The sequence below is a fragment of the Streptomyces sp. NBC_00377 genome, from assembly GCF_036075115.1.
Lineage (GTDB): Bacteria > Actinomycetota > Actinomycetes > Streptomycetales > Streptomycetaceae > Streptomyces.
Genome location: NZ_CP107958.1, coordinates 8,645,581 through 8,703,251 on the forward strand (window position 1 = coordinate 8,645,581; position 57,671 = coordinate 8,703,251).

General features: G+C 73.6%; 46 protein-coding genes and 2 pseudogenes (2 of these 48 only partly in view). 24 read left to right on the top strand and 24 right to left on the bottom strand.

Translation table 11 applies throughout. The annotated features are described in order from the left end of the window. Nucleotides 1-457 carry the 3' portion of an SIS domain-containing protein gene (locus tag OHS71_RS38440; protein ID WP_328483939.1) on the top strand. It extends 332 nt beyond the left edge of the window, so only the last 457 of its 789 coding nucleotides appear in the window; its start codon lies beyond the left edge, outside the window; the stop codon is at nt 455-457. A 10-nt stretch (nt 458-467) separates the two neighbouring features. On the opposite strand, the gene OHS71_RS38445 is transcribed toward OHS71_RS38440, so the two are convergent. Then, entirely contained in the window at nt 468-875 is a 408-nt protein-coding gene (locus tag OHS71_RS38445; protein ID WP_328483940.1) for a hypothetical protein, read from the bottom strand. A gap of 317 nt (nt 876-1,192) precedes the next feature. Between OHS71_RS38445 and OHS71_RS38450 the strand changes: the two genes are divergently transcribed. Beyond that, nucleotides 1,193-2,845: a sigma-70 family RNA polymerase sigma factor gene (locus OHS71_RS38450; RefSeq protein WP_328483941.1), complete on the top strand. Its 1,653-nt coding sequence runs from the start codon at nt 1,193-1,195 to the stop codon at nt 2,843-2,845. A 72-nt stretch (nt 2,846-2,917) separates the two neighbouring features. Here the strand turns inward: OHS71_RS38450 and OHS71_RS38455 are convergent, their stop codons facing one another. Further along, nucleotides 2,918-8,080 (bottom strand): hypothetical protein, encoded by a 5,163-nt coding sequence (locus OHS71_RS38455; RefSeq protein ID WP_328483942.1) that lies wholly within the window; start codon nt 8,078-8,080, stop codon nt 2,918-2,920. 228 nt (nt 8,081-8,308) lie between these two features. Between OHS71_RS38455 and OHS71_RS38460 the strand changes: the two genes are divergently transcribed. Beyond that, entirely contained in the window at nt 8,309-9,265 is a 957-nt protein-coding gene (locus tag OHS71_RS38460; protein WP_328483943.1) for a GlxA family transcriptional regulator, read from the top strand. A gap of 125 nt (nt 9,266-9,390) precedes the next feature. Beyond that, nucleotides 9,391-10,389, top strand: coding sequence for a type I glyceraldehyde-3-phosphate dehydrogenase (gene gap / locus OHS71_RS38465; RefSeq protein WP_328483944.1), 999 nt, complete (start codon nt 9,391-9,393; stop codon nt 10,387-10,389). A gap of 200 nt (nt 10,390-10,589) precedes the next feature. Here gap and OHS71_RS38470 read toward each other — a convergent pair whose 3' ends face one another. Beyond that, the gene (locus OHS71_RS38470) at nt 10,590-12,740 is read right to left on the bottom strand and encodes an FUSC family protein (RefSeq protein ID WP_328483945.1); all 2,151 of its coding nucleotides are present in this window, start codon (nt 12,738-12,740) and stop codon (nt 10,590-10,592) included. Between the two features lie 143 nt (nt 12,741-12,883). On the opposite strand from OHS71_RS38470, the gene OHS71_RS38475 reads away from it, so the two are divergent. Next, nucleotides 12,884-13,201: a hypothetical protein gene (locus OHS71_RS38475; protein ID WP_328483946.1), complete on the top strand. Its 318-nt coding sequence runs from the start codon at nt 12,884-12,886 to the stop codon at nt 13,199-13,201. 106 nt (nt 13,202-13,307) lie between these two features. On the opposite strand, the gene OHS71_RS38480 is transcribed toward OHS71_RS38475, so the two are convergent. Both OHS71_RS38480 and OHS71_RS38485 read right to left on the bottom strand, forming a co-directional pair. Then, nucleotides 13,308-14,228, bottom strand: a complete 921-nt coding sequence (locus tag OHS71_RS38480; RefSeq protein ID WP_328483947.1) for an SGNH/GDSL hydrolase family protein — start codon at nt 14,226-14,228, stop codon at nt 13,308-13,310. Nucleotides 14,229-14,369: 141 nt separating this feature from the next. Further along, a complete protein-coding gene (locus tag OHS71_RS38485) occupies nt 14,370-14,531 on the bottom strand; it encodes a hypothetical protein (protein WP_328483948.1) in 162 nt (53 codons plus the stop codon). 281 nt (nt 14,532-14,812) lie between these two features. Here OHS71_RS38485 and ctaD point away from each other — a divergent pair, with 281 nt between their 5' ends. Together ctaD and OHS71_RS38495 are read left to right on the top strand one after the other, a co-directional pair. Next, nucleotides 14,813-16,504, top strand: coding sequence for an aa3-type cytochrome oxidase subunit I (gene ctaD, locus OHS71_RS38490; protein ID WP_328483949.1), 1,692 nt, complete (start codon nt 14,813-14,815; stop codon nt 16,502-16,504). Nucleotides 16,505-16,532: 28 nt separating this feature from the next. After that, nucleotides 16,533-16,871: a cytochrome C oxidase subunit I gene (locus OHS71_RS38495; RefSeq protein WP_328483950.1), complete on the top strand. Its 339-nt coding sequence runs from the start codon at nt 16,533-16,535 to the stop codon at nt 16,869-16,871. Between the two features lie 256 nt (nt 16,872-17,127). On the opposite strand, the gene OHS71_RS38500 is transcribed toward OHS71_RS38495, so the two are convergent. The 5 genes from OHS71_RS38500 to OHS71_RS38520 form a co-directional block, all read right to left on the bottom strand. Then, entirely contained in the window at nt 17,128-17,601 is a 474-nt protein-coding gene (locus tag OHS71_RS38500; protein WP_328483951.1) for an anti-sigma factor antagonist, read from the bottom strand. Between the two features lie 207 nt (nt 17,602-17,808). Continuing rightward, entirely contained in the window at nt 17,809-18,885 is a 1,077-nt protein-coding gene (locus OHS71_RS38505) for a DUF5914 domain-containing protein (RefSeq protein ID WP_328483952.1), read from the bottom strand. Beyond that, a complete protein-coding gene (locus OHS71_RS38510) occupies nt 18,882-19,916 on the bottom strand; it encodes a phytoene/squalene synthase family protein (RefSeq protein ID WP_328483953.1) in 1,035 nt (344 codons plus the stop codon). Before OHS71_RS38510 ends, OHS71_RS38505 begins: the two co-directional genes overlap by 4 nt. Beyond that, the gene (locus OHS71_RS38515) at nt 19,913-21,454 is read right to left on the bottom strand and encodes a phytoene desaturase (protein WP_328483954.1); all 1,542 of its coding nucleotides are present in this window, start codon (nt 21,452-21,454) and stop codon (nt 19,913-19,915) included. The genes OHS71_RS38510 and OHS71_RS38515 overlap by 4 nt, the downstream gene beginning before the upstream one ends. Continuing rightward, entirely contained in the window at nt 21,451-22,824 is a 1,374-nt protein-coding gene (locus tag OHS71_RS38520; protein WP_328483955.1) for a polyprenyl synthetase family protein, read from the bottom strand. Before OHS71_RS38520 ends, OHS71_RS38515 begins: the two co-directional genes overlap by 4 nt. 603 nt (nt 22,825-23,427) lie before the next feature. On the opposite strand from OHS71_RS38520, the gene OHS71_RS38525 reads away from it, so the two are divergent. The 6 genes from OHS71_RS38525 to OHS71_RS38550 all read left to right on the top strand — a co-directional run bounded on the left by OHS71_RS38525 (nt 23,428) and on the right by OHS71_RS38550 (nt 29,254). Then, a complete protein-coding gene (locus OHS71_RS38525; RefSeq protein WP_328483956.1) occupies nt 23,428-24,621 on the top strand; it encodes a lycopene cyclase family protein in 1,194 nt (397 codons plus the stop codon). 42 nt (nt 24,622-24,663) lie between these two features. Then, entirely contained in the window at nt 24,664-25,395 is a 732-nt protein-coding gene (locus OHS71_RS38530) for a methyltransferase domain-containing protein (protein WP_328483957.1), read from the top strand. A 53-nt stretch (nt 25,396-25,448) separates the two neighbouring features. Continuing rightward, entirely contained in the window at nt 25,449-26,951 is a 1,503-nt protein-coding gene (locus OHS71_RS38535) for an FAD-dependent oxidoreductase (protein ID WP_328483958.1), read from the top strand. Between the two features lie 156 nt (nt 26,952-27,107). After that, nucleotides 27,108-27,593, top strand: a complete 486-nt coding sequence (locus OHS71_RS38540; protein ID WP_328483959.1) for a VOC family protein — start codon at nt 27,108-27,110, stop codon at nt 27,591-27,593. Nucleotides 27,594-27,803: 210 nt separating this feature from the next. Beyond that, nucleotides 27,804-28,034, top strand: a complete 231-nt coding sequence (locus OHS71_RS38545) for a hypothetical protein (protein WP_328483960.1) — start codon at nt 27,804-27,806, stop codon at nt 28,032-28,034. Next, nucleotides 28,031-29,254 carry a hypothetical protein gene (locus OHS71_RS38550; protein ID WP_328483961.1) on the top strand — a complete coding sequence of 408 codons (1,224 nt, stop codon included), beginning with the start codon at nt 28,031-28,033 and terminating at the stop codon, nt 29,252-29,254. Before OHS71_RS38545 ends, OHS71_RS38550 begins: the two co-directional genes overlap by 4 nt. A 22-nt stretch (nt 29,255-29,276) precedes the next feature. Here the strand turns inward: OHS71_RS38550 and OHS71_RS38555 are convergent, their stop codons facing one another. Continuing rightward, nucleotides 29,277-32,147, bottom strand: coding sequence for a helix-turn-helix transcriptional regulator (locus OHS71_RS38555; RefSeq protein WP_328483962.1), 2,871 nt, complete (start codon nt 32,145-32,147; stop codon nt 29,277-29,279). Nucleotides 32,148-32,491: 344 nt separating this feature from the next. Between OHS71_RS38555 and OHS71_RS38560 the strand changes: the two genes are divergently transcribed. Beyond that, nucleotides 32,492-32,677 (top strand): DUF1737 domain-containing protein, encoded by a 186-nt coding sequence (locus OHS71_RS38560; RefSeq protein WP_328483963.1) that lies wholly within the window; start codon nt 32,492-32,494, stop codon nt 32,675-32,677. A gap of 46 nt (nt 32,678-32,723) precedes the next feature. Here the strand turns inward: OHS71_RS38560 and OHS71_RS38565 are convergent, their stop codons facing one another. Together OHS71_RS38565 and OHS71_RS38570 are read right to left on the bottom strand one after the other, a co-directional pair. Continuing rightward, nucleotides 32,724-33,527, bottom strand: a complete 804-nt coding sequence (locus tag OHS71_RS38565) for a maleylpyruvate isomerase family mycothiol-dependent enzyme (RefSeq protein ID WP_328483964.1) — start codon at nt 33,525-33,527, stop codon at nt 32,724-32,726. Nucleotides 33,528-33,624: 97 nt separating this feature from the next. Further along, nucleotides 33,625-34,119, bottom strand: a complete 495-nt coding sequence (locus OHS71_RS38570) for a MarR family winged helix-turn-helix transcriptional regulator (RefSeq protein ID WP_328483965.1) — start codon at nt 34,117-34,119, stop codon at nt 33,625-33,627. A 204-nt stretch (nt 34,120-34,323) separates the two neighbouring features. Here OHS71_RS38570 and OHS71_RS38575 point away from each other — a divergent pair, with 204 nt between their 5' ends. Both OHS71_RS38575 and OHS71_RS38580 read left to right on the top strand, forming a co-directional pair. Further along, entirely contained in the window at nt 34,324-35,907 is a 1,584-nt protein-coding gene (locus OHS71_RS38575) for an FMN-binding glutamate synthase family protein (RefSeq protein WP_443047134.1), read from the top strand. Nucleotides 35,908-35,921: 14 nt separating this feature from the next. Further along, nucleotides 35,922-37,685, top strand: coding sequence for a thiamine pyrophosphate-dependent enzyme (locus OHS71_RS38580; RefSeq protein WP_328483966.1), 1,764 nt, complete (start codon nt 35,922-35,924; stop codon nt 37,683-37,685). Between the two features lie 65 nt (nt 37,686-37,750). On the opposite strand, the gene OHS71_RS38585 is transcribed toward OHS71_RS38580, so the two are convergent. From OHS71_RS38585 to OHS71_RS38600, 4 genes and pseudogenes are all read right to left on the bottom strand, one after another. Continuing rightward, nucleotides 37,751-38,860 carry a LacI family DNA-binding transcriptional regulator gene (locus OHS71_RS38585; RefSeq protein WP_443047189.1) on the bottom strand — a complete coding sequence of 370 codons (1,110 nt, stop codon included), beginning with the start codon at nt 38,858-38,860 and terminating at the stop codon, nt 37,751-37,753. Between the two features lie 104 nt (nt 38,861-38,964). Continuing rightward, nucleotides 38,965-39,978: a hydroxyacid dehydrogenase gene (locus OHS71_RS38590; protein WP_328483968.1), complete on the bottom strand. Its 1,014-nt coding sequence runs from the start codon at nt 39,976-39,978 to the stop codon at nt 38,965-38,967. Nucleotides 39,979-40,431: 453 nt separating this feature from the next. Continuing rightward, nucleotides 40,432-40,539: pseudogene (locus OHS71_RS38595) on the bottom strand (DNA-binding response regulator); the annotation flags it as partial. A 41-nt stretch (nt 40,540-40,580) separates the two neighbouring features. Next, complete coding sequence (locus OHS71_RS38600) at nt 40,581-41,426, bottom strand: alpha/beta fold hydrolase (RefSeq protein ID WP_328483969.1); 846 nt, start codon at nt 41,424-41,426, stop codon at nt 40,581-40,583. A gap of 69 nt (nt 41,427-41,495) precedes the next feature. Here OHS71_RS38600 and OHS71_RS38605 point away from each other — a divergent pair, with 69 nt between their 5' ends. Both OHS71_RS38605 and OHS71_RS38610 read left to right on the top strand, forming a co-directional pair. Further along, nucleotides 41,496-41,975, top strand: coding sequence for a MarR family transcriptional regulator (locus OHS71_RS38605; RefSeq protein ID WP_328483970.1), 480 nt, complete (start codon nt 41,496-41,498; stop codon nt 41,973-41,975). A gap of 390 nt (nt 41,976-42,365) precedes the next feature. Next, on the top strand, nt 42,366-42,863 hold the full coding sequence (locus OHS71_RS38610; protein ID WP_328483971.1) for a lamin tail domain-containing protein: 498 nt from the start codon (nt 42,366-42,368) through the stop codon (nt 42,861-42,863). Between the two features lie 164 nt (nt 42,864-43,027). Here OHS71_RS38610 and secD read toward each other — a convergent pair whose 3' ends face one another. From secD to OHS71_RS38625, 3 genes are all read right to left on the bottom strand, one after another. Next, the gene (gene secD / locus OHS71_RS38615; RefSeq protein WP_328483972.1) at nt 43,028-45,259 is read right to left on the bottom strand and encodes a protein translocase subunit SecD; all 2,232 of its coding nucleotides are present in this window, start codon (nt 45,257-45,259) and stop codon (nt 43,028-43,030) included. 593 nt (nt 45,260-45,852) lie between these two features. Continuing rightward, the gene (locus OHS71_RS38620) at nt 45,853-46,518 is read right to left on the bottom strand and encodes a response regulator transcription factor (protein ID WP_328483973.1); all 666 of its coding nucleotides are present in this window, start codon (nt 46,516-46,518) and stop codon (nt 45,853-45,855) included. Further along, on the bottom strand, nt 46,515-47,468 hold the full coding sequence (locus OHS71_RS38625; RefSeq protein ID WP_328484784.1) for a HAMP domain-containing sensor histidine kinase: 954 nt from the start codon (nt 47,466-47,468) through the stop codon (nt 46,515-46,517). The genes OHS71_RS38620 and OHS71_RS38625 overlap by 4 nt, the downstream gene beginning before the upstream one ends. Nucleotides 47,469-47,800: 332 nt before the next feature. Here OHS71_RS38625 and OHS71_RS38630 point away from each other — a divergent pair, with 332 nt between their 5' ends. From OHS71_RS38630 to OHS71_RS38655, 6 genes are all read left to right on the top strand, one after another. After that, entirely contained in the window at nt 47,801-48,127 is a 327-nt protein-coding gene (locus tag OHS71_RS38630) for a TraR/DksA family transcriptional regulator (RefSeq protein ID WP_328483974.1), read from the top strand. 49 nt (nt 48,128-48,176) lie between these two features. Continuing rightward, the gene (locus OHS71_RS38635; protein WP_328483975.1) at nt 48,177-48,545 is read left to right on the top strand and encodes a TraR/DksA family transcriptional regulator; all 369 of its coding nucleotides are present in this window, start codon (nt 48,177-48,179) and stop codon (nt 48,543-48,545) included. After that, nucleotides 48,542-49,387 carry a hypothetical protein gene (locus OHS71_RS38640; protein WP_328483976.1) on the top strand — a complete coding sequence of 282 codons (846 nt, stop codon included), beginning with the start codon at nt 48,542-48,544 and terminating at the stop codon, nt 49,385-49,387. Before OHS71_RS38635 ends, OHS71_RS38640 begins: the two co-directional genes overlap by 4 nt. A 190-nt stretch (nt 49,388-49,577) precedes the next feature. After that, a complete protein-coding gene (locus OHS71_RS38645; protein WP_328483977.1) occupies nt 49,578-50,429 on the top strand; it encodes a YihY/virulence factor BrkB family protein in 852 nt (283 codons plus the stop codon). Between the two features lie 181 nt (nt 50,430-50,610). Next, nucleotides 50,611-50,799 (top strand): hypothetical protein, encoded by a 189-nt coding sequence (locus OHS71_RS38650; RefSeq protein WP_328483978.1) that lies wholly within the window; start codon nt 50,611-50,613, stop codon nt 50,797-50,799. Between the two features lie 465 nt (nt 50,800-51,264). Then, nucleotides 51,265-53,388, top strand: a complete 2,124-nt coding sequence (locus OHS71_RS38655; protein WP_328483979.1) for a SpoIIE family protein phosphatase — start codon at nt 51,265-51,267, stop codon at nt 53,386-53,388. A 345-nt stretch (nt 53,389-53,733) separates the two neighbouring features. Here the strand turns inward: OHS71_RS38655 and OHS71_RS38660 are convergent. The 4 genes and pseudogenes from OHS71_RS38660 to OHS71_RS38675 form a co-directional block, all read right to left on the bottom strand. After that, nucleotides 53,734-54,189: pseudogene (locus tag OHS71_RS38660) on the bottom strand (spore photoproduct lyase family protein); the annotation flags it as partial. Between the two features lie 189 nt (nt 54,190-54,378). Continuing rightward, on the bottom strand, nt 54,379-54,813 hold the full coding sequence (locus OHS71_RS38665) for an ATP-binding protein (RefSeq protein WP_328483980.1): 435 nt from the start codon (nt 54,811-54,813) through the stop codon (nt 54,379-54,381). Nucleotides 54,814-54,911: 98 nt separating this feature from the next. Next, nucleotides 54,912-57,206, bottom strand: coding sequence for an ABC transporter permease (locus tag OHS71_RS38670; RefSeq protein ID WP_328483981.1), 2,295 nt, complete (start codon nt 57,204-57,206; stop codon nt 54,912-54,914). A gap of 3 nt (nt 57,207-57,209) precedes the next feature. Further along, nucleotides 57,210-57,671 carry the 3' portion of an ABC transporter ATP-binding protein gene (locus tag OHS71_RS38675; RefSeq protein ID WP_328483982.1) on the bottom strand. 288 nt of this gene lie beyond the right edge of the window, so only the last 462 of its 750 coding nucleotides appear in the window; its start codon lies beyond the right edge, outside the window; it ends in the stop codon at nt 57,210-57,212.

Genomic DNA, 57,671 nt, shown 5'->3' on the forward strand with positions numbered 1-57,671 from the left:
GCTGCGCCTCTACGAGCTCGCCGCTCCCCATCCCCAGGACCTGTTCGTCATCGTCTCCAACTCCGGCGTCAACAACGTCGTCGTCGAGATGGCCCTGCACGCCAGGGAACGCGGCCACCGTCTGCTGGCCATCACCTCCCTCAGTCACACCCGGTCCGTCTCCGCCGCCCACCCCAGCGGCAAGAAGCTCGTCGACCTCGCCGACGTCGTCCTGGACAACGCGGCCCCGCGCGGTGACGCCCTCCTCGAACTGCCCGGCGGCGGCGCGGTCTGCGCCCTGTCCACGCTGACTGGTGTGCTGCTGGTGCAGATGACGGTCGCCGAGACGGCGGCCAGGCTCCTCGCCTCCGGCGACCGCCCCCCGGTCTACGTCTCCGCCAACGTGCCCGGCGGGTTCGAGGGCAACCTGGAACTGGAGAAGCGGTACGCCGGCCGGATCCGACGCCCCGCCAGTTAGGGCCTGAGGATCAGACGGGGGCCGGCAACCGCCCTCGGTCGAACCACTCCTTGGTCGACTCACCGCTCGACAGGGCCACCAGCGCGACACCCAGGACGCCACCCGCGGCCCAGGCGAAGTGGTACGCCAGGCCCGCGACCGGGCCGCCCAGAGCGATCACCCATCCGACGGCGACGGCGCCCCTGCGCACCGCGCCCCCGCCGTCGGCGAACCTCGCCGAGATGACCAGCGCCGTCACCGCGAGCACCGCGCACCCGGCCGCCGCCGACAGCAGCATGGCGAGGGCCAACCCGCCCATGGCGCCCGACTCGAGGACGGCGGCGGACGCGGTCAGCCGTACCGCGCCGACGATGCCCGACAGGCCCGAGGCCATGAGCAGAGCGCGGGCGTATCTGGCCGTGCCGGGCATTCGGGTCATACGGGATCCTCGGGCCGTGCGGACGTCGGTCGCCGACGGCGTCGGACGCGGCGGGTCGGCCGGGCCACCGTAGTCGTCCGGGCCGTCGGACCGACACCCCCGCGGCGAAGGCGCCGACGGCCCGTCGCGAACCGCCCGAAGCGCGACATCGCGGGCCGGCGTCCCCGGACGCCATGTGACGGCCCCCATTGCACTCATGGCACGGAGCGGCGAACCTCTCCTCGCACGAATTTCCGAGGAACTGTTATCCGGCGCGCCCGCAGGGATCTCCCATGCGACGGACAACAGCGTTCGGCGTCGAGGACAGGGAAGTCGCAATGAGCACACGGCACACGATGGAGGCGGTGGCGCTGGTCACCGCTGCCCGATCGGGCGACCAGGCGGCCCAGGACGCGCTCGTCGGTGCGTACCTGCCCCTCGTCTACAACATCGTGGGCCGGGCGTTGAACGGCTCGGTGGACGTCGACGACGTCGTACAGGACACCATGCTGCGCGTCCTCGACTCGCTGGAGACGCTGCGCGATCCGGCCAGTTTCCGCTCCTGGCTGGTGGCCGTCGCGATGAACCAGGTCCGGGCGCACTGGCACCGGCAGCAACCCGCCCAGGGCGCCATGGAGGAGGCCGACGACGTCGCCGACCCGGGTGCCGACTTCGTCGACCTGACCATCGTGCAGCTCCAACTGTCCGGCCAGCGGCAGGAGACCGCACGGGCCACGCGCTGGCTGGAGCCCGACGACCGGGGGCTGCTGTCGCTGTGGTGGCTGGAGTGCGCGGGCGAACTGACCCGGGCCGAGATCGCCGAGGCCCTGGCCCTGTCGCCGCAGCACACAGCCGTCCGCGTACAGCGGATGAAGGCACAACTGGAGGCGGCCCGCGTCGTGGTGCGGGCCCTGGACGCACGCCCGCAGTGCCAGGAACTGCGCGGCGAACTCGTGGGCTGGGACGGCCGGCCCTCGGCCCTGTGGCGCAAGCGCACGGCCCGGCACGCGCGCGGCTGCGCACAGTGCTCGGGGCTGTGGAGCGGGCTGATGCCCGCCGAGGGTCTGCTGGCCGGCCTGGCGCTGGTCGGGGTGTCGTCCGCGCTCCTGGCGAGGATGAACTCCGCCGCCGGCACCGCGGCCGTGGCCGGCTCGGCGTCCCCGCTCGCCGGGAGCGGGGACAGTGACGGGCTCGTCCGGTCGGCGAACCACCGGGCCGCGGGAGGACGGACCGCCTCCCGCAGCGACGCACGGCGCAGACGACGCACCCGCCGCAGGGCGGTCGGCGGTGCGGTCGTGGCCGCCTGTGTCGCGGGCGGCGGCTTCTACTACTTCGGCACCCCACCCGACAGCGGGACGAGGGACAGCACAGCCGTGCAGCCCGCGGACGACGCGCTCGTCCCGGACGCCCCCACCGCGGACAGCGCCCGCAGCAGCTCGCCGCCGCCGTCACCTTCCGCTTCCCCGACGGCGTCCGCTTCGAAGTCGCCGAGCGCGAGCACTTCGCCGACGACCGGCGCCGGCCGGACCAGGTCCGCGGCGGCCCCGGCGAAATCGACTCGTCCCACACCGTCCGCCTCGAAGACCCCGGCCGCCGAGGCGGGTCCGTCCGACCGGGCGAGCCAGGTGATCGCACTGGTCAACGAGGAGCGGGCGAAGGCGGGGTGCGGCCCGCTCACGGAAGACCCTCAACTGCGCGCGTCCGCCCAGGGCCACTCCGACGACATGGCCGCCCGCGACTTCTTCGACCACACCAACCCCGACGGCGCCGACCCCGGCCGGCGCATCACGGCCGCCGGGTACCGCTGGTCCACCTACGGCGAGAACATAGCCAAGGGGCAGCAGACGGCCTCGTCGGTGATGACGTCCTGGATGAACAGCGAGGGCCACCGGGCGAACATCCTGAACTGCTCCTTCAAGAACATCGGCGTGGGGATCCACGACGGGACCGGCGGCCCGTGGTGGACGCAGAACTTCGGCGCCAAGCTGTGACCCGGGCGGGTGACCCCGGACGGATGATCCCGGGCGGGTAGGTGACGCGGGTAGGCGACTTCCCCGCCGCGCTCACCCCTCGCCCGGCGGGACGGCCGGTGTCAGGTGGCCCCCGGGATCCCTCAGGAGTTCGGCGTTCGCCCCGTCGGCCAGCATGCGCCGCACCGCGGGGGCGGGCATCCGGACGACCACCGGCTCCGGCAGGGTGACCTCCTGCACGGCCGTCGAGCGGCGGCCCGCACGCACCCGGTCGCTCACCTCCGCCACCACCCGCACGTCCAGCGTGAACTGCACCAGCACGGACTCGGACTTGGGCTTGTGCAGCGGTATCGAACCGGCCGCGCCCGCGGCGGTCGCGGTGGAGCCGCCGGAGCCGTCCACGGCGCCGAGGAACTGGTTCAGCCGGAACTCGTCCGCGTTCAGCACCCCCGCACCGAGCAGGCCGCGCGCCGACCGGCCGTGCTCGTTCGCCTGCTGCCCGTCCGACCCCGCCGGGCGCGGCGCGTCCAGCCCGCTCTGCGCGACCGTCTCGAACGTCATCTTGTCGCCCACGCCCAGCACCCGGCCGCCGCGCAGCCGGGCGTGCAGCGAGGCCCGCAGATCCTGGCCCGACGCGCCGGTCGCGTGGACCGGAGGAAGGTCCACGCCCGCCGCGGTCAGCAGCGGCAGCGCCGCGATCAGCCACTCCGTGGAGACGGCCTCGCGCAGCAGGTGGGAGGCCGCCTCGCCGCCGGTCCGGAACCGCGCGCCGCCACCCGCCCGCCGGACCGCGTCGTCGACCGCCTGCCGCACCCTGGGCGCCCCGCGGAACCCGTTGACCTGGGCCTCCATCGGCAGCCGGACCCCGGAGGCACGCCAGGGGCCGAGCCGGTCCGCCCCCGCGTCCTCGGCGGCCACGGCATGCACGCCCGCCTGCCGGGGCGGTACGGGGGCGAGCCGTGACAACGCGCGCAGATCCGCGGCCGGCACGCGGTGGGTCAGGCTGAGGTTCCTCAGCGGCGCCAGGGCCACCCGGCGGTCGCCGGAGAACACCTCCAGGGTCGCCTCGATCGGAACGTGCATCCGGGCCGACGGGACCGACGACGCCTCGGCGACGGTCTTCACGCCCAACTGGGCGCGCCCCACGCTCGCCGAGCGGCGCGAGTCACTCGCCGCGAGACCGAGGCCGGCCGCCGCTCCGAGACTCTTCAACTGCCCCGCGCCGCCGTCCGGTTTCCCCGACCCGGCCAGGACCGCCTCGACGCCGCGGGTGTCGCTCTCGTCCCGGGCGGAGGCCCGCTGGGCGGCGGCGGAGGTGATGTACTCCATGTCCCGGCCGTCGGCGGCGGTCTCCATGTAACTGCCCCGGCCGGTCCTGCGGATCCGGAACACCGCCCGGTAGGGCCGTCTGCGCCCGTCGAACAGCTCGACGCCCACTCCGCCGTCCATCGCGCTCGACAGCAGGCCCGCCGAGCCGTCCCGGTCGAGCACCCGCAGCAGCCGCTGCACGTTGTCGTTGCGGTCCGTCAGACGGGTGCGCGGCAGCAGGTCGTCGGCGAGGGAGGCCCCGAGGCGGCCCCGCACCCCCTCCAGCAGCGGCACGAAGTCGGGCAGATCCTCGATCATGCCGAAGCCGAGCGGAAGCGACTCGGCCAGGGCGGGAACAGGGGCCGGGGGCACCAGCGACGCGCTCCCGGAAGCGCCGCCGCGGGCCGGTGTGCCCGCCGCCGAGGACTGCGCGCGCTCCTCGGAGCGTGCCGCCGTCCGCGAGGACTTCCCGGACGTGCCCTTCGGCGTCGTTCCCGATCCGGTCGCCGTGTCCTCGGGGCGTACCTCGCCCGGTACCTTCAGCCCCGCCGCCCGCAGCTGACGCGCGGTCATCCACACCCCGACGGCCGCCGGCACCGTACGGCCCCCGCGTGCCACGTACGGGCCGCCGCCCGTCACCGCGACCTCGGCGATCATGCGCACCACCAGATCGCACCGCACGAGATGGAGCGGGCTCTTGCGGGAGGTGTGCGCGTTGCGTTCGACCGTGCCGACGAGCGTGGACGCCTCCGTGTCGCCGCCGCCCAGGCTCCGGCCGGCCGCCACACCCTGGGCGAGACGCCACTCGGCGCCGTTCTCCGCTCCCGTGAGCCCGCCCTGCACGGAGATGTTGTGGCCCGTGCCCTCCTGTCCGGTGACCTGGTGGCCGCCCAGCACGAAGGTCTCGGTGCCCGCTCCCGTGCCCTGGTGCACGACCTGCGGACGGGTCAGCGCGAACCGGGTGCCGACGGCGCCGGTCAGCCCGGCCAGCCGCCGCGCGTGCCGCAGGTTCTGCACCACCCAGCCGGCCGAGACGGCCTGCCGCAGCGCCGCGGTCACCGCCTGCGGGCTGAAACGGTCCTCGATCGCGAGCCGCGGTGCGAGGCCCTCGGTCTCCAGCGCCCTGTCCTCGCGCGCCTCCCGGTTGCGGGCGGCGGCCCGTGCCAGCAGCTCGAAGGCCAGATCCCGCACCGGCTGTCCGTCGCCCACGGTCTCCACCAGCGTCCAGTCCCGCACGCCCCGCCCACCACCCAGCTGCCGGGCGGTCAGACCGGCCAGGTCTCCGATGCCCGCGGCCGCGAACTCCGTCCGCGTATCGCGGTGGCCCGCCGTGCGCGCGGCGGCCGTCTCGTCCAGGCGCCGCTTGGCGTCGCCGTCCAGAGTGAACGCGCTCGGGGTGAGCAGCCGCACGTCCTGCGCGTCGAGGGGCAGCGACCCGACATGCTCGGCGGTCGGCGCGTCCCGGCCGGGGGCGCCGGGGGTGAGCGCCCGGGCCGCCTTGCGCTGCCGCGACGTCATGGTGACGTCGACGTTCAGGCTCAGCGCCCCGCCGAACACGCTCGCCTCCTCGGAGCCGTTGGTCAGGACGTCCGTGCGCAGGGTCGGCCCGGCCTGTCCGCGCCGGGTCGTCGTACGGCCCTTCTCGGCACGCGCCGACAGGGTGAGGGCGCCGGGAACCAGCCGGAACTGGCCGAGTGCCATCCCGCCCACCGTGCGGGAACTCGCCCGCCCGCTCTGGAGGTTGCTCGTGACGCCCGCGTGGCTGCGGACGAGCCAGTCCTCGGTCTCGCCGAGGTGGCCGGTCTCCCGCAGAGAGCCGGTGACCTTCAGCTGGACGTCGTGCGTGTGGAAGCGGGACTTCCGGCGCAGCCGCACACGGATGCCGGTGGACAGCAACTGGTCCTTGTTCACCCGCAGGTTGGTCTCCGACAGCACGGCGACCAGCTCGCGGTAGTTGCGCCGCTGCACCTCGGCGTCGTCGGCGCCGAGGTCGCGCGGCTGCTCCTCCTCGCCGAAGGCGGGAAGATAACCCGCCAGCCGGCTGTCGGTGGCGAACATCCGCGTCACGGCCCGCATCATCGGCGCGGTGTCCAGCCGGCTGATCGCCACGCTGGAGCCCATCGCGCCGAAGGGCAGGTGCCGTACGTCGTCCTCCGCGTCCCGGCCCTCGGCCCCGGCCGCGCGCTCACCGGTCTCCGCCGGGTCCTGTCCGGTCGCCCTGGCCGTCTCCTTGCCCTTGCCCCCCACGTCCGCCCCGGGGCGTCGCGCGGGCTTCACGAACGCGCCGGCCGTCACCCCTTCGGGCAGCGGCAGCCCCAGTTCCTGCGCCTCGTCGGCCCGCAGCGAGACCCACACCCGCATCGTGTGGTGCGCGGTACGCCCGCCGCCCCGTGCCCTGGTCAGGGGCGAGGTGAGGCCGGTGCCCTCGACGGTGAACAGCACGCTGCCGAGATAGAGCACCTTCTCGCCGCGGACCTCCGCCCCCTGTCGGCTGGACACCGTCTGTTCGGCCACGGTGAACCGTGCCTTGCGCGCCCCCGCGACGGGCATGACGGTCCCCCGGACGGCGGCCGCGTTGCCGAGGACACCGAACCCCGCCGCCGGACCGACGCCGAAGGCACCGCCCCGGCCCTTGCCCGCGGTGTCCGTCACCGCGTGCTGCGTCTGCTGATGGGTGCGCAACTGCGTCTTGCCGGTGCTCCAGCCAGGGGCCAGTCCGGTGATCGCGGCCCGCATCCGGTAGGTGCCCGTGGTGGTGCCGTCCCTGCTGGTCAGATCCTCACCGACGACCCCGTCGCGCAACAGTCGGGGGAGGTCCTCCAGCACGGTCGCGGTGGCGGTGGCCTCGTAGAGCCGGGCCCGGCCGGGAGCACCGGGCCAGGTCAGGGACGGGTGCAGCGCGGAGGCGACCGCGTCGAACAGCCCGCCGCCGCCCTGGTGCGGGGCGGCCGGATCCGAGACGGCGAGCGGGGCCAGGGAGTCGGCCAGGGAAACGGCCCGGGCGGTCTCGGGGGCGACCGGACGCGGACGGGGCACCGGGCCCGCGGCGGCCGGCACCAGGTGCTCCACCGGCACCCGCATGGTGAGGGAGCCCGACCCGCCGACGTTGCGCGCGGAGCGCTCCCCGTCCTTCAGGATCCGCAGGTTGTAGCGCACCCTGCGCGGCACCTCCACCGACCCCTTGTCGCTGCGCAGGACACGCGGCTCCGCCATGTTCCGCTGGGCGCGGGAGTCCCGGGACGACTGGAAGGGCTGGGCGTTGACGGTGGCCGCCCCGCCGGCCCAGACACCGGGTGCGACCGGAGCCATCCCGAACGCGGTGAACGCCACGCCCTTCGAGGCGGACGCGTTCGTGCTCTGGGCGACCGTGGCGGCCGAGTTGTGCTGCACATCGACCTTGGTGGCGGCGCCCTCGCCGTCGAGTTCGGCGGGGGAGAAGACGCCCGGACGGTCGTCGTCGCCGGGTAAGACGCTCACCGTGACGTCGTAACGGTCCGTGCCGCGCGACCCGGTGACCGCGAAGGCCCGGCCGCGCCCGTAGAAGGACTCGGGCCGCCCGGCGAGCTCCGCGGCGATCTCCGCGACGACGCCGTCGCGGCGCCCGACGACCTCGGCCAGGGCGGTGGTGACGAGATCGTGGCCGGTGAGCCCGTACGCCGTGGAGAGTCCCGCGGCCTCCATGTCCCGCAGATACGGGGGGAGTTCGAGGGCGTCTTCACCGGCCTCCGCGATGGCGGGCGGTACCTGCGGGGCCCGGCGGCGCGCGGTGGACGGGCCGGCCGCGTTCAGGGCGGCGACGGTCGCCGCGTTGCCCGCGGTCTGCTGAAGCCCCAGCAGGGGGTTGTGGGTGCCGCTCCGACCTGACCACCGGGGTGCGGTGATCGCCCGCGGGGCCCCCTCTCGGGCACTGCCGTGACGGTCGTCGCCCGCCTGTCGCTGTTCTCGCACGCGCGTCAGCGTAAGGAGGCTCCGGACGCCGGACGGGCTGCGCGCGAAGTGTTCAACTGCCGTACGCCCAAAGGTCGCCGGCCCCACCGGGACGGCCGGTCCCCGGTGACCCGGACCGAGCCGTCCGGGGGAGATCCGCTGACGAGGCGGCACGACCCACGCGCCCGGACACGTGCGTCGGCCCGCCGTCCGGCGAGGACCCGCTCCCTGCCCCGTAACCTGGTTCGGGTGTCGTCCTCCCCCCTGCAACGCGTCGCCGTCCTCGTGCTCGAAGGGGCCAAGCCGCTCGACGTCGGCATCCCCGCGCAGGTGTTCACGACCCGGGCGAGCATGCCCTACGAGGTGCGGGTGTGCGGGGCGGCGCCCGGCCTGGTGACCGGCGGCGACGGCCTGTCGTACCACGTGGCCCACGGCCTCGACGCGCTCGACCGGGCCGACGTCGTGTTCCTGCCCGGCTACCGCTTCCCGGACCGCGACGACCCGCCGCGGGCGGTGCTGAGCGCGCTGCTGGCCGCGCACGCCCGGGGCGCCCGGCTGGCCGCCATCTCCACGGGAGCCTTCGCGCTCGCCGCCACGGGTCTGCTGGACGGCAGGCGCGCCACGACCCACTGGCACTACACCCGGGCCCTTGCGGCGAAGCACCCGCTCGTCCAGGTCGACGAGAACGTCCTGTTCGTCGACGAGGGCAGCGTGCTGACGTCGGCCGGCGCCGCCTCGGGCATCGACCTGTGCCTGCACATCCTGCGCCGCGACCTCGGCGTGGCCGCCTCGAACCACGCGGCCCGACGACTGGTCGCCGCGCCCTACCGCAGCGGGGGCCAGGCGCAGTACGTGCCGCGCAGCGTGCCGGAGCCGCTGGGCGAGCGGTTCGCCGCCACCCGGGAGTGGGCGCTGCACCGCCTGGACGAGCCCCTCACACTCGAGACGCTCGCCCGGCACGCCGCGGTCTCGGAGCGCACCTTCTCGCGGCGCTTCGTAGAGGACACGGGCTACACGCCCATGCAGTGGGTCATGCGGGCCCGTATCGACATGGCCCGTGAGCTGCTCGAACGTTCCGAGCGCGGCGTCGAGCAGATCGCGGGCGACGTCGGACTCGGCACCGGAGCGAATCTGCGGAGCCACTTCCAGCAGATCCTCGGCACCACACCGAGCGAATACCGGCGCACCTTCACGAAAGGCGAGTGACCCGGGAACCGGGGACCCTGCGGGCCGCGTGGCGGGATCCTTTCGAACCATGGCGCTCTCGCCCAGGCCACACGGGGCCGCCGGACGCGAGGCTGGTGGCGAACCGACGGGAAGGGACCCCACTCATGACTCGCATCGCCGTCAACGGATTCGGCCGCATCGGCCGCAACGTGCTGCGCGCGCTCCTCCAGCGCGACAGCGACCTCGAGATCGTCGCCGTCAACGACCTCACGGAGCCCGCCGCCCTCGCGCAACTGCTGGCCTTCGACTCCACGGCGGGCCGCCTGGGCCGCCCGGTCGGCGTCGACGGCGACGTCCTCGTCGTCGACGGCCGGCGCATCAAGGTGCTCGCCGAGCGCGAACCGGCCCGCCTGCCGTGGGCCGAGCTGGGCGTCGACCTCGTGCTGGAGGCGACCGGCCGCTTCACCTCGGCCAAGGCCGCCCGCGCCCACCTCGACGCCGGCGCCAGGAAGGTGCTGGTCAGCGCTCCCTCGGACGGCGCCGACGTCACACTCGCGTACGGCGTCAACACCGACGCCTACGACCCGGAGCTGCACACGATCGTCTCGAACGCCTCGTGCACGACCAACGCGCTCGCCCCGCTCGCCGCCGTCCTCGACGACCTCGCCGGCATCGAGCACGGGTTCATGACGACCGTGCACGCCTACACGCAGGAGCAGAACCTCCAGGACGGCCCGCACCGCGACCCGCGCCGCGCCCGCGCCGCCGGCGTCAACATCGTGCCGACCACGACGGGCGCCGCCAAGGCGATCGGCCACGTGCTGCCCAACCTCGACGGCAAGCTGTCGGGGGACTCCATCCGGGTGCCCGTTCCGGTGGGCTCGATCGTCGAGCTCAACACGACCGTCGCCCGCGAGGTGACGCGCGAGGACGTGCTGGCGGCGTACCGCACCGCCGCCGAGGGCCCGCTCGCAGGCGTCCTCGAGTACTCGGAGGACCCGCTCGTGTCGTCCGACATCACCGGCAACCCGGCGTCGTCCATCTTCGACTCGGCCCTCACCCGCGTCGACGGCCGCCACATCAAGGTGGTCGCCTGGTACGACAACGAGTGGGGCTTCTCCCACCGCGTGATCGACACCCTCGAACTCCTCGCGGCACGCTGACCGCTCGCCGCGCCGATCCCGACCCGCCGGACCACCACCTGCCACCCGCCACGGAGCGATCCGTACACGGACGGCGGGAGGACGGTCCGGCACGCCACGACACCCTGCCCGCCGGTGATCGCCGACGAGCGCGCGGCCTCATCACCACCGGTCCTCGTCCCGGAGCTCCCCGTCCCGAAGACTCCCGTCCAGGCTGCCGGTCAGGACACGCTCGCTCGGGTCGTCCCGGTCGTCCGGTGGCCGGTGGTGGTGCGCAGGTCGACCGCGAGCGCGTCGAGCCACACCTCGATGTCCGTCAGGAGGGACTGGACCGACGCCGGAGCCTCGGACGGCAGGGAGGGCGGCGGCGTCAGCCGGACCGGGACGCCGCCCGCGGGGAAGTCCGCCGCCCGGACGATGGCCGCTTCCGCTTCCCCGGTGACCTTCCGGGCCCAGTCCAGGGCGACGGGAGGCAGCCCGGGCCGGCGGTCCGTCCGTGGCAGCCAGTAGGCGCCGACCAGGACGCGTGAGCCGACGTTGAGGGCGGCGAGGTAATCGGGTTCGGCCTCGGGTGCGGGCCCTCTTCCGTGCGAGTGGACGCGGGTCCGGGCGGAGGGTTCCGTGCGGTACTGCGCGTACGAGCCTTCCGCCATGCGCAGCCGGTGGCGGGTCAGCCGCAGGGCCCGGTCCGCCGTGCCGGCGTGCCCCGCCGGGCCGTCGCCGGTCACTGCGGCGGTGGTGGCCCGCACCACCGGAGCGGCGGCCCGGAGCAGAGCCGTCATGCTGCGCCGCGTCTCCGCGCGGGCCCCGAAGGGCCAGGCGAGCACCCCGCACAGCAGCCCGACGGCGCTGCCGGTCAGCACATCCACCACCCGCATCTCCGCGAGCCGCCAGGTCACGGGAGCGATCTGCGCGAACGCCGTGGACACGACCAGGGTGAACAGTCCCTGCGCCCAGGCCGGCCCTTCCAGCGGCCCGGCCGCGAAGGCGATCAGCATCATCGGCACGAGCAGGTACGCGTACACCTCGGTGGCCCGGCCCGCCCCGATGAGGAGCAGGCCGGCGGCGCACGCACCGGCCAGGGTGCCCACGACGGCCGCGCGGACGGCGGACCAGGTGGCGACCGCCGTGGTCCGCGCCAGGGTCAGCACGGTCAGCAGCACCCAGAAGCCGTGCGACAGGTCGAGCGAGCCCGCCACCAGACGGGCGAGTGCGAGCCCGCACGCGCTGCGCAGCGCGTTCTGGAAGACGACGGAGCGCCGCGTGAGATTGCCGGTGAGCCGGACGGTGAAGAGGCGCACCGTCGGGATCCGCGCGTACCAGAACTGCTCCCGGGGCAGGCCGTACACCGGCCGCCTACCGCCGAAGGCCAGGGCGACGGCCGTACGCACGGTCACGGCCGAGACCGCGATCGTCAGCACGGTCGACTGCCGCAGCAGCACCTGGTGCGGGCGGGAGGAAGGCCCGGTGGGGCCACCGTCGCGTGCGGCCAGGAACTGGGCGACCATCTCCTCGACCGGCTCGGGCCCGGCACCGGGGCGCCTGCGGCGCAGTGCCTCGGCGGTGGCGGCGCACGCCGCCGCGATGCCGCCCAGCAGATTCTGCGAGGCCGTGTCCGCGGGCGCCGGGTGCAGACCGGTCAGCGCGGCCAGCTGGTCCACGAGCCGCCGGGTCGCGGACCCGGCCTGGGCCAGCGCCCGGTCCTTCCGTCCCGCCCCGGTCGGGCGTGCGCCCGCCGGCTGCTGTGAGAAGCGCAGTCCCCGGCCGGCCTCCCTCAGTCCCTCGGCCAGGCCGGGCTCCGGAGCGGCGCCGCGCATCAGGGAGCGGGCGGCCCGGGCCGCGAGGTCCAGGGTGTCGGCGATCCGGTCGCCGTACGACGGGTCCGGCGGATCGGGGAACACCGCCACCTCGCACACGAGGAGCGCCGTCCCGCCGAGGGCGACCCCGGCCAGCCGGTGCGGCAGGGTGTCCGGTGCGAAGGGCGGGAAGCAGGCGAGGATGTAGAACAGCTGGAGGCCGGGGACGGTGCCGGCCAGCCGCGGTCCGCACAGCGCGCCGAACGTCAGCACGAAACCGACGAGCAGCATGCCCGCCACGGCCGCCCAGGTGTCCACGGCGAGAGCCGTGCCGGCGGCGGTGAGGACGGCGGCGGCCGGCCAGGCCCGCAGCACGGTCGCGGCGCGCCTTCGCCCGGAGCCCGGCACCGGCGAGAGGACGCCGAACGCGATGGGCGTGAACAGGGCGTAGACCGCGGTCACCGGCTGGTCGAGGAGGTACGCCGCCGGATAGAACCCGGCCGCCGCCGCGACCGTGACCCGCGCCGCACGCCGGCCGGCCGCGACCGCTTCGGCGAGCGAGGGCCGCTTGGGCATCCAGCGCTCCTCTCCGCGCACCACCCGAGCATCGTCCGCGGCTTTCAGTGTCGCGCGGGCCGGGTGCTCACGCAGGCCGGGAAGCGGAGATCGACCGGCCCGCTGCGGGGTAGGCGGGGGAGGAGTCCGAGGAAAGGAAGACCATGACGACGTACGTGATCACCGTGCCCGGCACCTTCACCGCCGAGGTCGGGCAAGAGACCCGAGCGCGGCTGAACCAGGCCCTGCGCCCGGTGGATCCGCACCGCACGCGGCTGGGCGACGCGGAGGATCTCGACCCCCTGACCGTGAACGAGGACGACACGTTCACCATCCGGCTCGCCGTCGAGTCGGACAGCGTCCCGCACGCCGAGGAGGACGCGCGCAGGCTCGCGGACTCCGCACTGAACGCCGCGGGTCTCGACGACACCAGCGCGCCCCTCGGGCCGGCGGTGATCACCGGCATCGACTCCGACATGTGAGCCGGCCGCACAGGGCTCGGGGCTGCGGGCGGCGGCAGGTGTGCGAGGGAACCGGCGAGACCCCGGACCACCCGGGTGCGCCTGCCGCCTGCCGGCCGCCCCTCGGTCAGTGGCCGCCCCGCCCGTGGGTCAGGCGCTGCCAGACCGCCCCCGCCATCGCCGCCTCGCCCTTGGCGTTGGGGTGGGCGGGAGCCGCCGGAGACGTGGGCCGCAGCGGCTCGATCCACCGGTCCGCCGGGGACTTGCACATGTCGTGGCCGATGGTCGGACCGTAGGTGTCCACGTACTCCGCGTGGTTCCAGCGAGCCACCAGACGGAGCATCAGGTTGAGGTGTCTGCCGGTGTCCCGGAGGTAGGGGAAGTCCCGGGTGGCGAACGGAACCGCGGGCGCACAGCCGCTGCCGTCGTCGGGCAGCAGGTCCGGGTAGCCGACGACGAGGATCCGGGCGTGCGGCGCCCGGGCGTGCACGGACCGGAGCACCTGGTCCACCTTGGGTGCGGTCCGGGCGATCGCGACGGTGAGCTGATCGACGCCCGTGGTGTTGTAGTGACGCTGGCACGGGTTGCCGGTCGGGTCCTGCGGGGCCAGCTGGGCGCAGGTGCCGATGATGGAGCCGAAGCCGATGTCGTTGCCGCCGATCTGGACGGTCACGAGGTCGCTGTTGCGGTCCACCGCGTCGAGCTGGGGGCCGTTGGTTCCCTGTGGTTTCCACATGTGCTCGGTCGTCGCCCCGGCACAGCTGACGTCCTTGAACGTGGCCGACCGCAGCCGTCCGGCCACGATGGAGGGGTAATTGCTGTCGGAGCGGGCGCAGTAGGCGTCCACCTGCCGGGGAATGAGGGGACCGGAGGTGTAGGAGTCGCCGAGCGCCACGTACCGGGTGCCGCCTTTGCCGCCGCCGCCCCCGTGCGCCGCCGCGGGAACCGCGGAGGCGGCGATCAGGGCGCAGCTCCCCAACGCCGCCAGCAAGGTGACGCTCTTTCGGCCCCGACCGGACCGTGCTTCCGTGCGTACGTCGCGCTGCATCGCGTTCCTCCCCCTTGAAGCCCACGCCTCGCCGTCGGCGCCGTACCGTACGGTCGGCATCCTGTTCGACTCGGCTTGTATACCGCCCGGTAGGTCACCGGGGCCAGAGCCGGGAGCGAACGGGTTGCCGGGGCGGGCTCCTCAAGCTGTCCGGCCCGGTGGCCGCGCCGGACGTCGCCTGACCCGGTGGCAGGTGCCGATGCCGTGCAGCAGGTTGACGACCAGACTCGCCGCGAACTCCTCGGGCACGAGGAGGTCCGGCATCCGCAGGCGGTGGTAGCAGGCGCCCCACAGCTGGTCCACCAGTACCTCGGGTCGGCGTCGGGGCGCAGCCGTCCGTCCGCGCCCGCCGCATCCGCCGGACCGCCAGTTCCCGCCGCGGGCCCCAGCCGGAGCCCGAGGCGTCGGCCGACGCAGGGTCACCCGGCCCCGCAGGTCGGGCGATTACTCCACTCGGGGGTGGTGAGCCCCCGATCGGCGGTATGCCGACCGCTCCGGGCTTCCCTCCCCACGTCGAGCCGCGAGGATGGCCGTGACTCACGCCATGGCGGGAGTGAACCGCGAGTACCAGGAGAAACACACCTGTGACCATCCTCAACGGCCCGGAGCAGTCGGCCACCGCCCCTTACGACAGCGAAGTCCCGGTACGAGGCAGGCAGCCCGGCAATGTCGTGGTGAAGTGGATGACGACCACCGACCACAAGACGATCGGCACCCTCTACCTGAGCACGTCCTTCGTGTTCTTCGTGATCGGTGGCGTGATGGCGTTGCTGATGCGCGCCGAACTGGCCCGCCCGGGCCTACAGATGATCTCGCCCGAGCAGTACAACCAGGCGTTCACGATGCACGGCACCGTGATGCTCCTGATGTTCGCCACCCCCCTGTTCGCCGGCTTCACCAACTGGATCATGCCCCTCCAGATCGGTGCTCCGGACGTGGCCTTCCCGCGGCTGAACATGTTCGCGTACTGGCTCTATCTCTTCGGCTCCTCGATCGCCGTCGGCGGCTTCCTCACTCCGCAGGGCGCGGCCGACTTCGGCTGGTTCGCCTACACGCCGTTGTCCGACGCGATCCGCAGCCCGGGCCTCGGCTCCGACATGTGGATCATGGGCCTGGCCTTCTCCGGCTTCGGCACCATCCTCGGCGCGGTCAACTTCATCACCACGATCATCTGCCTGCGCGCGCCCGGCATGACGATGTTCCGTATGCCGATCTTCACCTGGAACGTCCTGCTGACCGCTGTCCTGGTCCTGTTCGCCTTCCCGGTCCTGGCGGCCGCGCTGTTCGCCCTGGAGGCGGACCGCAAGTTCGGAGCCCAGATCTTCAACCCGGCCAACGGCGGCGCGTTGCTGTGGCAACACCTCTTCTGGTTCTTCGGCCATCCGGAGGTGTACATCATCGCCCTGCCGTTCTTCGGGATCGTCACCGAGATCATCCCCGTCTTCTCCCGCAAGCCGATCTTCGGATACATGGGCCTGGTCGCCGCGACGATCTCGATCGCCGGTCTGTCCGTGACGGTGTGGGCGCACCACATGTACGTCACGGGTGGCGTGCTGCTGCCGTTCTTCTCCTTCATGACGTTCCTCATCGCCGTCCCGACGGGCGTGAAGTTCTTCAACTGGATCGGCACCATGTGGAAGGGCTCGGTCTCCTTCGAGACACCGATGCTGTGGGCGACGGGCTTCCTCGTCACGTTCCTCTTCGGTGGTCTGACCGGTGTCATCCTGGCCTCCCCGCCGATGGACTTCCACGTGTCCGACTCGTACTTCGTGGTGGCGCACTTCCACTACGTCGTCTTCGGCACCGTCGTCTTCGCGATGTTCGCCGGCTTCCACTTCTGGTGGCCCAAGTTCACCGGCAAGATGCTCGACGAACGCCTCGGGAAAGTCACCTTCTGGACGCTGTTCGTCGGCTTCCACGGCACCTTCCTGGTCCAGCACTGGCTGGGCGCCGAGGGCATGCCGCGCCGGTACGCCGACTACCTGGCGGCCGACGGCTTCACCGCCCTGAACACGATCTCCACGATCAGCTCGTTCGTCCTCGGCCTGTCGATGCTGCCGTTCCTCTACAACGTGTGGAGGACCGCCAGGTACGGCAAGCACGTGGGCGTCGACGACCCGTGGGGCTACGGCCGCTCCCTGGAGTGGGCCACCTCCTGCCCGCCGCCGCGCCACAACTTCCTCACCCTGCCGCGGATCCGCAGCGAATCCCCGGCGTTCGACCTGCACCACCCCGATATCGCCATGGCCGAGGCCGAGGCTCATGGGCTCCGCTGATGACCAGCCGGGGACAGGCATGGGCGAGATGTCGAGACAGGACGCCGTAGGCGCCCGACTCGGAAACGAGGCGGAGGGATATCTCCTGTGGCAGGCCACGATCGCGGTCGCGGAGGAACGCGCGCGTGAGTTCGTCCGGCCCATGGACTGGCTGACCACGTCCCAGCGTGTGGAGATCGAACGCCACTACGTCACCGACAGCCTCCAGCGCGCCCGCCAGGACCTCGAACGGATCGCCGCGCGCTGTGTGTCGCTACGAGGGGAGTACGAGCTGCGCTACCGAAAGCTGCGGTTGCGCTGCATGGCCGGGGCGCTGGCCCTCTGCGCCGCCCTCACCTTCGCGACGGCCGTGTCCCTGACCCGCTGAGGACGCCGTCCCGCGAGGCCGTCGCCACCCCGGCGACGGCCGCCCCCGGCTTCACGCGACGGTAGTTCTTCCTGCCCCTGCTGCACATCGACAGCATCGCCCTGCGCATCGACAGCATCGCCGGCCTGGTGGAGAACGTGACCGCCGCCTGGGACGACGCCGTACCCGGCTCGACCACGAGGGGCCCGATGGACCAGGACGATCCCGCGCAGGTCGCCGACCAGGCCTTCGAGGCACGGTCCGCCGCGTCCGGGCCTCACCGCACGTCGTACGTGTGCGACGGCTGCGCCGCGGCCGTGCTCCGCCTGGTGTCCGGGCAGACGAAGCGGTAGAGACGCACCCTGAGCCGGGTCCGCACCGTCGACGCCGGAGGCCGGGGCGACACCGCCGCACAGCCCACCCGTGTCCTCGCCCTGGCCTGCGACAGCGTGCGCGTGACACGCAGGATGCGCTCGAGACCCGCTGCGCGCAGGGACTCGGCGACCTGTTCGTGGCGCACCGTGACGCACAGGAAGACGCGGTACCGCTCCGCGAACCCGCGCAGCCGTATCAGCAGGTCCATCAGGGAGGGCGACAGGAGCGCGGAGTCCACGTCCACGATGGCGGCAGGTGTGTCGCAACGCCGCAGCAGGGTGCGCACCTGTTGCTCGGCGGCCGACGCGTCGTCGGGGTCGACGATCCCGTGCAGTTCGATGACCCGGTGCGTCCGGTCGAGACGGTAACTCTTCACATGCAAGGCCCACTCCCCAGCAGAAACAGGACTGCGGTGTGGCCGCGTCCTGACCAGCCCTACGCCTGCCCCCTTCCGCGCCGGTCACACCCGTGCGGACGGCACGGGGGACGACCGGCGCGACCGCCGCCGGTAGGGCCGGGGGCGCCGGCCACGGGCCGCGGTCGGATCGACCGCGGCCCGCTGTCCGACGCCGGGGGAGCGGCGTCAGCCGGGGAAGCGGCCTGTGGAGCGCAACTGCCAGCGCCGCTCGGCGTATGCCAGGTCGTCACGCCACAGCCGTGCGGCGGCGGCCCGCATGAGTGGTCGCAGCGCGGGGGCCAGCGTGCGGGCCGCGGCGAACCCACGGCGGTCGGAGGCCGCCACGATCGCCTCGACGACGGCCGTCCGCGGCCTGCCCCGGTCGTCCGGACCGAGCGGGGTGGCATGCGTCTCGACCACGGAGCCCTGTCCCTCGCCCTCCGTGATGCGCATGACGACCGTGCGGGGGTCCGGCGCGGTGAACACGGCCCGGACCGGCACGACGAGCCGCCCGGCCAGCTTGAAGGAGACGTCGACCGCGAAACCCTCCTCCCCGTCCCCGTCCCCGTCCTTGTTCGCATCCGCGTCCGCGCGGCCCGTCCCCGGCGCGTCGACGACGGTCAGGTCGACGAAGGAGTACGGGTGGAACCAGGCGCCGTGCCATGGATCCAGCCGGTTGGCGACGACGTCCTCCGGTTCGCAGGTTCCCTCGCCCTGGTAGACGGCGGACAGCGCGCCCGGCAGCGAGGGCCGGACCGGCACCACCGGCGCGTCCAGCGGCGCCTCCCCGCCCACGTCGTCCAGCCGTACCCACACCAGCACACCGTCGTCGTGCGCGGGCAGCGGCTCCCAGCCCGCGAACGGCGTGCCCTTCAGTGAGAGTCCGTGCCAGTGGCACACGAGCGTGCCGCAGTGCACGGGGCTGTCCCGCAGCGGCGCGCCCAGGTGCGGGCAGACTCCGGGCCCGGCGACGAGCCGGCCCCCGGCGTCGCGCCAGACGACGACCTCCCGCCCGGCGACGGTCCGCGCGAGGGGACGATCGGCACGGATGTCACGGGTGGCGCCCATGACATACCAGTTGCCCGACGGACGTGCCTGCGCCCGCTTCAACGCCCGGGCGATCACGGCGGGCCGGGCCTCCCGCCAGGTCGGACGCTGGCGTTCCCAGCGCACCGGGCGTCTGCGCAGTGACAAGGGGAAACGCCCCCGGGGACCGGAGCCGACGGAGCGGCCGGGACGACGGCCGGGATGCTCGGAACTCACGCGACCTCCTCGTGCAGCTGCTCGGGCGAGGGCCCGGACGCCCCGGTCGGCAGCGGCAGCCGCTGCGGGCCCCGGAGCACGGCCCGCCGCACGGCGGCACGCGACCGCGTCCGTGCCGCCACCACCCGCACCAGACCGTCCGCGGCCACCGCCGCGCGGCGCCGGCGGGGAACCACGGCACGCCGGTGCACCACCGAGTACCCGTCGTCGGCCACCGCCTTCAGGATGCCCCCGTACAGCACGAAGGCCGTCCGGATGGCCGGCCGTGACACGGGGTCGAGCATCCGCAGTCCTGGCGCCGCCTCCCGGTAGACACCGCGGGTGAGGTCCTCGACCGCCCTCAGCGCCTCGGTGATGCGCCGGTCGTGGCGGCCGGTGCTCCTGCTCCAGTACAGCAGCTCGCGGTCGACGCCGTGGGCCCCCAGCAGGTCGGCGGGCAGGTAGACGCGGCCGCGGTCGAGGTCCTCGCCCACGTCCCGCAGGAAGTTGGTCAGCTGGAAGGCGACGCCCAGGGCCGCCGCCCGCGGCGCGGCCTCCCCGCGCGGGACCACCGTGCCGAGGACCGGCAGCATCTGAAGGCCGATGACGGCGGCCGAGCCGTGCATGTACTCCCGCAGATCGGCGTAGGTCGGATAGCCGGTGACGTCGAGGTCGCTGCGCATGGAGGCCATGAAGTCGCTGAAGTGACGGTGGTCGATGCCGTACCGCCGCGCCGTGTCGGCGACCGCGAGAACCACCGGGTCGGTGCTGTCCTCGCCCCGCAGTCCGCGTTCCAGTCCCGTCCGGAGGCGGGCGAGGTCCGCGGAGCGTCCGTCCGTCGTGAGGGTGGTGTCCAGGGAGTCGACGATGTCGTCCGCCCAGCGCGCGAAGCCGTACAGGGCATGCACGGCGGGCCGGCGCTCGACCGGCAGCAGCCGGGTGGCGAGGAAGTACGTCTTGCCGTGGCGGGCGTTGAGCCGTCGGCAGCGCGTGTAGGCGTCACGCAGCGCCGGGTCCGTGATGCCCGCCGCGTCGAGCTCGCGGTCGGTCATGAGGGCGTTCCTTCCGGGGTGGCCCGCGTCCTGAGCGCTGGGCGGGGCGTGCGGATCGTGCGTCCGGTGACCCGGGCCGCGGCGAGCTTGCCCGACAGCAGAACGGTCGGTACGCCCACACCCGGTGTGGTGCCGCAGCCGGCGAGCACCGCGTTCTCGGTGCCCCGGACCAGGTTGCGCGGGCGGAACGGGCCGGTCTGGGCGAAGGTGTGGGCCGCCGAGAAGGGCGTGCCGGCCGCGTGCCCCCGGGCCTGCCAGTCGGCCGGTGTCACCAGGCACTGCTCCTCGATCGCCGAGCCGATGCCGTCCAGACCGCGTTGTTCCAGTTCCTTCAGCACGCTGTCGCGGTAGCGCGGCGCGAGGTCGCTCCACTCGGCGGCGTCCGGCCCGATGTCGGAGTTGGGGCAGGGGGCGAGGATGTAGTGCAGGTGGTGACCGGGCGGGGCCAGGCCGGGATCCGTTGCCGTCGGGCGGGTGATGAGCAGGGACGGATCGCTCATCAGCTCGCCGGTGCGGGTCAGCTCGTCGAACGTGCCCCGCCAGGCCGCGCCGAACGACAGGGTGTGGTGGGCGAGCTCCGGCCAGGTCCGGTCGGTGCCGGCGTGCAGGACGACGGCCGACGGCGAGTGTCTGATTCGCAGGGGCCTGCGCGGGGCACGGCCGAGGAGGCGGTACGCGACGGGCAGGTCCGGCGTGAGGACGACCGCGTCGCACGGGATGCGGTCCTCGGTGGTCACGACGGCGGTGACGCGGTCGCCGGAGCGCTCCAGCCGGGTGACGTCCTGCCCGAAGCGCAGCTCGGCGCCCGCGTCGGCGGCGGCGTCCGCCATGGCCTGCGGCACGGCGTGCATGCCGCCGCGCGGGAAGTACACACCGGCGACGGTGTCCATGTAGGCGATGACGGCGTAGGCGGCCAGCGCCCGGGCCGGCGGCACGCCCGCGTACAGGGCCTGGAAGGAGAACACGCGGCGCAGGCGCTCGTCCTTGAGGTGGCGCCCGATGCCCGTGTCCAGCCGGCCGAAGCCGCGCAGTGCCGCGAGCCGGGCCAGGTCGGGCGTCAGCAGCTGCCAGGGGGAGTCGAAGTTGGCGTCGATGAAGTGGCGCATCTGGGCCCGGTACAGCCGCTCGAGCCAGTCGCGCAGCCGCCGGTATCCCGCGGCCTCCCCGGCGCCGGCGAACCGCCGCACCTCCGCCTCCATGGCTTCGGCGCCGGTGTGCACGTCGATGCTGCTGCCGTCGGCGAAGCGGGCCCGGTACGCCGGGTGGAGGGGGATCAGGTCGACGCGCTCGTACAGGCTGTCCCCGACCGCGGCGAACGCCTCGTCGGCGAGGTCGGGCATGGTCAGCACGGTGGGACCGGTGTCGAAGCGGTAGCCGCCGCGCACCAGGCGTCCGGCGCGGCCGCCGGGCAGCGGATCGCGTTCGACGACGGTGACCCGGCGTCCGGCGCCGAGCAGGTGCAGCGCGGCGGACAGTCCGGACAGCCCGGCGCCGACGACCACGACATGGTCCGTGCGCCCCGGGATCGTCCTGGTCATCGGGTGGCCCCCTCGGCGCCGGCGGTGAGCAGCAGTGACCCGGGCGAGCCGTTCCCGGCGTCGGACAGGCCGTCCTCGATGCGGGGCGAGCCGCGGGAGAGCCGCCCCTCGGGTGGCGCCCCGGCGGCCGAGTGCAGCAGTGCACGCAAGCGCTCACGGCCGTCCGTCTCCAGCACCGCGGTGTCCAGGTGGTGCATCCCCTGGGCGGCCAGCCGTTCGATCCTGGCCTCGACCGTCTCCCGCGCGCCGGTGGCCACGAGGACGCTCCGCACCTCGGCGAGACCGGCCTCGGACAGTTCGGCCCGGCCGAGCGAGTGCCGCAGCACCGCGAGGGCCTGGTGGTCGCCGGACGACTCGGCCCGGGCCTGCGCCACGGCGACGAGGTAGGTGGGCTTGCCCGAGCGGATGTCGCAGCCCGAGGGCTTGCCGGTCCGGCTCGCGCTGCCGAAGACGTCGTCGAGGTCGTCGCGGAGCTGGAACGCGATGCCGATGCACCGGCCGGCCGAACACAGTGCCGTGGTCGTGGCGGCGTCCGCGCCCGCCAGCGCGGCACCGAGGGCCAGCGGCCGTTCCACGGAGTACAGGGCGCTCTTGAGACAGGCGGCCCGGATCGCCCGGACCGAGGAGCGCGACGAGGTGGTCTGGCCCTGGAGGTCCAGGTACTGCCCGGCGACCATCTCCGTCCGCATGGCGCTCCACAGGCCGCGCACCCGGCGTGCGGTGTCCGGCGCCGACTCGGTCTCGGCGAGCACGTCGTCCGCCCACACCAGGGCCAGGTCCCCGGCGAGGATCGCCGCCGCCTCGCCGAAACGCGTGCCCTGATGAGAGGAGCGGGCCGCGTCGGCGTACTGGGCTTCGACGTCCGCGTGCAGGGAGGGCCGGCCGCGGCGCAGCCGGGAGCCGTCCATCACGTCGTCGTGGACCAGCGCGCAGGTCTGGATGAGTTCGAGCGCGGCGCCGACGCGCAGGGCGGCCGCCGCGGCCGGGCCCTTCCCGCCGCAGGCACGCAGGGCCCACCACACGAACTGCGACCGGGTGCGCTTGCCGCCGTCCAGGGTGAAACGGGCGACCCGGTCGGCGAGGTCGTGGGCGAACACCGGATCGAGGGCGCCGGCCCGGGCGGCGCGTTCGGCCAGAATGCGGTCGAGCACGTGTCCGACGGCTGCGGGGACGTCGTCGTCGAGGGCCCGCAGGTCGCTCACATCCGGAAGGAACGGGGCGAAGGCAGCGTCTTCCGGCCGGCTGCCGGGTGCGCCGGCGGGCCCCGTGAGGTGCGGGTGCGCACCGGGGCCGGAGGTCTGCCCGGGCCCGTGGTGCGGGCCGGGCGGCGGTCCGGCCGCATGGTGGTCCTTCGCCTCGCTGGGGCGCATCCCGGTTCCTCTCGTCAGCTCGAAAGCTCGCCTTGTGTACACGCATTCCGCGTCGACGGCGGACTCGGATGCGCCATGCGGGGGAAAGTCCGGCTGCGGCCCGTCTCCGGGCGGGGCTCACACCCGACGCGGTGGACGAGTGCCACGGCAGCGGCCCCGCTCACCTGCCGAGTTGCGCCGGCCCGCGTCCGGATCACTTCGGTGTCCACCGCGGATCGCTTTCGCGTGCGGATCGGTTCGTCTCCGTATCCGGTCCGGCCTGCTTCTGTGTGCGCTCGGGATCGCTTCCGTGTGCGGTTCGGATCGTCTCCGTAGCTGACGCGATCGTCTCCACGGCTGGCCGGCAGGCCGGGCACCCGACGGGGTGCCGCCCGCCCGTGGACCCGGGCCCCGCCCGTCTCATGGCCCCGGGCCCGCCCGGCCCCGTACTTCGGGCCCGCCCCGGCCGCAAGCAGCCGGCCGGACGGGGACGACCGCGCGGCGGGCCGTGCAGCACAAGTGCGGCGCTCGGTCACTGCCCAGCGTGGCCTGCATCCGCAAGGGCACCCGAGCGTGAATGCTTCCGACAACGCGCACGGGGCTGCGCGGAAGGAGGGAACGCTCATGCTCGACGCGGACGTGGCCATCGTGGGCGCGGGAGCCGCGGGACTGTCCCTGGCCCACCGGCTGTCGCACCGCGCGCCCGGGACGCGTCGGCTGTCGGTGCTCCTGGTGGAGGCCCCGCCCGGCCCCCTGCGGCCGCCCAGCCGGACCTGGTGCTTCTGGGAGCGCGGCCGGGGACGCTACGACGCGGCCGTGACCGCGACCTGGCAGCGGCTGCGGGTCCACACCCCGGACGGACGGGCCGTCGAGGACTGCATCGCGCCGCTGCGGTACAAGATGATCCGCTCGGACGACTTCGAGGGCCTGATCGCGCACGATCTCGCGCAGAGCGGCCAGGTCCGGCGGCTCGAGGCGACCGCCGAGACGGTCGAGGGCGTCCCCGGCGGGGCCCAGGTCCTCACCCGCACCGCCGACGGACGTGCACAGACCGTCCGCGCCCGCTGGGTGTTCGACTCGCGCCCGCTCGGCAGCCTCCCGGCGGCCCGCACCACGCTGCTCCAGCACTTCCACGGCTGGTTCGTCCGCTCCGACCGGCCGGTCTTCGACGTCGGCACGGTCGAACTCATGGACTTCCGCACGCCGCAGCCGCCGAGGGGCCTGTCCTTCGGCTACGTCCTGCCCACCGGCGACCGGCAGGCCCTCGTCGAGTACACCGAGTTCTCCCCCCAGGTCCTGTCCCCGCAGGGTTACGAGGCCGCGCTGCGCCGGTACACCGAGGACGTCCTCGGCCTCACCGGGTTCGAGGTCGTGTCGACCGAGACCGGGGTGATCCCGATGACCGACGCCCCGTTCGCCCGGCAGTCGGCCCAGTCGGTCTTCCGCATCGGTGCGGCGGGAGGCGCGACCCGCCCGTCCACCGGCTACACCTTCGCCGCCGTACAGCGCCAGACACGAGCCGTCGCCCGTGCCCTGGCGGCAGGGCGCCGCCCGCTGCCGCCACCCGCCCACTCGGCCCGCTCCCGCGCCATGGACGCGGTGATGCTGCGCGCCCTCGACAGCGGTCGGGTCGCCGGCGCCGACTTCTTCGCGCACCTCTTCACCCGGGTGCCGATGGAGCGGCTGCTGCGCTTCCTCGACGGCCGCACCCGTCTCCACGAGGACCTCTCCGTCGGGATCCGCACCCCCGTACTGCCGATGCTCCGCTCCGCCGCGGAGCTCCCCTGTCTGCCCCGCCGCCCCTTCCCCGGACCGTGACCGCCCCGCGGACGCGGTCCGTGCCCTCCTGAGGAGAACCGGATGACCCTGCTGCGCGACGCGGACCTGGCCGCCGCGTTCGACCACGCCGCCCGCAGCTACGACACGCTGGTGGCCGCCAACCCGGGCTACCACGCCCAGCTGCGCCGTTCCGCGCGCCGCCTCGGCCTGCCGGACGGCGGGCGCGGCATGCGCGTCCTCGACCTCGGCTGCGGCACCGGCGCCTCGACCGCCGCCCTCGCCGCCGTTCTCCCCGACGCCGAGATCACGGCGGTGGACGCCTCCGCCGGAATGCTGGAGCGAGCGGCCGCGAAGCCCTGGACGGACAACGTGACCTTCGTGCACGCCCCGGCGGAACAGCTGGCGCAGGCCGGCGTCGCCGGCCCGTTCGACGCCGTGTTCGCGGCCTACCTCTTCCGTAACGCGGCCGACCCGGACGGCGTGCTCGCGACCGTGCGCGACCTCCTCGGGCCGCACGGGCGGCTGGCGGTGCACGAGTACACCCTCAGCGGACGGCCCGTCCACCGCGCGGTGTGGACGGCGGTCTGCGGCGGCATCGTGCTGCCCGTGGCCACCGCCCTCGGGGACGGCGGGCTGTACCGCCACCTGTGGCGCAGCGTCGTCGGGTTCGACACCGCCGGCGAGTTCGCCGCCCGGGTCCGCTCGGCCGGGTTCGACCGGGTCAAGGTGCTGCCCCTGCCCGGCTGGCAGGCGGGCATCACCCACACCTTCGTCGCCAGGCGCGAGGTCCTCGACGCGGCCGGTGACCGGTGAGGGCCCCCGAGCGGCCCGGTGCGGCGCGGCGGGGCCGGGACCGGCGCGCCCGGATGCTGGCCCCCCGGCCGGGGGCGCCGCGGGTCGGCGGCGACCGCCCGCCGACGACCGCCGTCGTGGGCGGCGGCATCGCCGGACTGGCGGCCGCGACCGCTCTGGCGGAACGCGGGGTGCGCGTCACGCTCCACGAGCGCGGACCGGCTCTCGGCGGGCGCCTGGCCGGCTGGCCGACGCGGCTGCGCGACGGCACCACGGTGACGATGAGCCGCGGCTTCCACGCATTCTTCCGCCAGTACTACAACCTGCGCGGGTTGCTGCGGCGGACCGATCCCGGCCTCGAACGCCTCAGGGGCCTCGCCGACTACCCGCTGCGGCACAGTGCGGGACTGCACGACAGCTTCCGCCGGGTCCCGCGCACTCCGCCCTGGAGCGCCCTCGGATTCGTGGCGCTGAGCCCGACCTTCGGCCTGCGGGACCTGGTCCGGATGAACCCGGTCGCCGCCCTGCCCCTGCTCGACGTCCGGGTACCCGAGGTGTACGAGCGCCTCGACGCGGTCAGCGCCCACGACTTCCTGGAGTCGGTCCGCTTCCCGCAGGCGGCACATCACCTCGCCTTCGAGGTGTTCTCCCGCAGCTTCTTCTGCGACCCGCGGGAGCTGTCGGCGGCCGAGATGGTGCTGATGTTCCACATCTACTTCCTCGGATCCGCCGAGGGACTCCTCTTCGACGTGCCCGACGAGCCCTTCCCCGCCGCGCTCTGGGACCCCCTCACCGGCTATCTGCGGGGCCACGGCGTCGATGTGCGCACCTCCACGACCGTCGAGACCATCGCACCCACCGCGGACGGCGGCCATGTGGTCGCCACCCGGGACGGGGAGCGGCGGTACGACGCGACCGTGCTGGCCATGGACACGGCCGGCCTGCGATCCGTGGTCGGCGGGTCCCCGGAGCTGGGCGACGCCCCCTGGCGTGAGCGGGTGGCCCGGCTGCGCGAGGCGCCGCCGTTCCTGGTCTCGCGGCTCTGGCTGGACCGCCCCGTCGCCCGCGACCGCCCCGGCTTCCTGGGCACCAGCGGCTACGGGACCCTCGACAACGTCAGTGTGCTGGAGCGCTGGGAGGGCGAGGCCGCCCGCTGGTCCGCCCGCACCGGCGGCTCCGTGGTCGAACTGCACGCCTACGCCCTGCCCGAGGACGCGTCCCGCGAGGTCGAACAGAAGCGCCTGGCCGAGCAGTTGCACGCCGTCTACCCCGAGACACGCGCGGCGGCGGTCGTCGACGAGCGGCACGAGTGGCGGTCCGACTGCCCGCTGTTCCCGGTCGGCGGTTATGCCGACCGCCCGACCGTCCGCACCGCCGACCCGCACCTGGTGGTCGCCGGTGACCTGGTCCGTACGGGGCTGCCCGTGGCGCTGATGGAACGCGCGGCGACGAGCGGCTTCCTGGCCGCCAACGCCCTGCTCGAACGCTGGGGGGTCCGGGGCCAGACCCTGTGGACCGTACCCGACCGGGGCTACAGCCCCGCCCTGCGCGCACTGGCGCGGTGGGGGAGTCCCTGACGACACGGATCCCAGGGCCGGGAGAGAGCGCCGAGCACCCTTCGGGCGGGCCCGCGCCCGATGCCACCGACCGCCTTGACCTCAAGCAAACTTGAGCTCCTAGGTTCCTTCCGGAGCCGCGGGAATCACCCGCGGTGCTTCTCCAGGAGGTTCGCCGTGACCGAACGCACTGCCGGTATCGAGATCCCCGACCGCTACCACCACGCCGTGATCCCGCACATCATGGTCGACGACGCCGGCGCGGCGATCGACTTCTACCGGCGGGCGTTCGGCGCCCACGAGGACGTCAGGGTCGACGCTCCGGGCGGCGGGGTTCTGCACGCCGAGATCACGGTCGGACGCTCGGTCCTGATGCTGGGCGACGCCGGCGCGGACGGCACCGGCGCCGCCTCCTTCGCCGCGCCGGCCAGGCTCGGCGGAGGCACCTCCGTCGCCCTGCACGTCTTCGTGCCGGACGTCGACAGCCTGGCGGAGCGGGCGGAGGCCGCCGGCGCCGAGATCCTCCAGCCGCCGAAGGACATGTTCCACGGCGACCGCACCGTCGTCCTCAGGGACCCGTCGGGCCACCTCTGGGTCTTCCTCACCCACGTCGAGGACGTCTCGGCGGAGGAGCTCGGGCGCCGCCTGGCCACCGCCGGATGACGGCGGTCCGCACGCACCCCGGACCGAACCCCGCCCGAGAACGGTGTCAGGCCGCCTGTTCAGTGTTCCGTTACGTGTTTTCCCCGATGCGGTGATCTCGGCGGGTGTTCTACGATCCGGGCGCCCGGACCGCGACCGCCCGGTCCTGGTCCGGTGGGAGGCGCCGCTGCCACACGGACGAACGGTGCCACACGGACGAACGGAGCGCGTATGAGGTCCACGACCCAGACCCTGCTGTACGGCCTGCGGGCCAAAGGATGGGTGGAGCTGTTCGTGGCCGCCTCCTCCGCGGCGGGCTGCGCGGTGCTGCTGATCGTGGCAGCGGTCGGCTCCGTCTCCGCGTGGTGGTGCCTGGTCGCGGTGCCGCTGGGGGTCTTCAACGCCATCGAGGTCACCGGCTTCGTCCTCACCCGGCAGGGGCGCCTGGGAAGCGGGTCGTGACGGATCTCGGACGGCCCGGGCCCACCCCCGCGGAACTGCCCGCGGCCGTGGTGAACGTGCTTCTCGGGGACGGTGAGGTGACGCCGAAGGCCATCGGGACGACCGCCCTCGACCTGGTCCGTGCGGGCCGGCTGAGATCCGAACGGAAGGCCGACGGCACGCTGACCGTACGGCCCCTGCCCGGGGCGGACGGCCTGCGGCCGCTGCGGCCCTTCGAGGAACTGCTGATCCAACGCGTCGTCCACCGCCGCGCACCCGGAGTCGACCGCGTACCGACGGACGCCCTCGGACCGGGGGACGGCGACGCGTACTGGGTGTGGTGGCGCGGCTTCCAGCAGAGCGTCAGCGACGAGGCCATGTCCCTGGGCCTGATCCGGCCCGCGCGCAAGCGGTCCCGGGTCCTGCTGATCAGGAGCGCGGCCGTCGCGGCCTGGTTCGGGCTGCTGTCGGCCGGCCTGCTCTGGAACCGGCACGTCTTCGCGGTGATCATCACGATGTCCTTCAACGCGGTCCTCATCAGTCCGGCGCTGAGCCACCGGTTCCCGATCAGGACCCGTCCCAGGCTGACGACCGCGGGCCGCCAGGCCGCACGGTGGTGGCGGGACAACGACGCTGCTGCCGAACACCGGCTTCCCCGGAGCCAGGTGGGGGCCGAGGGCCCCGAGTCGGCGCTGCCCGTGCGGGAGGCGCGCCGGATCTGGTCCTCGTACGGCAGGTCGTGGCACGTCGTCGACACCGCGCCGCTGGAACAACCGCGCTGGGGCCATCTGTGGCAACTCGTGCTCCTGGCCGTCGGCGCCTGCGCCGCCACGCTCACGCTGGCCCTGACCGTGCACCTCCCCCACGGCGCGGCACTCGACGCGAGCCCCGCCCTGGTCGGCGCGATCGCCGCGGCTCTCTGGCTGCCCGCCCGCCGCCGGGTCCTGGCGGTCCCCGACGAGTCGACCTTCCGCGGTGCCGTCATCGCCCGCTGGGACTACAGCACCAGCTACGACGATCCGCCGACCCGTGTCACGCACTACTGCTGTTCCCTCGAGGACCCGGCGGCACAGCGGGCATGGTCGTTCCAGGTGAACGAGTGGCGCCGGTCGCTGTTCTCCGACGAGACGAACCCCGCGCTCGCGGACCGGTTCCGGGTGGGGGACGTCGTCGACGTCCACTGTAGTCCCCGCAGGCGCAGGGTGTACCGGATCAGTGTGGCCGAGGCCGTGCCACGGTGACGCGGACCGGCACCCGCGCGGGTCAGGCCGTACCGCCGGCCCTCACGCCCTGGCGCGTGATCAGGACGGCCAGGGCCGAGCGGGACGGCACGGACGCCTTGCGGTAGACGGACGACAGATGCGTCTCGACCGTGCGCGTGCTGAGGTGCAGCCGGGCGGCGATGGCCTGGTTGCCGAGGCCCTCGGCCACGAGCCCGGCGATCTCGAGCTCACGTCGTGTCAGATCGGCCAGCTCCGGCGGCAGCACGGCGGTGTCCGCGACGACCTGAGGGCGGATCAGTGCGGCCAGGTCCACCAGCAGCCGGGCCCCGCCGTCGTCCGCGACGCGGTGGGCCCGCCGCCACATCGCGGCAGCCCGCGTCCCGTGCCCGGCACGTGCGACGAGGGGCGCGGCACGCAGCAGGCAGTACGCCTCCCACAGGGTCTGGCCGCCGCGGGCGTACTCCCGCGTCGCCGCGTCGAGGAGGCGTACGGCCTTGACGACGTCGCCGTGGTGCTCGGCGAGGGCTGCTTCGGCGCGCAGCGCGGCCGCGCGCTGGCCGCCGAGGCCCAGCCGTTTCGCCTCGCGAGCCGCCTGGACGGCCCACCGGCCGGCCTGGGCGGGGTCGCCCGCGGCGAGGGCGGTGCCCACCAGCGTGTCCAGCTGGCCCGGCCGGATCGACGGCTGAAGCAGCGGAAGTTCGGAGCCCCCGCCGGCGGTCACGATGGCCTCCCGGGCGCGGTGCGGGTCCCCGCTCACGAAGGCCGCGTGGCCGAGCATGCACCAGGCCAGGGCGGCCCACCAGCCGTGGCTGCCGCCCGCCGCGGCGACGGCCTCCTCGCCGGTGGCCAGCGCGCTGCCGTCGCCCAGCGGGCGGCCCAGGAGGAGCGCCAGCGTCTTGATGGCGAGGGTGAACGCGAGCAGCTCGCTGCTGCCGGCGGCGCGGGCTATGGCCTCGGCCTCTTCGGCCGCCTCCAGCGCGGCGGGCAGACGGCAGGTGTGGAGACAGACGAAGGCCCGGTTGGTCAGCAGATGGGGCAGGACGTGGAGTTGTCCGCTGCGCCGGGCGATGTCCAGACCGCGGGCGATGTGCCGTTCCGCATCGGTGTAGCGCTCCAGCAGTGCTTCCGCCCAGGCCAGCCAGACCAGCGGCTCGCACAGCTCGGTGAGGTCGGGGTCGGTGAGCGCGTCGGTGAGGGCGCGGGCGGCGTCGGCGAACCCCGCGGCGGTCTCCGTGTGGCCCTCGTACGCCTCGCCGAGGGCGGCCAGGGCCAGGGCGGCCGCCTCTCCGGGGGCGTTCCCGTCGGCCCGGGCGACGGTGACGGCCCGGGCGACCTCCGCGCGGGCCTGCGGGTAGGACGCGGTCAGCAGGGCGGACATGCCGAGGGCGAGCCTGAGGGAGACGTCCTGCCCGGGGGGCGGGCCCGGCGTACGCGACAGTTCCCGGCGCAGCAGGGCCGTGGCCTCCGGTGAGTGACCGAGGTGGCGTTCCATCACGGCGCACTGCGCGATGGCCTCGGCACGCAGGTCGGCGTGACGGTCGCCCGACGCCTCGATCAGCCGGTGGAGCAGGTCGCGGCTCTCGGCGAGCGCACCGCTGAGGCCCAGGGCGCGGGCCCGCGCCAGGGCCAGTTCGCCGCGCCGCCGGGTGTGTTCGGGTGTCCGGGGCAGGTGTCTGAGGACGGCGTCCAGCAGGTGGGCGGCGGTGGCCGGCGCGGTGGACGCGAACTCTTCGGCGGCCTCGCCGAGCACGGCGGCGGCGCCGGGATCCCAGCCGGTGAGCGAGCGCTCGACGTGGTGGGCGCGCTCGGCCGCGGGGGCACCCATGCGGCCCAGTTCCCGCGCTGCGTCCCGGTGCAGACCGGCACGCCGCACGGGCGAGATGTTCTCGTACACCAGGGCACGGACCACTGGATGGCGCAGTGCCCAGCAGTCGCCCGGCCCCGGGCGCAGGACGTCGCGTGCCGCGAGGGCGTCGGTGTGCTGCGCGACCGCGGGGGCCGCGAGGTCCGTCAGCAGGGTCAGCATCCCGGTCGTCGCCTGGTCGCCGATTACGGCCACCGCTTCGACGAGACGGAGCTGCGGCTCGTCGAGCGCGGTCAGCTCGTCGAGCAGCAGCGCGGCAAGACCGCTCGGGACGTCGGCCGGGCGGAAGCCGCCCGCAGGCGTGCCGGTGTGGCTCAGCGGTGCGCCGCTGCGGTACGCGTGCAGCAGGGCGCGCAGGTAAAGGGGGTTGCCCTCGCCGGCCGCGTACAGCTGCCCTGCCCTGGCCGCGGGCAGGTCGGCGGCCAGGGCCCGGACGGACTCCTGCTCGGGGAGCGGCCCCAGCGGCAGATGGAGGACGGCGCCCTCGTCGATGCCGCGCGTGAGCGCCGCGGTGAGCGAGGTCGGCGTCTGGCGGGCGCGGCGCGCCACGACCAGCAGCACGCGGCCGCGCGGAGGATGGCGGATCAGGTGGTCCACGAGTTCGCGGGAGGCGGGGTCCGCCCAGTGCAGGTCGTCCAGGGCCAGCACGACGCCGGGGTCGCCCAGCCGGGTCAGGAGCGCCGTGAGCGCGTGCCGCGGGCCGAAGCGGGCCGTGACACCGCCGGCGGGCGCGTCCCCGGATCCGTGCGGCGTCGGGCCGGGCTCGGCACGAAGGGAGACGGAGGCGGCCGTCTCGAACGGCGCGTCGGCGAGCGCGTCGGTGAACACCTGGAACGGCACGTGCTGTTCGTACTCGGTGGCCCTGCCCCGCAGCACGGTGAAGCCGGCCCGCCGGGCCCGCGCGCACGCCTCGACGAGCAGGCGGCTCTTTCCGATGCCGGGTTCCCCGGAGAGGTCGACGACCGACACGGCCCCGGTCCCTCCCAGGCCCGCGAGGACGGCGTCGAACCGGGCCAGCTCCGCGGATCTCCCCACCAGTTGTTCCACGTCCCCCGCCCCTCACCGATGTCCCGCCCACCCCGTGAACGATCACTGTTCCTCCGTCACCCTACGGTCGGGCGCCGACAACCGGCCGTGCGAGACGCGCGAACCCGGTGATCACCGGAGGTCCGGACGACGACATGCCCTACGGCGTTTCGAGAGGCACACAGTGCAGGATTGCGGTGCTCGCCCGGGGACCGACGCGTCGTGCGGCCGCCGGGGAGGTCACTTCGACACGGGAACTTCTCTTCCCCGACTCTTACGGTCCCGGGAGCGGTCCCGGGAGTGATCGAGTCCGGGGACGCCGCTCGCCGGACCGGCCGGCGGGTGAGTCTGCGATCCTTCTCCTCATGAGCACACCACCGGACGGATTGCCTGTCTACCGCGTCCTGACCGGCCCGGACGATGCCGCGTTCTGCCGACGTGTGAGCGAAGCGATCGCACTCGGCTACGCACTGCACGAAGGCCCCGCCGTCACGTTCGACGGTGAGACCGTCATCATTGCCCAGGCCCTGGTCTGGCCGGCACTGCCCTAGCGACCGCGACCGCCGCGGCGGCGACCGGACTCGACCGCCGCCTTGTTCATTTGCGGAGCCAGAACCCGGACCGCTCCAGCCACAGCGCAAGCAGCCGCTCGTCCCCGTACACCTCGACGGTCGCGTCCGCCGGGGTGCGGCGGCCGTACAGGAGCAGAACGAGGTCGGTGAGCGGGGCGCGCACCGCCACCGCGGCCTTTGCGTGTGCGTGGCTCCAGGTGATCGGCTCCCCCGTGAGGTCCACCAGCCATTCGGCGCGGTGGGCGTCACCGGCGTGCAGATGCAGCGTGCGGCCGGGACCGGTCAGCGGCAGGGCGTCGGGCCCGGCCGCCTCCAGGACCCGGGGCAGCGCACCGAAGCCCATCCATTCGTCCAGGGCGTCCCGGGCCAGATCCTCGCTCACGGCGAAGGGGGCGTCCGAGACGAGGGCTGCGTCGGCGGCGTGCAGGGTCGTCTCGTGGGTCATCCGGCGGGCCCAGAAGCGTGCGGTGCCGTTCGGGGCGACCGTCCACACCGGAGCGTCGGGCCCGGCCTCCCGCAGCGCACCGGTCAGCTCCGCGACGCCCTCGGCGAGCCAGGCGTCCAGGGCGGCGGGGGTCTGCGGACCGGGCGAGAAGACATCGTCGACCAGGTCGTGGGGGACCGGTGCGGTGGCCCGGGTGCGGACGATCCGCGCCGCCCAGCGGTGGGTGCCGCCGACGTGCCGGGCCAGTTCGGTGAGGGACCACCCGGGGCAGGTGGGAACGGGGGTGGCCGCCGGGCCTCGCCCGGCGGAGCGGACGGCCGCGCGCAACTCGTCGGCCCGCGAGGTGATTTCGGCGCAGTACGCGTCATAGGTCACGGCATCCACCCGGACACCCTAGGCCAGGCCCCGCCTCCGTGTCCGGGGCCGCGTCCTTTCGTGACGGGCCGGAGCGGGTCGCGATCCGGGCCGGCGCGCACCGCGGTCAGGGCAGGCGCGGCAGCGTGTCCCTGGCCGCGTGACTGAGGATGCGGAGATCCTCGGCGAACCGCTCACGATCCGCTGCGGGCAGCGGTCCGACGAAGTAGCGCTCGATGTTCTCGACGTGCACGCGCGAAGCCCGCACGGCCGTCTCCTCTCCCAGCGCGGTGAGCGTCACGAGCCTCCCGCGCCGGTCGTCGGGGGACTCGGCCCGCGCCACCAGCCCGGCCGCCTCCATGCGGTCCACCAGACGGGTGGCGCCTCCCGTGGTCAGCACCTGCTCCTGGGCGATGGCCCGCATCGACAGGCCGGGGTCGCCCGCGCGTCCCAGGATCAGCAGAACCTCGAACATCAGGTGGCTGATCCCGCACTCCACCTCCAGCGCCCGGCCGAGGATGTACTCCAGCCGGTTGGCCGCTCCCTGCAAGCGCCCGAAGGCCAGGATCAACTCGTGGTCCGCGGCTTCCTTCGCCGTCGCTATCCCCGCTCGCTCGCTCACAGCCCCGCAACCTCTCGTAGCCCGACCCCACCACCGTACCGATCATGCCGGGCGTGGCGGTCGGGTGGTGGGCGGACGGCTCACTCCGTGGGGAGGGAACGCCCACTCATCCGCCGGCCTGCCTGATCAGGGCGCGGGCGGCCTCGACGATCTCTTGGTGCAACGCGTGCGCATGGGAAGCGGCCGACGGGCAATGCGCCAGAGGTGACACGCGTCGGAATCGTCCTCGGAATCCTGGTCGCCGCTCTGGCGGCCCTGGCCGCAGCGATGGGGATCTCGCTCTCCTGGTTGTGCGCGGCCCTCCCGCTCCTGCTCCTGGGTCTGCTGGGGGCCTGGGACCTGCTGCAACGCCGGCACTCCGTGCTGCGCAACTACCCGGTCCTGGGCCACGCCCGTTACCTGATGGAGCGGATCCGTCCGGAACTCCAGCAGTACTTCATCGAGCGCAACTACGACGGGCGCCCCTTCGACCGGGACGTGCGCAGCATCGTCTACGAGCGCGCCAAGGGCACCGCGGCCGAGGAGCCGTACGGCACCGAACGTGACGTGTACGCACCCGGCTACGAGTTCCTCGTCCCGTCGATGGCGCCGTGCGAGGTGCCGAGGACACCGCCACGGATCCGCGTCGGCGGCCCCGACTGCACCCGGCCCTACGACATGGCGATGCTGAACGTGTCGGCCATGAGCTTCGGCTCGCTGTCGGCCAACGCGGTCCTCGCGCTGAACGGCGGCGCCGCCGCCGGAGGCTTCGCCCAGGACACCGGCGAGGGCGGGCTCTCCGAGTACCACCTGCGCCCGGGCGGTGACCTCGTCTGGGAGATCGGCACCGGCTACTTCGGTTGCCGCACCGAGGACGGTGACTTCGATCCGGCCGAGTTCGCGGACAAGGCCGCACACGACCACGTCAAGTGCGTGTCCCTGAAACTCTCGCAGGGCGCCAAGCCGGGGATCGGCGGTGTCCTTCCGGGCCCCAAGGTCAACGCGGAGATCGCCCGCGTCCGGGACGTACCCGAAGGACGCACGGTCGTCTCACCGCCGTACCACCGCGTCTTCTCCACTCCACGCGAACTCGTCCGCTTCATCGCCCGCATGCGGGAGCTGGCCGACGGCAAGCCGACCGGGTTCAAGCTCTGCGTCGGTTCGCGCAGGCAGTTCCTCGCCGTGTGCAAGGCGATGCTGGAGGAGGGGACCGCCCCCGACTTCATTGTCGTGGACGGAGCCGAGGGCGGGACCGGCGCGGCACCGCTGGAATTCGCCGACCACGTGGGCACCCCGCTCACCGAAGGGCTGCTCACCGTGCACAACGCCCTGGTCGGGACGGGGCTGCGCGACCGCATCAGGGTCGGTGCGAGCGGCAAGATCGCCACCGGCACCGATCTGGTGAAACGCATGGTCCAGGGCGCCGACTACGGCAACGCCGCCCGGGCCATGATGTTCGCCGTCGGCTGCATCCAGGCCCAGCGCTGCCACACCAACACCTGCCCCACCGGTGTCACGACCCAGGACCCCCGGCGTGCCCGCGCCCTCGACGTCGGCGACAAGACGCCACGCGTCCAGCGCTTCCAGGAGGCGACCGTGGCCGGCGCGTTGCAGATCATGGCGGCCATGGGCGTCACCGATCCGGCCGAGCTGCGTCCGCACATGCTCCGCCGGCGTGTCGACCCGTACACCGAACGGTCCTACGCGGACCTGTACGAGTGGCTCCGGCCCGGACAGCTTCTCGCCGAGCCTCCGCATTCCTGGGCGGCCGACTGGAAGGCCGCCGACCCCGACCGATTCACCGTCTGAACTGGAGCGATCAAGTGGCCCGTACCGTTGCCCGTGTCATCGTGGACGCGCTGAGCGAACTCGGCGTGCGCCAGGTCTTCGGCGTCGTCGGCGACGCCCTCAACCCCGTGACCGACGCCATCCGCACCACCGAGGGCCTGGAATGGGTGGGCTGTCGGCACGAGGAGGCGGCGGCGTTCGCCGCGAGCGCGCAGTCGCAGCTCAGCGGCACCCTCGGCGTCTGCATGGGCACCGTCGGACCCGGTGCCGTCCACCTTCTCAACGGGTTGTACGACGCGGCCAAGAGCCGTACGCCGGTGCTGGCGATCGCCGGGCAGGTACCGCTCGCCGAGATCGGCAGCGACTACTTCCAGGAGGTCGACAACGACGCCCTCTTCAGCGACGTGGCCGTCTTCCGCGCGACCATCACCTCTCCCGACCAGCTGCCCCAGATGCTGGAGACGGCGGTGCGGCACGCGCTCGGCCGCAAGGGAGTCGCCGTCCTCACCGTGCCGGGCGACCTGGGCGAACAGGAACTGACGGCCGACCGGCCCACCCGCTTCTCCCTGGACGCGCCCGTGAGCCGGCCGGACGAGTCCGGTGTGCGGCGCGCCGCGGAACTCCTCGACCGCGCCGAACGGGTCACCCTGCTCGTCGGCCAGGGCGCGCGCGCCGCGCGGGAGGACGTGCTCGCACTGGCCGACCGGCTGGCCGCACCCATGGTGCTCACGCTGAAGGCGAAGGCGGGCTTCGAGGGCGACGGCAACCCCTTCCAGGTCGGGCAGACGGGACTGATCGGCAACCCGGCGGCCGCGTCGGCACTCCAGGACGCGGACACCCTCCTGCTGCTCGGCACCGACTTCCCCTACCGGGACTGGTATCCCGAGGGCCGGACCGTGATCCAGGTCGACACCGAGGCCACTCACATCGGACGCAGGGTCCCGGTCGACGTCGGGCTCGTGGGCGACACCGGCGCCACCGTGCGCGACCTCCTGGTCCGGCTCGCCGCCGCGCCCCCCGGGACCGAGGGCGCCCGGGACCGCTCGCACCTCGAGAAGGCGCGTGAACGTTTCGACCGGTGGCGCACGGGCCAGGCCCGGCTGGCCGACCCGTCGCACGACAAGGGCCTGGTGGGCCGCGTCCGCTCCGCTCTGGACAACCGCACGCACGACATCCGCCCGGAGGCGCTGGCCGCCATCGTGGACGAAGTCGCCGCCGACGACGCCGTCTTCACCTCCGACACGGGTATGGCGACGGTGTGGCTGTCGCGGTTCGTCGAGATGCGCGGTGAGCGGCGGCTGATCGGTTCCTACAACCTCGGCTCCATGGCCAACGCGATGCCTCAGGCCCTCGGCGCCCAGGGCCTGGACCGTGAGCGCCAGGTCGTGGCCTTCTGCGGGGACGGCGGGCTCAGCATGCTCCTCGGTGACCTGATGACCCTCAGGACGTACCGCCTTCCCGTCAAGCTCGTCGTCTTCGACAACCGCCGGCTGGGCATGGTGAAGCTGGAGCAGGAGCAGGCGGGGCTCCCGGAGTTCGGCACCGTCCTCGACAACCCCGACTTCGCGGCTGTCGCCGAGGCCATGGGCATCCCCGGTATCCGGGTCACCGACCCGGCCGAGCTGGAGGGCGCCGTGCGCCGGGCCTTCGCGACCCCCGGCCCGGTCCTGCTCGACGTCCTCACCAATCCGGACGAGATCGCCGTCCCGGCCAAGCCGACCGTCGAACAGGGCTGGGGTTTCGCGCTGGCCAAGGTGAAGGAGGTCGTCCGCAGCCACGGCGACGGGAGCGAGGACTGAGCGACGGGCGTGTCACCCGGACGGTTCCGGAACCGTCCGGTTCTGCTCTTCGGGCTTCCCGCAGGTCACCGCGGCCGGCGTACGGACCGGCGGATGACGAGCTGGGTGCTCAGGACCACGTGAGCGTCACCGCCGTCGCCCTCGGCGCGTTCCATGGCCATCCGTACCGCGGTTCGGCCCAGATCCTCGTAAGGGACCCTGACGGAGGTGAGGGACGGGCTGAGGTCCGCCGCGAAGGGGACGTCGTCGAAGCCCACCAGTGAGACGTCCCCGGGTACGTCGAGGCCCGCCTCGCGGAGCGCCGCCAGCACGCCCACCGCCACCGTGTCGGTGCCCGCGACGACGGCGGTGAAGTCCAGTCCGGCTCTCACCGCGTCCCGGGTGCGCCGGTAGCCCGAGGCGCGGGTGTAGTCGCCGGGGACGTCGAGTTCCCCCGTGTACGGAACGTCGTGTGCGCGCAGCGCGTGCAGGTGGCCCTCGCGCCGTTGCACCGCGGTGCTCAGCAGGGGGTCGCCGCCCAGGAAGAGGACGCGCCGGTGGCCCTGCGCGAACAGATGGTCGGCGGCCTGGAAGGCGCCCCCGCGGTTGTCGTAGTCCACGACGGTCACCGGCAGATCCCCGGGCAGTGCCGGCCGTCCCACCAGCACCAGCCGGGATCCGACGGCGTCCAGACCTCGGGCATACTCCGCCATGCGCAGGAAGTAGGCGTCGTCCTGCACGGCCCCGCCGACGAGCACGACGGCCGCCGCGTGTTGCTCGCGCATCAGCCGGACCAGCTCGTTCTCCCGCTCCGCGTCCCCATGCGTGGCACAGACCAGACTCAGCCGGCCCCGCGCGGACGCCTCCTGTTCGACCCCGGCGGCGACATGGGCCAGTGAAGGCCCGGTGATGTCCCTCAGAACCAGGGCGACGGGACCCGCGACCCGCCCGGAGAGGGCTTTGGCGTGCACGTTCACCACGTAGTGCAGCGCCCTCACCGCGTCCATGACCCGGTCCCGGGTGGCGGCGGAGACGGGATAGTTGCCGGCCAGCGTCCGGGAAACGGTTGCTACCGACACCCCGGCCCGCTCGGCGACATCACGGATCGTGCTCGGGCGGTCCCCGCCGATGACGTTCCCCTGTCGGCGGGTGGTGCCTCTGTGGCCGGGACTCACGCGGGAGCCGTTCTCGTTCACCGTCACGCCACGACGTTACTGGATCCGGCGGAGTCGGCGGAGTTCCGGGGAGCCGGCATGGTGCCCCTGGGAGGTAACCGTTTACCTCCCAGGGGGCGCGGTCTTCAGGCGCTGTTCGCCAGCGCGCTCCGGTGAACAGGGTGCGCCGCCGGCCTGCCCGCCGCGAGACGCTCGAGTTCTCCCACCACCGTGCCGCCGAGACGGGCCAGTTCGTTGCCGAGCGACCCCGCGATGTGCGGGGTGAGGAACACGTTCGGGAGGCTGAACAGAGGGGAGTCGGGCGGCAGCGGCTCCGGGTCCGTGACGTCGAGCACCGCGCTGATCCGCCCGCTGGTCAACTCCTCCACGAGCGCAGGCTGGTCGACCAGGGCGCCGCGGGAGGTGTTGATCAGCACGCCGCCGTCGGGGATGAGGGCCAGCCGTTCGCGGCTGAGCATGTGACGGGTCTGCGGGATGTCCGGGGCGTGCACGCTGACGATGTCGCTGGTGCGCAGCAGCTCGTCCAGCGCCAGGGGCACGGCACCGAGTTCCGCCGCCCCGGCCGCGTCGACATAGGGGTCGTACAGGCTCACCGAGAAGTCGAAGGGACGCAGAAGTTCCCCCACCCTGCGGCCTACGCGGGAGGCGCCGATCAGGCCGACGCGGCGCCCGAGGTTGCCCACGCCTGCGTACTCCGTCGGGCCGGGGTACGCACGCTCGGTGCGCAGGCGTTCCCTCAGCCGGAAGGCGTCCTTCCCGGCCAACAGGATCGCGGCGAGGGTGTATTCGGCGACGGGCAGCGCGTTGGCCTCCACGGCGCTGGAAAGAGTGAGCCCTCGCTCCCAGAACGCGTCTCCCACCAGGTGCCGGACGCTGCCGGCCGCGTGCAGTACGGCCCGCAGCCGGGGCGCCGCCTCCAGCACCTGCGCGCCGAGGCGGGGGCAGCCCCAGCCCGTGATGAGCACGTCGGCCCGGCCCAGTGCCGCGAGCGCGGTGGGATCGGAGAAGTCCTGGACGACGAAGTCGGGGTCGACGTCCGCCAGTCGACGGAGCCGCTCCATCACCGGAGGCGGGAACAGTCCCCCCAGGTGCACGGGGTCCATGGCGAAGAGGGCGACTGGGGGCGAGGACATGACCATGCTGCTCCTGCCGGGGCCGTGAACGGTGGGCGAGACGCCGGGAGACGTCAGTAAACGTATTCCACGCTAGAAGTCCTTTCGGTGTCGGTCAATGGCCGACCGGACCGCGGACTCCCGCCGCCCCTCTCGCTCGATCACCACACGGGCGGCACAAGGGGCCCGATGAGAGGCGTTGTTGACGATAGCTCACGTGGTTCGACGAACAAGTCGCTCGTCGGCCACGGCTGGTCCGATCCGATGGGCACAGTGCCCGGAGCCCGTTTATGACAAACGGTTACTGCCATCAGATCGCTCTGAGTGCTTCGTCCGCCCCACGCTTGTGATGGTGACGGGCGCCGTGCCGCGACTCGACAGGCGTCTCGCGCAGCGCCCTTCGGGCAGGACGCGCGGCCGATGTGTTCCGGCAGGCCGGACACGGGCCCGACGGCCGGGCGCGCAGACCCGTGCGCGAGGTCAGCCGTGGCCGCCGAGTCCCGCGTCACGGGCCAGCAGAGCGGCCTGGACGCGGTTGCCGGAGCCGAGAGTGGTGAGGATCCGGCTGACGTGCGCCTTGACCGCTGCCAGCTGGGCACTTCCTCCAAGCCCGGTCCTTCAGGACCGGGTCAAGTTGACGTCAGGAACTGCGTCAGCAGGCGGTTGAGTGCGGCGGGCCGCTCGGTGGGGAGGGAGTGGTGGGACGCGCCCGGCAGCGTGGCGACGATCGCCTCGGGCAGGAGCCGACGGGCTGCGGCAGCCACGCGTCGCACGTCGTGGGCCCGGCTCTGTTCGCCCAGGAGCACCAGGGTTGCCACGGTGCAGGCTTGCAAGTCCTCCGTCCTGGGGCGGCGCATGGCGACGACCTTCGACCGGTGGGCGGTCGCGGTGCTCTCGAGGAACGCCTGCCAGGCAGGATCCTCGGGGTCACGGCCGGTCTCCCACCGGTGGAAGGCCCGTATGCGCCGGGCGGTGGGTCTCACCAGCGCCGGCAGGGCGTGCACGAGGTAGCTAAGGCTGGGGCCGGCGAAGCAGTTGGCGGGATCGAGCAGCGCGAGTCGGCCGAGCCTGCGGGGCGCGTGGAGCGCGTAGGACAGGGCGATCCAGGCGCCGTAGGAGTGGCCGCACAGATGCGCGCCGTCCAGGCCGAGCGCGTCGAAGAGTGTGTCGAGCCATGCCGTCAGGTCGTCGGCGCCCCGCAGCGGTGCCCCGTCGTGCACGCTGCGGCCGATGTCGCCCATCAGGTCGAACGCGTGGACCCGGTGGGAGAGGGCGAGGTCCCCCACGTTGGCGAACCAGGCCACCGATGTGGTCCCGCCGCCGGGCAGCAGCACGAGAGGGGTGCCGTCCTCGGGGCCGCAGATCTGAACCCGGGTACTGCCGTAGGCGGTCGCGACGTCGACGCTGCGGACCTCCACCGGCCACTGCCGCAGTACGGCGTCGTACGCCTCGAAGAAGACGGTTTCGTCGCTCATGGTCCCCCGCCCTATGATTGCTCGGCCAGCGATAATCTCGATGGTCGAGATATTACTCCGGGAGTGTGTGTGGACGAGCAGGACCCCGGCCTCCGTCTGGTTCACCTTCTGCGGGCCGTCACCGTGGAACTGAACCTGTTCGGTGCCGAGTTCGGCGACCGCAACGGGCTGCATCCCACCGATGTGCGCGCGCTGATCGACCTGTTGGACGCCGACCGGGCGGGCGTGGCGGCCACCCCCGGATGGCTGGGCGCTCGGCTGGGGCTGAACTCGGCGTCGACCACGGCCCTGCTCGACCGGCTCGAACGGCTGCGTCTGGTGCGCCGGGAACGGGACACCGGAGACCGCCGGCGGGTGCTGCTGGCCGTCACGGACGAGGCCGTCGCCCTGGGCCGGTCGTTCTTCGGGCCGCTGATCGACGAGATGGTCGCCGCGATGCGCTCGTTCGACGAGAAGGACCTGGCCGTGGTGCGCCGCTTTCTGCTGGCCGTGCACGACGTCGCCGCCGCCGGGCGACGCACTCGGCAGGACGGCTCCGGCGCAGGGTGAGCAGCGGGCCGCCGCACCACGGCGGCACGGCATGTCGCGACGGTGGACCGTGCGGTGCGCCGGGCCACGGCGCCGTTACCCACTTTCGGATGACGGCCCGGCCGACGCTGGGCGGCGCGTGGTCGAGGCGCCTCAACCTGTTCAACCGCCGCACGCCCTCAGGGCGCACCGTGTCGTCAACCTCGCGCCCGGCAACATACGTGGACGATGCAGGCAAGAGTCATGGAAATGCGGGCAAGAAGTAACACAGTCCCCGTTTCCCCTCTCGGCTCCGACGAGTTGGGCAGAGTGCCTGTGCGGCCGATCCGGCCGCCGACTGCACACCGCACCGATTCCCGCGACGGCCGCGAGGTCCGCCGGGGGAGGGTGCCCGCACCATCAGGGGGACTCATGTCCGCTTCCGCTTCCGTCTCTGCCACCGCCCGCCGTGTGTCCGCCGCCGCGCTCGCCGCCGGCGCCCTGGTCCTGGCGGCGGTCCTGCCGGCGTCCGCGGCCGACCAAGCCCGGCCGCAGCACTCGAAGGTGAGGATCTCGGCCGTCCAGCACGACTTCCCAGGGCACGGCGACCGCTCCAACCGCTCGCTGAACAGGGAGCGGGTGCAGCTCACCAATCCCACCCGCCGCGCGGTCGACCTCGGCGGCTGGACCCTGGCGGACGAGGACGGCCACACCTACACCTTCCACCACTACCGGCTGGCCGCCCGCTCCACGGTCCGGATCCACACCGGCGCGGGCCGCGACACCCGATCCGACCTCTACCAGAACCGCCGCCGGCACGTGTGGGACAGCGACTCCGACACCGCCACCCTGCGCGACGACCGGGGCCGCCTCGTCGACGCGTCCTCCTGGGGCCGCGGCAGCCACCACCGCCCCGGCGTCCGCCGCTGATCCGCCCGCCTTCGGCCGGCTGAGATCCGCGCGGCGGTCCCGGAAGACATGACACCCCGTCGGCGCGCCGTCCTCTGCGGGACGGCGCGCCGACGGCCTTGTGCGGGACTCGAGGAGACGCCTTCGCGCCGGGCGGCCGGACGGGGCGGACGGGGCGGGCGGCACTAGGTGCGGCGATGCAGTACGACGGCGAGCGGTGTGGCAGTGAACATCGAGGAGTAGGTGCCCACCGCGAGCCCGATGAGGAGGGCGAGGGCGAAGTCGGTCAGGGTCTCGCCGCCGAGGAAGGCCAGCGCGGTGAGGATGAAGGCGGCGCCCATCCCGGTGTTGACGGTGCGGGGGAGTGTCTGGAGGAGAGCCTGGTTGGCGACACGGGCGAAGCCCTCCCCGCGACGGTGGCGGCCGAGTTCCCTGAGCCGGTCGAAGACGACGACGGAGTCGTTCACGGAGTAGCCGATGACGGTCAGCAGCGCGGCGAGGAAGACGCCGTCGACGGGTTTGCCCAGCCAGGCGAAGACGCCGATCAGGATCACGACGTCGTGGGCGAGGGCGGCGACCGCCGAGGTCCCCAGCAGCCAGCGGAAGCGTGCCGCGAGATAGATCAGCTGGGCGCCCAGGGCGACGCCGAGGGCGATGAACGCGCCGTGGCGCAGTTCCTTGCCGAGGCTGGGCCCGATGGCTTCGTCGCGGATCCGTTCGGCGTCGGGTGCCAGGCCGGTGACGGTGTCGGTGATGATGGCCGCCCGGGCGTCGCTCAGGTGATGGGTGCGTACGGTGAACCGGTTCTCGCCGGAGGTCTGGACGACGGCGCGCGGGAATCCGGCCTCGGCGAGTGCGGTACGCGTCCGGTCGGGGTCGACGGGTGCGGCCGTGGTGGTGTATTCGATGAGGCGGCCACCGGTGAACTCGACGCCGAAGTCGAGGCCGCGCACGGCGATTCCGGAGGCCGCCAGGACGAGGGCGGCGGCCGAGACGGCCAGCCACCGGCGCGGACGGCGCATCAGATCCGGGTTCGTGCGGGCGAGACGGGCGCGAAGGGCGCCGGTGTGGGCGATGCCGGTCAGGTGGGGGCGGCGGCGCAGGCCGGGGACGGCGACGGCGTAGTCGGCGAGGGCGCGGGTGATGACCAGGGCGCTGAGCATGGAGGCCAGGACGCCGATGCCCAGTGTGACCCCGAACCCGCGTACCGGTCCGGAGGCGAGGAGGAACAGCAGGGCGGCGGCTATCAGGGTGGTGATGTTGGAGTCGGCGATCGCGCTGAGGGCCCTGCGGAATCCGGCGGTCAGTGACGAGCGCGGGGTGGGGCGTCGGCGCGAGGCGTACTCCTCGCGGGCGCGTTCGAAGACGAGGACGTTGGCGTCGACCGCCATGCCGATGGCCAGGACGAACCCGGCGAGGCCGGGCAGGGTGAGGGTGGCGCCGAGGGCGGCCAGGGCCGCGTAGGAGACGAGGCCGTAACAGGCCAGGGCAACGGTGGCCAGGGCTCCCATGATCCGGTAGACGGCGATGATGAACAGCGAGGTCGTCGCGGTGCCGACGACGGCCGCCCAGGCACTGGCCGCGATGGCCTGCGCGCCCAGGGTGGGTCCGACGGTGCGCTGCTCGACGGTCTCGACCGGCACGGGCAGAGCGCCGCCGTTGATGAGCAGGGCCAGTTCCTTCGCCTCGCCGTCGTCGAAGGATCCGGTGATCTGCGTCGAACCGCCGCCGATGCCGGACCGGCACGCCACCGAGGGGTCGACCTGCGGCGACGAGATGATCTTGCCGTCCAGGACGATGGCGACCCGGCGGGCCGGATCCCCGGCCGGACGGCAGGCGGCCTCGCCGGTCAGGCGGGCCCAGCCCTGTCCGCCTGATCCCTCGAAGTCGACGGTGACATGCCACCCCGCACCGCCCTGCTGGTCGAATCGGGCGGCTGCCTCCTCGACGTCCCTCCCGGTCAGTGAGGCCGCCCGCAGGCGCAGGAGCCGGCCCGACTCGTCGGCCATGACCTGCTCGCGGGGCCCTTCGGACTGCGGATCCGGGACCTCGTCAGCGCCGGCCGCCGTGCCGAGTACCTGGTGGAAGGAGAGCCGGGCGGTGCGGCCGAGCAGGTCGGCCGCCTTCCGCGGATCCTGTACGCCGGGCAGCTCGACGACGATCCGGTCGCTGCCGGAGCGGGCGATCGTGGGCTCGGCGACACCGAGGGCGTCGATACGGCCGCGCAGCACCTCGACGGTCCGCTCCGTGGCCTGCGTACCGGCGTCGGCGGCCGAGGCCGGACGGGTCTCCAGCACGATCTGGGTGCCGCCCCGCAGATCGAGCCCGAGGTGGACGGGCACGGTGAGCGCGACGTACAGGGACAGCAACACGGCGGCAAGGGCGATCAGCCCTCTGATGTGCGGGGATCGTTTCACGGCGGGCCTCCGGCAGGCAGCCCGCGGCCAGGGGCGTGACCGCGGGCGAGGAAGAAGAAGGGGACGAGATTCAGGTGCCGGAGGACGAGGGGGGCGCCCGCACCCCGTGAGGGAGTGCCGGGCGCCCTGGCCCGGGCGGTCCTGCGGCCGTCAGCGCGGGACGCGGGAGCCGGAGCAGGGGCGGGCCGACCGCTGGGAGAGCGGACGCGTCGGGGGCGGGGACCGGGGGAGCGTGACGCTCACCGGTGGCGTCCCGATGACCGCGGGTCGCAGCGGACGGAGCGGGATCCGCGTCCCCTGCGTAAGCCCCGCTGTGCGCCGACGTGGTCTGGGGGGCCGTTGTCGCAGCGACCGGTGGACGAGGGTCTTGACCGACGGATGCCGACAGGCCGAGCAGGACGACGACGGCGAGGACGGCGAGCAGTACGGCCGGCACCGATGCCCGCCGCAGGGCGTCCGGGCGCGCGACGGCGTGTGTGCAGCCTGCCATGACCGTCCTGTTCGCGTGCGGTGGCGGTCTGCCGGGAGAGGCAGGGAGTTGAGGAGCCCGGCCGGGAGTGAGCGGCCGGATCGTCCTGAGGGCGGGCTGCGGGTCAGGCTTCGACGAGGCCGGCCCGGATCGCGTAGCGGGTCAGTTCCAGCCGGTCCCGCATGCCGAGCTTGTGCAGGAGGTTCGCTCGGTGCCGGTGGACCGTCTTGATGCTGATGAACAGCAGTTCGGCGATCTCCTTGGAGGAGTGCCCCTCGGCCACCAGCTTGAGGACCTCCTCCTCCCGTGCCGTCAGCACCTGGGCGGGCGGCTCCTCACCGTGCCGGACCCGGTCCAGGTAGTTGCGGACGAGCGCGGTCACCGCGCCCGGATACAGGAAGGGCTCGTCGCGCACGGCGGCCCGGCAGGCGGCCACCAGGTCCCGGTCCGCCACGGACTTCAGCACATATCCGCTGGCCCCGGCCTTCAGCGCCTGGAAGAAGTACTGCTCGTTGTCGTGCATCGTCAGCATCAGCACCCGCACCTCCGGCCTGAGCGCGACGAGTTCGCGGGTGGCCTGGAGGCCGGTCATCCTGGGCATGGCGATGTCCAGCACCGCCAGGTCGACCTCATGGGTGCGGGCCAGGTCCACGGCCTGCGCGCCGTCCCCGGCCTCGGCGACGACCTGGAGGTCCGGCTCCCGGTCGAGGATGAGCCGCACCCCCCGGCGTACCAGCGCGTGGTCGTCGGCGAGAAGGATGCGGATGACGGGTGTGTCGGGCGTGGTCATGGCTGCTTCCTGAGGAGGGGCACGGTCAGCCGGACCTGCGTACCGGCCTGTGACTGGGAGGTGATGTCGAGCGTGGCCCCGAGCAGCAGGGCCCGCTCGCGCATGCCGCGGATCCCCGCCCCTTCACGGGCGACCGCGGTTCCGCGGCCGTCGTCGACCACGGCCAGTACCACGGCCTCGCCCGTGCGGCGCAGGCTCACCTCGACCTGGCCGGCGTCGGCATGACGGGCCGCGTTCGTCAGGGCCTCCTGTGCGACGCGGTACAGCACGAGTTCCGTCTGCTGGTCCAGCACGGGCACGGAGGTGTCGAAGCGGCGCACCACGCGCAGTCCCGCATGGGTGGAGAACTCTGTGGTCAGCGAGGTCAGGGCACTGATCAGACCGAGGTCCTCCAGCACGCCCGGCCGGAGCCGACGCGCCAGCCGGCGCACTTCGTCCAGGCTGCCCCGGGTGATCTCCTGTACCTGCCGCAGTTCGCCGCGCAGCGGCTCGTCCGCGTCGTCGGCGGCCCGCTCCAGCGCAAGCAGGATCGCGGTCATGCTCTGGCCCACCTCGTCGTGCAGTTCCTGGGCGATGCGGCGCCGCTCCGCTTCCTGGGCGAGGAGGACGCGGGCACTGCTGGAGGCGCGTTCGTGCTCCAGCCGCTCGAGCATGGCGTTGAAGGTGCGGATCAGTTCCGCGGTCTCGCCGCGGCCCCCTTCCGGCAGCCGCTGCCCCGGGCGCAGCAGATCCACGGTGGCCATCAGCCGGGTGAGCCGGTCGAGCGGAGCCAGGCCGACCCGCAGCAGGGCCGCGTTGGCCACCAGCATGACGACCAGACCGGCCACGAGGATGACCGCCTCGGTCAGCACCACCGGCACGGAAACGGTCACCGGAGCCCACAGCAGCAGCGCGGTCGCGCTGCCCAGCACCACCGCGTTGAGGGCGAAGATCCGCCAGAACAGGGACACCGGGATGACGCCTTTCTCCATGTAGGTCGGCTTCGCCGCTCACGGACCGTCACCGCACACCCCGAAGGTGAGCTGTGGTCACCGGTCCCGGCTTCCAGGCTGCCCGCTCCCGGACCCGCCGTCGATGGGGGCCAATGCCCATTTCCGGACCCGGCGCGCCCACGCCGCGACGAACCCCGGGACCTGCCGGAAATGGGTATCGCGCCCGATGGTTTCCCTCCGCCATCACCGCCACGGTGGAAGCACGAACCGCCACCGGGGAGTCACCGCCGCCTCACTGCTGCGACTCCCCGCCCGGCGCCACCCACCTCCGTAGGGAAAGCAGGAACCGCATGTCACTCGACACACCCCGGACCGAAGCCCGCCGTGAGCGGCTGACGGCACACGAGGCCCTCCAGCGCCTCGAACACGAACGCGCCTCCCGCCTGGTGCAGCTGCGGGCCATCGGCGAGGCCGCGCCGGCCGGCGGGGAACAGATGGCGTCCACCCACAAGGACACCGTCCGACGAGTCCTCACCGAAGTGGAGGCCGCCGTCGCCCGCGTCCAGGACGGCACCTACGGCCTCTGCCGCGCCTGCTCCGAACCCATCCCGGTCGAGCGCCTGGAGATCCTTCCTCACACGCCGTTCTGCGTCCCGTGCCAGCGCGACGCCACCTGACGAGCACCCGTCCGTCCTTCCTCTTCCGCCCTGCCCAGGGGGTGAACCGGTGAACCACCAGATCATCGACGACCGCACCACGACCCTGTCGATCGACGACTTCGCCGCACTGCGCGAAAACCTGCACGAACAGCTCCTGTTCCGCCGGGAACAACTCCAGCAGCTGTCAGCCGCCGCCACGACCCGCACCGACGCGCTTCTCGACCGCGCCGCCTCCCAGATCGAGGTCCGCGTCAAGCTCGCCGCCTCCGCCCGCATGGTCCTCACCGACGTGGAAGCCGCCCTCGCCCGCATGGACCGGGGCAGCTACGGCACCTGTCACCTGTGCCGCCGGCCCGTCGAGCGCGACCGGCTGATGATCGTGCCGCAGGCCCGCTACTGCGGCCGCTGCCAGCACGTCAGGGAGGCCGGACGATGACCACCTCACCCGGGCACGGCCCCCTGACCGCTCGGCACCGCTCGTGGCCCTGGTGCCGGCAGTGCTCCGGCATCGCCCTCGATCTGGGCAGCGCCCGTACCCGGGCCTGGATGTCCGGGCGGCGCACGATCCTCGACGTACCCACGGTCACGTTCCCGGGCGACGGCGCCACCTACCCCGTCCAGCGCGGCGCCATCGTCGACATCCCCGGAACAGCCCGGATGCTGGGCCGGCTGCTCGGTCACCGCCTGCCCCGCCCCGGTCGTCCCCTGCTCATCCTGACCACGCCCGCCCTGGGCGGAACCGCCTACCGGACCGCGGCCCGCGCCGCGGTCGAGACCCTGCGCCCGCGCACGGTCCTGACCATTCCCGCCGCCCGCGCCGTGGCCGTCGCCGAGGACGCCGACCTGACCCGTCCCCTGCTGGTCGTGGACATCGGCGCCCACCTCACCGAGGTCACGCTCCTCGTCGACGGCGCGGTGACCGACGCCCGCCACACCGCCCTGGGCACCGGCGACCTGGACAGCCTCGCCCCGCCCACACGGATCACCGAAGCGGTCGCCGCCATGGTGACCGCCATGCTGGAGCAGGACCACACCCACCGGACGCGCGACGCCCTCCGCCGGGGCGCACTCCTCGCCGGCGGGGGCGCGCTACGGCCCGACATCGCCCACCGGCTCACCGACCGGCTGCACGCCCCCGTCCGGCCCGTCCCCGCCCCCCACACAGCGGCGGTCCGAGGCGCCGCAAGCCTCCTGCGAGCCGCGCACACCCACCCCTCCACCACTGCGGTCACCGACGCCGGGCACCTCGGCCGGCCCGCGCCCCACCCACGCCCCTGACTCCGGCAGGCGCCCGGCAGGGTGCCGTGACGAGTGCCCTGTTCACCCGTGCGATGCCAGGCGTCACGGACTCGTGGCACCACCCGTCTAGGCGGCGCGTCGCGGGGTATCCGGGACCCGACCCGCCGGGTGGTGCGCTCCGAAGGGCTGGACGGTCGGTCCGAGGAAAGAGGGTGAGAGCATCCCCGCCGTGGATGATGCAGACGGGCACACGGTCCGGTGGCGGGCGGCGCTGCGCCGGACGCCGGTGTCCGTCTGGAACGACGACGTCACGGACTGGGCCGCCGCCCTGACCTACTACGCGGTCCTGGCCCTGTTCCCGGTGCTGCTGGTGGTCCTCTCGATCCTGGGACTGACGATGCCCACGGCCGAGCCGCAGGTCATCGACCGCATGGCGCAGGCCGCCCCGGCCGCGTCCCGCGCTCTGCTGCGCAGCACCCTGCGGGAGATGGCCACGCAGTCGTCGGCGGCGTGGACGCTGATCTTCGTCGGGGGGACGGGAGCCCTGTGGTCGGGATGCAGCTATCTGAGCGTTTTCCGCCGGGCGCTGTACGCCATGCACCGGATCAGCGCGGACCGGCCGGTCTGGCGTACCGCTCCGCGCATCATCGGCACGGCACTCGTCCTGATCTCGCTGCTTCTGACGTCGACCCTCGCGCTGTTGCTCAGTGGCAGCCTGGCCCGGCGCCTCGGTCAGGCGCTGAACATGGGTACCGCGCCCCAGACCACCTGGGACGCCCTGCGATGGCCGGTCGTGGCCGTGGTCGCGGTCGCCCTGGTGCTCGTCCTGTACCGGTCGGGGCCCGCGCCCTCACGCCGTGTGGGGAGGATGGCCCCCGGCGGCACGCTGGCGGTGGTGCTCCTGCTGATCGTGTCGCTCGGGTTCGCCGTCTACACCTCGCATGTCAGCACCTACGACCGTCTGTACGGTTCCCTGGCAGGCGTCGTGGTCTTCCTGGTCTGGCTGTGGCTGTCCAACCTCTCGCTGCTCATCGGCGCCCAGTTCAACGCGGAGCTGGCGAAGCCCGGGCCAGGGGAGTGAACCACGCCGAAGAGGGTCGGAGACGAACCGGTTCCGCGGGCGAGCCCCCCGCGGCCCCCCTGAACGGGCGGTTCATTGTGGTTCGGGACGTTTGACTGCGCGGACCGCTGGCTACTCGCGCCATCGCACGGGACGGACGGCAGTTTGCCGACCAGTGGTGAGAAAGGGAGGACGAAACGACGTGTCGAACCCCCAGCAGCCAGAGCTTCGGCGCAGCGACAAGGGCGCGAGCACCCCGCAGGACAGCCGTGAGCTCAAGGCGTCCCAGGACTCCGGCGGTGAGACCTGTGCCCACGGGACCGACCGCGGTGACAAGGGCGGCGGCGAGGGCGGCGGTACGCCTCCCTCACAGCGCCCCGATCACCCGTAGTCACGCCGGACCGTCTTCAGCAAGCCGATTCGACGGCGGCGCTGACCCTGTCGACCGTGACTCGTCGGCGAGGAAGCGTCGCTGGGGCCCGCCGGCCCGGTGACCGGGCCGATGACGGGCCCGTCCTTGCCGCATCAAGTGACGGGCGGTGGGCGTATTGTCCGAGTATGGACGATGATCGGTGCCGGGGAAGCGCAGCGCCGTCTCCCTCCCCGTCCAGCGGTCCGTGCCGTCGCCGCCGCCGGACACACCGGCAGGCGGCTCGGCGCGTTCGGCGGTGCCGGCCGGAGCACACCTGGCGGATCCGCGGAGGCCGCCCCTCTGCCGCGGCGGGGCAGGGGCCCGTACCGCCCGGGCGGACGGTCCGGGCGGCGGCGTCGGCAGGCCGGTCGACCGGCGTCGGCCGTCCGCGGATCGGCATGGCCGCGGGATCACCGCCCGCCACTTGCGGAGGAAGGTGAGCGCGTGTCCGAGGCCGCGTCCACCGATCATTCTGCGGACTTCGGCCCGCAGGCACTCGAATCGGTTCTGCTCGGGTTCGCGCGGGACAGCGGCGCCATCGTCAGCGGGGTGTATCTGCTGGCGCCCGACGAGCCCGCCCTGCAACTGGCGCTGCTGAGCGGGGTGTCGTGGCGGATCGCCGTTCCGTGGGCGCGGGTGACGCTGGAGGCCGCGACCCCGGTCGCCGACGCCGTACGGGAGCGCCGTCTGGTGTGGATCGGCAGCGAAGAGGAGTGGGCGCGCCGCTACCCGAAGATGGCGCTCGTCCTGCCCCACGCCTTCGCTCTGGCCGCCGCCCCGATCACGAGCGGCCCGACCGTGTGGGGCGGCCTGGTGGTGCACTGGCCCGCTTCGCACCCCCCGACGCTGAGCCCGGGGGAACGCGAGGAGTTGCGGGGCGTCTGCGACCGTCTCGGCGAGATCCTCCGGGAGGCCGCCGACGCGGGCCACCGCATGCTGGCCGGGCCCGAGCCGTACCTACTGCCCCCACCGCGGACCCGCGCCGCCGGGCAGCACGAGGCACAGGCCGCGGTCGACTTCGCCGAGCGCCTTCCCGACGGCTGCTGCTCGCTGGACGTGGACGGCCGGATCGTCTTCATCACCACCGCGGCGGCACGCCTCCTCGGCGTCGGCGTCTCCGACCTGCTGGGAGCACGGCCGTGGGAGGCGCTGCCGTGGCTGGACACTCCCGTCGCCGAAGACCGCTACCGGTCCGCGGCCCTCAGCCGCCGGCCCACCTCCTTCACCACGCTGCGCCCGCCGGACCACTGGCTGTCCTTCCACCTGTATCCGGACGCCACCGGCATCAGCGTGCGCATCGTCCGTGCCCTGGCAGCCCACCCGCCGGACCCTCCGCTGCTGGTCGCCCCGGCGCCGCCCGCCGAACCGGGCCGCGCCACCGCCCTCTACGCCCTGACGCACCTCGCGGTCGCCCTCACCGAGGCCGTCGGCGTGTCCGACGTGGTGGACAGGGTCGCCGACCAGATCCTGGCGGCCTTCGGCGCCCGGGCCCTCGCCCTGATGACCGCGCAGGACGGGCGACTCGGGATCATCGGCCACCGCGGCTACCCCGCCGACCTCATGGACCGCCTCGACGCCATCCCGCTGACGTCCGACACGCCCTCGGTACGCGTGCTGACCAGCGGGATCCCCTGTTTCTTCGGCAGCTTGGCGGAGCTGGAACGGGAACATCGCACGGCCGTCCTCCAAGGAGGTATGGCCGCGTGGGCGTTCCTCCCGCTGATCACCACCGGCCGCCCGGTCGGCTCCCTGGTCCTCGCCTACGACCGGCCCCATCCCTTCCCCCCACAGGAACGCGCGGTCCTGACCGCCCTCGCCGGACTGATCGCCCAGGCTCTGGACCGCGCCCACCTCTACGACGCCCAACACCAGCTCGCCCGCAACCTCCAGGCCGGCCTGCTGCCCCGCACCCTGCCGGACGTCCCCGGACTGGAGGTCGCCGCCCGCTATCTCCCGGCCGGCCACGGCACGGGCATCGGAGGCGACTTCTACGATTTCATCCGCCTCGACGAGACGAACGCCGCCGCGGCCATCGGCGACGTCCAGGGCCACAACGTGCAGGCCGCCACGCTCATGGGGCAGGTCCGTACCGCCGTCCACGCCGGCGCGGGCGCCTCTCCCGGCGAGGTCCTCGCCCGCACCAACCGCCTGCTCGCCGACCTCGACCCCGGCCTGTTCACCAGCTGCACCTACATCGACATCGACGTGGCCCGTCACCACGCCTGTCTGGCCACCGCCGGGCACCCGCCGCCGATCCTGCGCCACCCGGACGGCCACACGGAAGTTCTCCACCTCGAGCCCGGTCTCCTGCTCGGCATCGACCGCGCGGCCGAGTACCCCACCACCGAGATCGCCCTGCCACCCGGCACCGTGCTCGCGCTGTACACCGACGGACTCGTCGAGGCGCCCGGTGTCGGCATCGGGGACGCCATCCAGAGCCTCGCCGACCAACTGGCCCGGATCCGTACCCCCAACATGGAGGCCCTCGCCGACAGCCTGGTCGACGACGTCCGCCGGTCCGCGCTGCGCAGCGACGACGTCGCGTTGCTCCTCATCCACTCACGATGAACGCCGAGTGCGGAGCCGAGCGCGCACGGGCCGCGGGACGCAGGATCAGTACGGAGGCCGCCGCCTCGACGCACGGCAACAACCACACCGCTGGTCCGCACGTCTGTCCGACCCGCCGGGGACGCCCCGGGTCCCGCACCCCGGTGAGAGCGCACTCGGCAGGCCGCCGTCCGGTTCCGCGGACGCCGAGCACGAGCGCGCCCGGCACGAGCCGGGTGGGCCGGCCAGGCACCCGGCGACGCCGGGCGGAACAGCCGCCGCGCCGACCGGGACGACCGCTGCGGTCGAGGAACGCGCCCACCGGGACGACCGCCGAGGCCGAGGACCTCGGACGCCCGAGGCGCGTCAGAACGCGTACCGGATGCGCAGCCACGGAGCCCGGGCGGCGACCAGCGCACGAAGCCGCCCCACCGCACGCCCCTTGGCGGGGCTGGCGTAACGGACGTTCAGCGCGCCGTTCTCGGAGCGTTTGGTCTCCTGGAGGTCCGGCCGCCACAGGACGTCCTCGGCACGGGGGTGCCAGCCGAGGTTGACCTCGTGCAGCTCCTGGTTGTGCGTCAGCATGATCACCTCGGCGTCGGCCTGCCGCTTGACCCGGTCGGGCAGGACGCCGTCCAGCTGATCGAGGAGTTCCGCCCAGGCCTCCTCCCAGCCGGGGCGTACGACCACGGGGGAGAGGTTGAAGTGCGCCTCGTAGCCCGCGTCCAGGAAGTCGGCCGCCGCGGCGATCCGCTCGGCGACCGGTGAGGTGCGCACGTCCAGCAGCCGGGGGTCCTCCGGGGGCATCACCGAGAAACGGACCCAGTGCTCGGGGTGACGGGGCCGGGGCCCAGGGCGTCGAGTCCCAACAGGGCGTCGCAGTCACCGTCCGAGGCGGTGGGCGGGTGGCGCATGAGGGTTCCGGTCGGGTCGAAGCAGAACTGAACATGCCGCAACGGATGAATCCGCGCTTTCAACTGTACGGGCCGCCCCGGACGCTCGAGGTCGTGCTCACTTCTCCGCGTGCGCCGGGCCCGGGTCGGCGCCCGCCTGGAAGCAGACGGTCACCTTCTTGCCGCGCGGGCAGCGATAGGCCTCCCAGCGGTCGGCGAGCGCATCGACCAGCAGCAGACCGCGCCCGCCCTGGGCCGCGTTGCCGGGGTCGCGCTGCTCGGGGAGCTGGGGCGAGGTGTCGTGCACGGTCACGTGCAGGCACTCCTCGTCCCAGGTGAGGATCAGCTGCGCCGCGCTGTGGGCGTGCACGTGGGCGTTGGTGACCAGCTCGGACACGGCGAGGAGCACCGCGTCGACGAGGTCCGGGTCCCGTTGCGCCCAGCTGAGCGTCGCCAGATGTTCGCGGGTCCAGTCCCGGGCGGCCTTCACTCCGCTGCTCACCGGCAGCGAACGCGCCCACCCGACAGCCCTCAGCGATGAGTCCTTCGCCACTGTTGTCCTTCCTTTGGCCGACCAGCCGCCTTCGTGTTCCGTCTGCCCCGAAACCGCAGGTCCAAGGCGGCCGCGAGGGAGTCTTGCGAAACGACGGGCTACGCCACCGCACTGAGCGTGTCCGCGAGCCGGCGCCGGGCGGCACGGGTCGCGGGCAGGGCCGCGAGCGCCAGGGCGCCCAGCAACGCCGCCGCGCCGAAGGAGGACAGGGCGACAAGGGACGGCCGGTGGGCGATGCCGGCTCCGATGCCGCTCGAGCGGCCCTGGGCGTCGATCAGCCACAGGGAGAGCGGCAGGCCCAGGGCCAGGGCGACGGTGACCGCGGCCAGTACCGTGCACCCGGTGGCCGTGACGGTGATCCCGGTGATCTGCCGTGGGGACAGACCGATCGCCTTGAAGGCGAGCAGATCCCGTTCGCTCTCGCGCACGGCGCCGCCGATGGCGGTCAGCAGGTCGACGAGCCCGATCAGCGCGAGCACGCCGAGCAGGCCCACGACCACACTGCGCAGGGGCGACAGGCCGTCGGCGGGGTTCGTCACGATGTGCACGTCCAGCTGCCCGGGACCGGCCGCGGCGGTCAGTTCGGCGGCGACGCGCTGCGGATCCGCGCCGTCCCGCAGCCGGACCTGGTACAGCGTCGACCGCAGTTCGGGGTCGTTCTCGCGCAGGGTGTCGAGCGAGGTGGAGATGACCCGGCCGGCGTTCTCGGGCTCGATGCTGCGGCCCACGACGTGGAGGATCTGGGGCCGGCCGCTCACCGTCGTACGCACCCAGTCGCCGACCCGGACGTCCAGGAGGTCCAGCAGCCCCTGTCCGGCCACCGCCTCGTCGGGACCGTGGGCGGGCCGGCCCTCGGCCAGCGTGTAGGGGTAGGGGTCCTCTCGGGTGCCGAGGCCGCGCAGGGCGATCGTCGCCGTCTGGCCCGGGACCAGGGCCGCCACCTCGACGCCCGGATAGGCGGCGGCGACCTCGGGACTGCGCGTCAGCAGCGCCCGGGTCGCGGCGTCGCTCAGTCCGTCGTCGGCGCGGACGGTGAGCGCGGCCGCAAGCCCCATCTCCTGCGGTGTGCTGTGGAAGCGTTCGATGGTCGTCCACGCGCTCATCGCCACCACGATCAGCGTCAGCGGCAGCGCGAGGCGGGCGATCGTCGCGAGCGAGCGGGGGCGGCGGCTGAAGGTCCGGTGCCAGCCGAGGACCAGCGCGGGCGGCAGCCGCAGACCGAGAGCGCGCCGGGCCGCGCCCGACAGCCGTCCGCCGGCGGGGGCGGCGGTCCGCGGCACCGGGACGGGAGGCACCCGCCCCGCCCGCCAGGCCGCCAGCCCCGTGGTCGCGCCGATGAACAGCACCACCCCCACCGGTATCCCGACCAGGGTCGCCGCGTGTCCCGGCAGCCCCTGCCACACCCCGACCGCGTCTCCCAGGCGGCCCGGCAGCCGGCTGCCCAGCACCTGGGTGAACGTCGCGGCGGCCACGGCGCCGAGCAGCGCGTACGCGAGGTGCTGAAGCAGGAAGACACGCATGACCTGGCCCGGTGTGAAACCGATCGCCTTGAGGATCGAGATGTCCCGCAGATGACCACGGATGCGGGTGCCGATCGCGCCGTGCACGGCGAGTCCGGCGGCGGCGAGCGCGCCGAGGCCGAACAGGCCCAGTATCTGTCCGAGCAGCCGGTCCTCGCCCTGCGCCTCGGCCCGCGCCTGCTGCCAGGTGGAGACCTCCCGCACGGCGCCGGCGCCGAGCACGGTGACCGCGCGCTGCACGGCGTAGTCGGTGTCACCGGGATCCGTCAGGCGAAGCCCGATCACCTGACCGCCGTCGGCGCGGGCCCGCGGCACGGCGGCCGGCAGTGCCCAGACGAGGCCCGGCTGCTCGCCCGGCCGGAAGCGCGGCTCAGGGCTGTCGGCGACGCCGAGCACGGTCAGCGGGGTGCCGCCGCCGGGCAGGGTGAGCACGTCCCCGGGCTCGGCCAGCAGCGCCCGGGCGAGGCTGCTCTCCAGCACCACGCCGTCGGGCGCCGCCGCATCGAGCCAGCCGCCGGAGACGAGCAGGGGGCGTCCGACGGCGGGCCGGGCGGCGGTGCCGCGCAGCTCGACGAAGGCGCGGGCGCCGCGGGAGGCGACCGTGGTGGAAGCGGTGGGGTAGGGGCCCGCGACGGACTCGACGCCGTCCAGTGCGGCGACCTTGCCCGCCTGCGCCGAGGGACCGGTGTGGAGCCACACGTGTGCGCCCCGGGACTGTGTGAAGACACGTTCCCAGGGGTTCGTCGCATACCCGAAGAGGGCCGTGGCCAGCAGCAGGGAGGCGACGACGCCGACGGTGGCCAGCACCAGGAACAGCGCCTCGCCGCGATGTGTCCGCAGGTCCGAGTGCGCCCAGCGCAACGTGGCTCGCACAGGTCAGTCCTTCAGCTCGAGCACCGCGGGCATCCCCCTGCCGGGCGACGGGGTGCCGTCCAGTTCCGCGTCGTCGGCGATCCGGCCGTCGAAGAAGCTGATCACCCGGTCCGCGGTGCTCGCCATGCGGGCGTCATGCGTGACCAGGAGGATGGTCTGGCCACGCTGATGGAAACGGGACAGCAGCCGGGTCACCTCACGGGTGCCCTTGCTGTCCAGGCTGCCCGCGGGCTCGTCCGCGAGCAGCAGCGGAGGATGGTTCACCAGGGCCCTGGCCAGTGCCACCCGCTGCTGCTCGCCGCCGGACAGCTCGCCCGGCATGCTCCGTTCCTTGCCGGCCAGGCCGAGTTCGGCCAGCAGTTCCTCCCGCTCCGCCCGTGCCCGCCTGGGGGAGACCCCGGCCAGCAGCGCGGGCAGTTCCACGTTGTCGGCGACGGAGAGGTTGGAGACGAGGTTGAAGAACTG

Coding starts and splice junctions, on each gene's coding strand:
- OHS71_RS38510 (WP_328483953.1), bottom strand. CDS start 19,916: ATGACCGACCGCGAGCTCGACGCGGCGGGCATCACGGACCCGGCGCTG.
- OHS71_RS38640 (WP_328483976.1), top strand. CDS start 48,542: ATGACCACCTCACCCGGGCACGGCCCCCTGACCGCTCGGCACCGCTCG.
- OHS71_RS38520 (WP_328483955.1), bottom strand. CDS start 22,824: ATGCGCCCCAGCGAGGCGAAGGACCACCATGCGGCCGGACCGCCGCCC.
- OHS71_RS38620 (WP_328483973.1), bottom strand. CDS start 46,518: ATGACCACGCCCGACACACCCGTCATCCGCATCCTTCTCGCCGACGAC.
- OHS71_RS38545 (WP_328483960.1), top strand. CDS start 27,804: ATGAGGTCCACGACCCAGACCCTGCTGTACGGCCTGCGGGCCAAAGGA.
- gap (WP_328483944.1), top strand. CDS start 9,391: ATGACTCGCATCGCCGTCAACGGATTCGGCCGCATCGGCCGCAACGTG.
- OHS71_RS38495 (WP_328483950.1), top strand. CDS start 16,533: ATGTCGAGACAGGACGCCGTAGGCGCCCGACTCGGAAACGAGGCGGAG.
- OHS71_RS38530 (WP_328483957.1), top strand. CDS start 24,664: ATGACCCTGCTGCGCGACGCGGACCTGGCCGCCGCGTTCGACCACGCC.
- OHS71_RS38590 (WP_328483968.1), bottom strand. CDS start 39,978: ATGGTCATGTCCTCGCCCCCAGTCGCCCTCTTCGCCATGGACCCCGTG.
- OHS71_RS38600 (WP_328483969.1), bottom strand. CDS start 41,426: ATGAGCGACGAAACCGTCTTCTTCGAGGCGTACGACGCCGTACTGCGG.
- OHS71_RS38470 (WP_328483945.1), bottom strand. CDS start 12,740: ATGCCCAAGCGGCCCTCGCTCGCCGAAGCGGTCGCGGCCGGCCGGCGT.
- OHS71_RS38475 (WP_328483946.1), top strand. CDS start 12,884: ATGACGACGTACGTGATCACCGTGCCCGGCACCTTCACCGCCGAGGTC.
- OHS71_RS38445 (WP_328483940.1), bottom strand. CDS start 875: ATGACCCGAATGCCCGGCACGGCCAGATACGCCCGCGCTCTGCTCATG.
- OHS71_RS38610 (WP_328483971.1), top strand. CDS start 42,366: ATGTCCGCTTCCGCTTCCGTCTCTGCCACCGCCCGCCGTGTGTCCGCC.
- OHS71_RS38560 (WP_328483963.1), top strand. CDS start 32,492: ATGAGCACACCACCGGACGGATTGCCTGTCTACCGCGTCCTGACCGGC.
- OHS71_RS38535 (WP_328483958.1), top strand. CDS start 25,449: ATGCTGGCCCCCCGGCCGGGGGCGCCGCGGGTCGGCGGCGACCGCCCG.
- OHS71_RS38515 (WP_328483954.1), bottom strand. CDS start 21,454: ATGACCAGGACGATCCCGGGGCGCACGGACCATGTCGTGGTCGTCGGC.
- OHS71_RS38480 (WP_328483947.1), bottom strand. CDS start 14,228: ATGCAGCGCGACGTACGCACGGAAGCACGGTCCGGTCGGGGCCGAAAG.
- OHS71_RS38450 (WP_328483941.1), top strand. CDS start 1,193: ATGAGCACACGGCACACGATGGAGGCGGTGGCGCTGGTCACCGCTGCC.
- OHS71_RS38630 (WP_328483974.1), top strand. CDS start 47,801: ATGTCACTCGACACACCCCGGACCGAAGCCCGCCGTGAGCGGCTGACG.
- OHS71_RS38525 (WP_328483956.1), top strand. CDS start 23,428: ATGCTCGACGCGGACGTGGCCATCGTGGGCGCGGGAGCCGCGGGACTG.